The organism is Sphingomonas sp. SP5 (assembly GCF_058313455.1).
In genome coordinates this window covers 274,557-332,227 of sequence record NZ_JBZFLF010000005.1, presented here as the reverse complement: position 1 = coordinate 332,227, position 57,671 = coordinate 274,557, and the positions used below count along the sequence as shown (strand labels likewise).

Below are 57,671 nucleotides of genomic sequence, written 5' to 3'. Positions count from 1 at the left end.
ACTTGGCGCCCGCGCGGTACTGGCGGCCGAAGATGCCGTCGCCGCCCTGCACGGCGTTGTACAGGTACGCGCCATAGGTGACCGGATCGAGCGGGGGCAGGCGATTGAAGATGTTCAGGGCGTTGACGTAGAACGTGAACTTGTCGTTGACCTTGAAGCTCGCGTTCGCATCGGCCGTGATGTAGCTCTTCACGCGGCAGCCATAGTAGGCCGGCGCCTGGCCGCAGTCCTTGTAGGCATCGCCCTGGTCCATCGCCGACAGGTCGTAGCCCGACGTGTAGTTGACGGTCCCCGACAGCGCGAAGTCGCCGAAGTCGAAGGTGTTGACCCAGTTGCCCTTCCACTCGAACGTGCCCGAACCGGCGGTCAGGTTGAAGTTGCCGAGCGTGTCGACATAGGTCTGGCGCACACCGTCAACCGTGGTGCTCAGCTCAAGGATGAGGCTGGCGTTGAGGTTGGTGTTCCACTTGAACGACCCGAAGTCGATGAAGCCGTTGGCACCGAAATCGATACCTTCCGACTTGATCGTCTGCGCGTTGATCAGCTGCGAACGGACGAAGGCGATCTTCGGCGTGGCGGTCGGGTTGTTGACGTCGACCGCGTCCGCGATGACCTCGAAGCCGGTGGGGATCGTCTGCCCCGCATAATAGGCCGCGATCGCCGGCGACAGATCCGGCGTGGTGATCGCACCGGTCTTCTTGATGTTGTAATAGTCGACGGTCAGCGACAGGCCGCGCACCGGCTCGACCTTGATGCCGGCGGTGAAGCTGCGCGACTTCTCGGGGTCGAGGTTCGGCGACGCGAGCGTCGTCTGGCCGATCGAATAGGAGGTGATGTAGGCCGAGCAGAAGTTGGGCGTTGCCGCCGAACAGATCTGATTGGCGCCCGGATTGGTGCTGTACTGGCGCAGGAACGCCGCCGGGATGCTGTTGAGCGACTGCGTCACGTAACCCGTGGTGGGCAGCGCATTCGCCTCGCCGAACGAGGGGATGCGGAAGCCGCGCGAGTAGGTGCCGCGGACGGTGACCTGGCGGATCGGATTGAAGATCGCGCCGAACTTGGGCGAGAACGCGCTCTGGCCGCTCGAATAATGGTCGTAGCGACCCGAGGCGTTCAGCGTCAGCTGGTCGAGGATCGGCGCGTTGACCTCGTAGAAGGCCGACGAGACGGTGCGGTTGCCGCTGGTGCCGAAGGCGTTCAGGCGGAAGTAGCGCTGGGTCGGACCGTTGGTGTCCGGGTTGGCACTGGGTGCGTCGATCGCTTCGTAGAAGATCGACCCGCCGACCGCGACGCGCAGGTCGCCGCCCGGCAGTGCGAACAGTGCCTTGCCCAGCGTGAACTGCGCCTGGAACAGGTCCGAGCTGTCGTTGGTGATGTTGGTCGGCGTCAGGTAGTCGCGCGTCGCCTGGCTGTTCAGGCCCGGGTTGATGAAGTTGTAGCTGCCGTCCTTGATCACATCGAGCAGGTGCTGGATGTAGACATAGCCGTTCTGCTCGAGGCGCAGATCGGTGTGCATCGCGGTCGCATCGAAGCGATAGTCGACATTGTCGAACACCGTGCCGTTGATGCCGAACGCGGCGCGATAGACGCGGCTGCGGGTCTGGCTCGATTCACGCGAATCGGGCAGCGCACCGACGAGACGTGCGACCTGACCTGCCTGGGCGAACGGGTTGTTCGGGTTGAGCGTGCCGTTGGTCGCGTTGCAGGCGCCCACCGTGGTGCGCGGGCAGATGTAGACCGGCAGCGCCAGGATCGCCGAATTGGGATCGATCGCCGGCGTCGCATTCTGCGAGGTCGAATATTGCGGGAACAGGATGCCGGCCGGGGCATTCGCGCGGATGATCGTCGGAATGCCGGTGTAGCTGGTCGTCGCCTGCTGGAAGTTGACCTGCAGATAGGCTTCCGAGCTGTCGCCGACCTTGGCGGTGAAGCGCGCCGAACCGCCGAAGCGCTCGATGTCCGGCGTCACGTTGCCGTACAGGTTCTGCGTGTCGACCTGGCAGACGGTGCCCGGTGCGGTGGCGTTGATCGGCAGCGCCAGTTCGGCGGCCGTCGGGTTGTACGGAGTGCCGACGCGGCAGCCCGCCGCCTGGTTCAGCAGCTGGTAGCGGCCGAGCGCGGTGGTGTTGGTGGCATCGGCCGGGCGGACGTAGAAGGTCGGCGTGCCGATCGCGAAGCCGTTGGTGAACTGGTTGTTCTGGTCCAGGCCGTTGGAGATGTTGTTCGGACCGCAGACGGTGGTGCCGGTGCGATTGCCGCAGATGCCGCGTTCGTCGCTGGTGTTGAACCGTCCGGGCAGCTGCGACGATCGCACGCCTTCGCTGCGATAGTAGAAGCCGCTGACATAGGCGTTGTAGCCCTGCTCGTCGAGATCGCCGGTGCCGGCGGTCAGCGTCAGGCGCTGGTTGGCGTTATAGCCGCGCTCCGAGATGCCGGCTTCCGCGCGGCCCGAAACGCCCTTCACCGAACGCTTGGTGATGATGTTGACCACGCCCGCGATCGCGTCGGCGCCGTAGCTCGACGAGGCGCCGTCACGCAGCACTTCGACACGGTCGACGATGTCGTCGGGAATGGTGTTGAGGTCGACGAAGTTGCGCGTGCCGTCGTCCGACAGCGGATAATACGCGGCGCGCAGGCCGTCGAAGAGCACCAGCGTCGAGTTGGTCGACAGGCCGCGCAGCGACACCGACGATGCACCGCCGGCGAACGCGCCGTTGGCGGTGAACGAGTTGGTCAGCGCCGGGCCGTTGTTCGACGACAGCGCCTGGATGCCGGCCTGCACGGTGTTGATGCCGCGCGCGTCGAGATTCTCGGCGGTGATGGTCGACACCGGCGACGGGCCGACGTCCGCACCACGGATGATCGAGCCGGTGACGACGATGTCGTTGCCGCCGGACTGGTCGCCGGTCGTGGTTTCGGGGAGCACGCCCTGGTCGGCGCGCGCTTCGGCATTCTGCTGCGCGGCAGGCAGGGTGTCCTGCGTCGCCGGCGGGGCCGACGGCGCGGCGCTGGTCTGCGCGGACACGGCGCCCGCACACAGGAGCGCAAACGGCGTCGCTGCGGCGAGCAGCGCGGCCTTGCGCGTCAAACGATTCATCGTGGTCATGATTTTCCCTCGCTTGACCGGATCGCCATGCCCGTTGTGACGGTGCGTGCCCCCCGGTTTTGCCAAGCCCCCCTAAGCCGCGGCGCGGCTCCCAAGAGACATGCGACAGGAATGCGGGGCTGACATTTCGCTGTAAAGGCGCCGCGAGGAAAGGGACGCGCCTTTGACGTAGAGTGTCGCTAAAATGACACAGAAGCTGCCACGTTTATATGCAAGGTTGCGGGAGACTGCCGCCACATCGGGCAAAAGTGACAGAATCCCGCCGCCAGCATGCGTCAGGGTGTTGGTGGCATCGCTCCGGCGACGAGCAGCGGATCGAGCCGGGCATCGCGCCAGCGCAGGCTCCAGTGGAGATGCGGCCCGGTCGCCCGGCCGCTCGCCCCGACCGCACCGATCACTTGGCCCTGGCGGACGTGATCGCCGACCGCGACGTCGATCCGCGACAGGTGCAGGAAGGCGCTGTTGAGGCCATGGCCATGGTCGATCATCAGCAGGTTGCCCTCCAGGGTGAAGGGATGGTCGGCGGCGAGGATCACTACGCCATCGGCCGGCGCCGCGACCGGGGTGCCGGTCGGCCGCGCGATGTCGATGCCCGAATGGTAGCTGCCCGGCTCGCCGCGATAGATGCGCTGCGCGCCGAACAGGCCGGAAATGCGCCCGGTCGCCGGCCAATGGAACGGCTGACGCCAGCCGGCCGCGTCCGTCTCCACCGCACGCGCCGCGGCGATCGCGGTGAGCTCGGCCGGGCGCAACCGTGCCATCACCGGATCGGGCGCCGGGAAGCGCGGCAGGCGATCGAGCCGTTCGATGCGCCAGGCGCGCGGCGCGACCGCCAGAGCCTGCACCGCCTGCCGACCGTCGGCGAAGGTCGCCACCAGTGTCGCGGTGACCGGTGCGTCGCGATCGAAGCCGGCGACGAAGCCGCCATCGGGATCGAGAGCGACCGCCTTGCCGTCCAGTGTCACGCCCTGCGCCCCGGCCGGCGCTTCGCCCAGGATCAATCCGCCTTGCGTCGGATTGCCGGTCCAGCGGAAGCCTGCGGCGACAGGCCGGGTCGTCGCGGCCTGCTGCGCCACGCTGCCGGAGGCCGTCGCAGCCGCCAGCAACGCGAGCGCGAACCTGCGCTTCATCGCGGTGCCAGCGCCTCGCTGGCGAGTTCGGCGGTCGCAAAGGCCTCCTGCCGCGCCACGCTCCAATAGCGCAGCATCTCCAGCGGGATGCGCACGCCGCTGACGCCGCAGACGACATGGTCGCCGGGGGTGAGAACGCGAAACCCGTTGGCCATGTAGTGCAGGCGCGCGGGGCGATCGGAATTGGAAACGAGCATGGCAGGTCCGTATCAGAGCAGGGTGGGTTGGTCGGCCTTGGCCGCGACCGTGGGCCTGGCGGGCTTGCGCTCGGCCTTGGCGGGCGTGGCGGCGGCGGGCACGGCGGGCGCATCGCCGACGATCGCATCGACGCTGTCGTCGCGGAAGCGGAGCGTCACCGCCCCCGCCCCCCGTACCGCGGCGGCCGAGGCGAGCGTCTGCCCCTCCCGCGTGGTGACCCGCGCGTAACCGCGATCGAGCACCGCATCGGGATTGAGCGACTGCACCAGCCGCCACGTCGCGGCGAGTCGGTCGCGGTCGCGATCGACCTGGCGCTGGAGCACCGCAGGCCGCAGCGCGCCGGCGGAGCGGTCGAGCGCGCCGCGCGCCAGCGTCACGCGCCGTTCCAGGCCGCGGGTCAGCCGCTGCCCGGTTTCGTCGGCGCGCTGCCGCTGGGGGCCGAGCAGCGCATCGCGCTTCGGCAGCAACCGCGCGGTCGCGGCCAGCCGCTCGCGGCCGCGCTCGACATAGCGGTTGGCGCAGCGCTGCGTCCGCGAGGCGTGGCTCTGGATGGTGTAGCGCAGGTCGGCGAGCACCGGCACCGCCAGCTCCGCCGCCGCGGTCGGCGTCGGTGCGCGTAGATCGGCGGCATAATCGCACAGCGTGGTGTCGGTCTCATGCCCGACCGCGGAGATGATCGGGATCGAACAGCCGGCGACGGCGCGCACCACGACCTCTTCGTTGAACGCCCACAGATCCTCGATCGAGCCGCCGCCGCGCGCGACGATGACCAGATCGGGCCGCGGCACCGGGCCGCCCGGCGCCAGCGCGTCGAAGCCGCGCACCGCGGCGGCGACCTCTTCGGCGGCGCCCTGTCCCTGCACCTTCACCGGCCAGACGATGACGTGGCTGGGGCAGCGATCCTCCAGCCGGTGCAGGATGTCGCGGATCACCGCGCCGGTGGGCGAGGTGACGACGCCGATCGTCCGCGGCAAATAGGGCAGCGGCACCTTGCGCGCCGATTCGAACAGGCCCTCGCCCGCCAGCTTCGCCTTCAGCTTCTCGAACAGCGCCATCAGCGCGCCGGCGCCGGCCAGTTCCATCCGCTCGATGACGATCTGGTATTTGGAGCGGCCCGGATAGGTGGTGAGCTTACCGGTCGCGATCACCTCGATCCCGTCCTGCGGTGCGAAGGCGAGCGCGTTCACCTGCCCCTTCCACATCACGCCGTCGATCACCGCGGCATCGTCCTTGAGCGCGAGATAGACGTGGCCGGAAGCGGCGCGCTTGTAGCCCGAGATTTCGCCGCGCAGGCGGACGTGGCCGAACTCGCCCTCCACCATGCGCTTCAGCTTGAAGCTCAGCTCGCCGACCGACAGCGCGAGCGCGTTGTCGCCGGCGTGCTCCTCGGCTAGCAGCCGGGCATCGCCGGGATCGGCTGACGTATCGAAGGGAAAATCGGGCATGAACGTCCTGCTGCTGGGCTCAGGCGGCCGCGAACACGCACTGGCGTGGAAACTGGCACAATCGCCCTCTCTCGATACGCTCTATGCCGCGCCTGGCAACCCCGGCATCGCGGCCCATGCGACCTGCGTGGCGCTGGACGCGACGGATCACGGCGCGGTGGTGGAATTCGTGCGCGGCCATGTGGTTGAGCTGGTGGTGATCGGCCCCGAGGCGCCGCTGGTCGATGGCCTGGGCGACAGCCTGCGCGCCGCCGGCGTGCGCGTGTTCGGGCCGGACAAGGCGGCGGCGCAGCTGGAAGGATCCAAGGGCTTCACCAAGGACCTGTGCCGCCGCGCCGACATCCCGACCGCCGGCTATGTCCGCGTCGCCAGCCGCGCCGAGGCGGAGGCCGCGCTGGCCGGCACCTTCAGCTACCCCGTCGTCATCAAGGCGGACGGGCTCGCCGCGGGCAAGGGCGTGGTGATCGCCACCAGCGAAGCCGAGGCGGCCGCCGCCTTCGACGCGATGTTCGCCGGCGGCGATGCGCCCGTCGTGCTGGAGGAATTCCTCGACGGCGAGGAGGCGAGCCTGTTCGTCCTGACCGACGGCACCGCGCTGCTCCCCTTCGGCAGCGCGCAGGACCACAAGCGCGTCGGCGAGGGCGATACCGGCCCCAACACCGGCGGCATGGGCGCCTATAGCCCCGCCCCCGTGCTGACCGCCGAACTAGAAGCACGCGCCATCGCCGAGATCGTGGCGCCGACCGTCAGGGCGCTGGCCGAGGACGGCACGCCGTTCAGCGGCGTGCTGTACGCCGGGCTGATGCTGACCGCGACCGGCCCCAAGCTGATCGAATATAACGCGCGGTTCGGCGACCCGGAATGCCAGGTGCTGATGCTGCGGTTCCAGGGCGACCTGCTCGCCCTGATGCTGGCGGTGGCCGAGGAGCGGCTCGCCGAGGTCGGGGATGCCCACTTCGCCGACGATGTCGCGATGACGGTGGTCGTGGCGGCGGCGGGCTATCCGGGAACGCCGCGCGCCGGCGGCGCGATCCGCGGCATCGACCGGGCAGAGGCCGGCGGTGCGGTCGTATTCCAGGCGGGAACGCGACAGGCGGGCGAGACGCTGGTCGCCGCCGGCGGGCGCGTGCTGGCGGTGACCGCCGGCGGGCCCGACATCCGTGCCGCCCGCGATGCGGCCTATCGCGGCGTCGACGCGATCGACTTTGCGGATGGCTTCTGCCGCCGCGACATCGGCTGGCGCGAACTGGCGCGGTAGAACGACAAAAGGCCCGCCGGATCGCTCCGGCGGGCCTTTTCATGTGCATTGCTACGCGATCAGAAGTTGATCGTGGTGCCGATCGCGATGTTGCGGCCGAGCGAATCGTAGCGCTGCGGGATGGTGTTGCTGCGCGCCAGGCTGATGTTGTACGAATCGGGCACGATCGGTGCCGACTTGTCGAGCAGGTTGTTGGCGATCAGGCGCAGCGAGAACTGCTTGGCGATCGCGAAGTTGAGCGCCAGGTCGAAATAGTTCTGCGGCGACACGCGGTAATAGTTGGTCAGCACCCGGTCCGGCGTGCCGCCGATCGCCGCATCGCCCGAATTGTTGGCGTTGGTGAGCGAGCCGACATAGCGCCAGTTGAGCGAGGCGCTGAACATGCGATCCGCGGTGGTGTAGGTGGTGCGCAGGCCATGGCTCCACTTCGGGATCAGCTGGCCACACCCGTTGCCGTAATAGCCCGCGCAGTTGCGCTCCGGCTGCACCGGCGAATCCTGGCCACCGGCGAAGGTGGTGAGGGAGCCGTTGAAGTTGAAGTCCAGCTTGCCGGCCGCGGCGAGATCGAGGGCATATTGCGCCTGGAAATCGTAACCGCGCGCGATCGAGGTGAAGTAGTTGGTGGTGCCCTGCCGGATGAAGCCGGTGGTCGGGTTGGATGCCGGGTTGGAGAACAGGGTGCCCGTGCCCGGATTGCGGACGATGCCCTGGCAGAAGAACTGGTCCCCGCCCGAACGCAGACAGCCGTCGGTGTAATAGCTGTAGTCGTTATAGCCGAGCGAATTGTCGATCTTGATCCGGTAGCGGTCGACCGAGAACACCAGCCCCTTGATGAAGCGCGGCTTCAGCACCAGCCCGTAGGTCTGGGTATAGGCGGTTTCCGGATCGGCGATGAAGCCGCCCGAGCGCACGGTGCAGCCGGCGCTGCCGTTGGGCGTGGTGCCGTTGCTGCACAGCAGGCTGGTGCTGCCATAGAGCGCATCGCTGAGGCCGGTCGCGCGGCACACCTCGCGCGAGGCGACCGGCGCGCCATAGGTGACGCCGGTCGGGCCGGTGATGACGGTCGGCGCGCAAAAATCGTTGAACGTGCCCGCCCCGCCGCTGGCGAAGTCGATGTTGGTCGCCTGCCGGATCTCGACCACCGTCGGCGCACGCTGCGCCTTGTTGAACGAGGCGCGCAGCGTGATGTCGCGGACCGGCGCGTACACGCCCTCCAGCTTCCAAGTGTTGAAGGTGCTGGGATTGCTGCTGTACTTCGACACGCGATAGCCGCCGTTGGCCTGCAGCAGCTCGACGAACGGCTTGTGTTCGACCAGCGGCGCCTGCACCTCGATATTGGCTTCCCACACGTCCTGGCTGAGATAGATGTCGCTGCCGCCCAAGGCCGAGCGATAGCTGGCGTCCGCCGTCGATTTCAGCGTGTCCTTGCGATATTCCGTACCCAGCGCGATCGCGACGCCCTGTTCGGCGAACGGCGAGGTGATGCCATATTCGCCGAGGTCGCCGGTCATGTTCGCCTGCACGTCGTACAGGGTGCCGGTGGTCTGCGACGTGCCGGTGGCGAACAGATAGTTGATGAGCGCCGGATCGGTGTTGCCCGCGCTGAACGCGTCGAAGGGCACGCAGCCCGCCGCGCCGCTGAGGCAGGTCGGTGCCGCCTGCGTCCCGCCGACCGCGACCGCATTCTGCAACCGGCCCGGCTGGATGAAGCTCGGCGTGTAATCCTGGTGGTTGCGCGCGTAGACGCCGCCGATGTCATAGGTCCACGCCGTGCCCACCTTGCCGCGGACGCCCGCGGTGAAGCGTGCGCCGGTGTTGAGGTAGGTATCCGGACGATCCGAATTCTCGCCCAGGCGATAGGCGAGGCTGACCGGCACGCTGGCGGTTCCGGCGGCGCAGCCGATCGCGGTCGCCTGGCTGCCCGACAGGAACGGATTGTTGCAGTTCACCTGCACCGTGCCGCTCGCGATGGTCGGATAGTTGTTGTACGATTTGTCGCGGAACCAGATGCCCGAACCGTACAGCTCCGCCTCCGGTGCGATGTCGAGGCTGACGAAGCCGCCGGCGTTCACCCGCTCCGAGGGACGCTGATAGGCATAGCCGCTGAAATAGTTGGAGGCGTTGCCGGCGCCGGCGGCGAACGGCACGAAGGTGCGCGTGCCGTTGGGATTGTTGACGAATTGCGCGCCGTTGTTGGCGCCGCTCTGCGGCGTGACGAGGCCGCTGGTCGAGCTGCTCGGCGTCAGGCCGCACGACAGCGGGCCGTTGAACTGGAGCTGGGTCAGGTAGCAGCCGGCGTTGGAGCGCGCGGTCAGCGCGACCTCGTCCGTCTTGCGATAGTTGACGAAGCCGTTGATGCGCAGCGCGCCGTCGAACAGCTTCTTGCCCGCGGTCAGCGTGATATCGGCACGGCCGCCGTCGTTGGTCAGGCCGTTGCGGCTGCCGAAGCCGGCGGCGCGCGCCAGCGGCGATACCACCGTGTCCTTGTTGTTGTGGTTGTAGAAATTGTAATTGGCGTCGAGTTGCAGCCCCTCGAAATCCTTGCGCAGGACGAAGTTGACGACGCCGGCGATCGCGTCCGAGCCATAGACCGACGAGGCGCCGCCGGTCAGCACGTCGACGCGCTCCAGCAGCGAGGGCGGAATGATGCCGACGTCCTGGCCGTTCTGCGTACCCAGGCGCTTGCCGTCGATCAGCACCAGCGTCCGCTCGAAGCCCAGGCTGCGCAGCTTGATGCGCTGGCGGCCGTCGGAATCGTTGTAGGTCTGCTGGCTGTCGGGCGCGATCTGCGGCAGGCGGTTCAGCACGTCCTCGACGTTCACCGGCGCCTGCGCGCGGATATCCTGCGCGGTGACCGAGGTGATCGGCGCGGCCGAGGCGATGTTGGGTCGGGTGATGCGCGTGCCGGTGACGACGATCTCGCCGCCGCCGCTGGCGTCGGGCGTCTGCCCGGCGATCGTCGCCGACCGGGTGGCGATGCTGTCGTCCTGCAACTGCCCCGGATTGGCGCCCTCGGTAGCGGGCTGCGCCGCCGGCGTCGCGGGGGCGGGTGCCGTCTGGGCGGTCGCAGGCGCCGCCGCCAGTGCCAGGCTACCGGCAAGGGCAGCAAGGGACACGTTGTTCTTCCAGGTCATAGCAAAGCCTCTCAACCGGGCAGCGCTCTTCCGCCGCCTATATGGCAGCTACGCTTCCCCAACAGGCTTATCTGGTCAATACCAAAACAAAACCTTTGAGAGACTTTTTGCAGAAATGTGACTGGAATGCCGCACCCGTCTTAACGCCGGCGGCGCGGCTACCCGGCATCGTCACCAACGAAAAAGGGCTCGCCGGACGTGTCCGGCGAGCCCCCTTTCCCTTTGTCGACGCGGGTCAGAAGGTGATCGTCGTGCCGATCGCGATCTGGCGGCCGAGGGCGTCGTAGCGCTGCGGGATCGTGTTGTTGCGCGCCAGGCTGATGTTGTACGAATTCGGCAGGATCGGCGGATTCTTGTCGAACAGGTTGTTCGCGATCACGCGGAAGGCGAACTGCCGCGCGATGTTGAAGGTCAGCGCGAGATCGAAATAGCTGACCGGATCGATCCGGTAGAAGGTCGTCTGCGCCCGGTCCGGCGTGCCGCCGATCGCCGCGTCGCCCGAATTGTTGGCGCTGGTCAGCGAGCCGACATAGCGCCAGTTGAACGATGCGTTGAAGACGTTGTCGCTGGTCGAATAGGTGGTGCGCAGGCCATGGCTCCACTTCGGCAGCAGCTGGCTGCAACCGTTGCCGAAATAGCCGGTGCAGTCGCGCTGCGGCTGGACCGGCGAATCCTGGCCGCCGGCGAAGGTGGTCAGCGAGCCGTTGAAGTCGAAATCCAGCCGGCCGACGCTGCCGAGGCCGAGGGCGTACGTCCCCTGGAAGTCCCAGCCGCGGGCGATCGAGAAGTAATAGTTGGTCGTACCGGCGCGGATGAAGCCGCTGGTCGGGTTGCCCGATGCCGCCGCATAGAGCGTGCCGTTGGCGGCACGGACGATCCCCGAGCAGAAGAACGGATCGCCGTTCGAACGCAGGCAGCCGTCGGTGTAATAGCTGTCGTCGTTATAGCCGAGCGAGTTGTTGATCTTGATGCGGTAGCGATCGACCGAGAAGACCAGCCCCTTGATGAAGCGCGGCTTCAGCACCAGCCCGTAGGTCTGGGTATAGGCGGTTTCCGGATCGGCGGTGAAGCCGCCCGAACGCACGGTGCACTGGTCGTTGGGGCAGAGCAGCGTCGCGCTGCCGTACAGCGCATCGCTGAGCCCCGTCGCCCGGCACACCTCGCGCGAGGCGATCGGCGCCGTCGTGGTGATCGTGCGGCCCGGATTGGCGGGATCGGCGATCTGGCGCGGCACCGGTGCGCAGAAGTCGTTCTGCGAGCCGCCCTGGCGCGAGAAGCTGATGTTGGTCGCCTGGAAGGCCTCGACCACCGTCGGCGCGCGCTGCGCCTTGTTGAACGAGGCGCGCAACGTGATGTCACGCACCGGCGCGTACAGCCCCTCGATCTTCCAGGTGGTGAACTTGTCCGGGTTGCTGCTGTACTTCGACAGGCGATAGCCGCCGTTGGCCTGCAACAGGTGCGCGAACGGGCGATCCTGGATCAGCGGTGCCTGCACCTCGATGTTCGATTCCCAGACGTGCTGGGATCGGTCGGACGCCGCACCGCCGAAGTCTTCGATAAAGCCCTGCGTCAGTTCGGAGAACTGGCGATCCTTGCGGAATTCGGTGCCGAGCGCGAACGCGACGCCATCCGTCGCCAGCGGCGAGGTGATGCCGTACTTGCCGAGGTCGCCGGTCATGTTCGCCTGCATGTCGTAGAGCAGGCCGACCGTCTTCTGCCGGGCGGGATCGAGATTGCCGTAGAGGTAGTTGATGAGCGCCTGGTTGCCGTTGCCGGCGCTGAACGCGTCGAAGGGCACGCAGTCGCCGCCGACGACGCAGGTCGGCACGCCGTTCACGTTGACGACGTTCAGCGAATTGTTGACCCGGTCGAAGCTCGGCAGGCGCGACGAATCCCAGATCTGCTGGTTGCGCGCGAAGACGCCGCCGATGTCGTAGGTCCAGGCATCGCCCACCTTGCCGCGGATGCCGCCCGTCGCGCGGATGCCGGTGTTGGTATAGGTGTCGTTGAGGTAGGGCGCGTTGAACCGGTAGCGGATGTCGACCGGCACGCGGGTGGCGGTGCCGGCGGCGGCGCCGCACAGGATGCCCGCCTGCTGCGTCGACAGGAACGGGTTGTTGCAGTTCACCAGGAACGGATCGGAGCCGTAATTGGCGGCGGCGAAGACGCGGGTCGGCACGCGGTTGATCGACTTGTCGCGGAACCAGAGGGCCGAGCCGTAGATCTCCGCCTCGTCGGCGAGCTTCAGCGTGACGAAGCCGCCGGCGTTCACGCGATTGTCCTGCCGCTGGTAGGAATAGCCGTCATACGGATTGGCGGCATTGCCCGCGCCGGTGCCGTAGGGGACGAAGGTGCGCGTGCCGTTGGGATTGTTGACGTACTGCGTGCCGGCATTGGCGCCCGCGCCCGGCGAGACGAAGCCGCTGACCGAATAGGTGGAGAGCGAACAGGCGAGCGGACCGTCCTTGACGCTCTGGGTCAGCTGACACGCCGAGGTCGAGCGCGCGTCATACGGCACGAGGTCGGCATGGCGATAGTTGACGAAGCCCGACAGGTTGAGCTTGCCGTCGAACAGCGAGGTGCCCGCGGTGAGGGCGATATCGGCGCGGCCGCCGTCGTTGACCTGGCCGAGGCGCGGGCTGAAGCCCGATGCGCTCGCCGCCTGGGTGACGATGTTCGACTGGTTGACGTGATTGTAGAAATTGTAGTTGGCGTCGATGCGGATGCCGGTGAAATTCTGCTTGAGGATGAAGTTGACGACGCCGGCGACCGCATCGGAGCCATAGACCGACGAGGCGCCGCCGGTCAGCACGTCGACGCGCTCCAGCAGCGACACCGGGATGATGTTGGTATCCTGGCCGTTCTGGGTGCCGAGGCGCTTGCCGTCGACCAGCACCAGCGTGCGTTCGAAGCCGAGGCTGCGCAGCTTGATGCGCTGGCGGCCGTCCGAATCCTGATAGTTCTGCTGGCTGTCCGGCGCGACCTGCGGCAGGCGGTTCAGCACCTCCTCGACGTTGACCGGCGCCTGGGCACGGATGTCGGCCGCGGTGACCGAGGTGATCGGCGCGGCGGCGGCGATGTTCGGGCGCTGGATGCGTGTGCCGGTGACCACGATCTCGCCGTCGCCGGTGGTGTCGGCGGCCTGGCCCGCGATCGTCGCGGCCTTGGTGGCGGAGCTGTCGGCGCGCGTCTCGGGCGTGACGTCGTCCTGCGATTGTACGACATTGGTATTGTCATTGGCGGTGGGGCTGCCGGTCTGCGCCAGCGCCGGCGACGCGGCCAGCGCGAGGCTGCCCGCCAGCGCGGCCAACGACACATTATTCTTCCAAGTCATCGCGGTATCCCTTTTAGCGGGGCCGCGCTCTTCCGCTGACCCTCTGGACAGCGAAGCTTTCCTAACTGCTGGTGTCAGTCAATACCGATACCAAACCTATGTAGGACATTTTGCTAGATTGTGACAGAATCGCATCACTATGCAGCCAACCTGACCTTTTAGCCGCCCTCGCTGCGCAATGGCCGGGCGAGCAGCGCGCCGATCACCGCGTCGACCGGCGCGCCGTCCAGCAGCCGCCCGACCGCATCGACGATCGGCATGTCGACGCCCGCTTCGGCGGCCGCCTCGCGCAGCACCGGCGCGGTGAACGCGCCTTCGGCCACGGTGCGGCGATCGGCGAGCAGTTCGGCGGCGGAGCGCCCCTGCCCCAGCCCCAGCCCGAGCGAGAAGTTGCGGCTGCTCGTCGACGAACAGGTGAGCACCAGATCGCCGAGGCCCGACAGGCCGGCCAGCGTCTCCGCCCGTGCGCCACGCGCGAGGCCGAAGCGCGTCATCTCGGCAAAGCCGCGCGCGATCAGCGCGGCGCGGGCGTTCTGGCCGAGGCCCGCGCCGTCGACGACGCCGCAGGCGATCGCCAGCACGTTCTTGACCGCGCCGCCGATCTCGGCGCCGACGACGTCGCTGCTGGCATAGGGGCGGAAGTGCGGCGCGGCGAGCCGCTGCGACAGAGCGGCGCCGAGCGCGGCGTCGGCGACGGCGAGCGTCACCGCGGTCGGCAGGCCGGCCGCGACCTCGTGCGCGAAGGTCGGGCCGGACAGGACGGCGACCGGCGCCTGGGGGTGCACCTGGCGCGCGACCTCGCCGACCAGCAGCCGCGTTCCCGCCTCGATCCCCTTGGCGCACAGCACCAGCGGACGGGTGCCGACGGCGATCTGGCCGAGCACGCTGCGCACGTGCTGCGCCGGTGCGACGACGAGCAGGGCGTCAGCGTCGGCGAGGTCGGCGACATCGCCCGTCGCGCGGATCGACGGCGACAGCGGCACGCCGGCGAGGAACAGGTGATTCGCGTGGGCCGCGTTGATCCCCTCCACCACCTCTGGCTCGCGCGCCCACAGCGTCACCGGCTCGCCCCGGTGCGCCGCGACCTGTGCGAGCGCCGTTCCCCAGGCGCCGCCGCCGATGACCCCGATCTTCATGCCTTCACTCCTGCCCCGCGTACCGCCTCCGCACCCGGATCGAGCGGCCAGCGCGCGCGCGCCGGCGTGTCGAGCGGATCGGTGAGGCCGGCGGCAAAGCGTTCCGCCCCCGCCCAGGCGATCATCGCCGCATTGTCGGTGCACAGCCACAGCGGCGGCGCGACGAAGCGCAATCCGTGGTCCGCGGCGAGGCCCTGCAACGCCGCGCGCACCGCGCCATTGGCGGCGACGCCGCCGGCGACGACCAGCGCGGTCGCCTTGATCCCCGCGATCCCCCGCCGCGTGCGGTCGATCAGGCAGTCGACCACCGCCGCCTGGAACGAGGCGGCGATATCTTCGGGCGCATGCTGCCCGACCGCGCGGGCGACGGCGCTCTTCAGTCCGGCGAAGGAGAAATGCGGTTCGGCCGAGCCCTTGAGCGGGCGCGGCAGGGGTACGATCGGGCGACCGAGCGCCGCCGCCTTTTCCACCATCGGCCCGCCGGGAAAGCCGAGGCCGAGCAGCTTGGCCGTCTTGTCGAACGCCTCGCCCGCGGCATCGTCAATCGTCGTCGCAAGGCGGCGGTAGCGCGCGACCCCCTCGACCAGCAGCAACTGGCAATGGCCGCCGGAGACGAGCAGCAGCAGATAGGGAAAGGCGAGGTCCGGGTCCGACAGCCGCGGGCTCAAGGCATGGCCTTCCAGATGGTTGATCGCGACCAGCGGCTTGCCCGCGGCATGGGCGAGCGCCTTGCCGGTGACGAGGCCGACCATCACCCCGCCGATCAGGCCGGGGCCGGCGGTCGCGGCGATCGCATCGACTTGGGTCAGCCGGAGCCCGGCGTCGGCGAGCGCCGCCTCGATCAGCGGCTCCAGCGCCTCGACATGCGCGCGCGCCGCGATTTCGGGGACGACGCCGCCGAAGGGCGCATGCGCCGCCTCCTGCCCGGCGAGGCGGTGGCTGAGCACCTGGCGGTCGCTGGTCACGAGGGCGGCGGCGGTCTCGTCGCAGGAGGATTCGAGGCCGAGGATGATCCGGGGAGCCATCCGCCCCCTCTACCCGCGTCGCAAGTGGTTGTCGAAGGGGCGGCGTTTGGGCCATGGCACGGGATCGGACATGGCCGAGGGTGGTGCGGGAGCAGGTGTGGCGATCAGGTTCAGGCTGGGTACGCGGGGATCGCCGCTGGCGCTGACGCAGGCCAACATGGTGCGCGAGGCGTTGTGCGCCGCGCACGGCTGGCAGGCGGACGAGGTGGCGCTGGTGGTGATCCGCACCACCGGCGACAAGGTCCAGGACCGCCCGCTTGCCGAGATCGGCGGCAAGGCGCTGTGGACCAAGGAACTCGACCGCGCCTTGCTGGAGCGGGATATCGATGCCGCGGTGCATTCGATGAAGGACGTCGAGACGATCCGCCCGCCGGCGATCCGCATCGCCGCGATGCTGCCGCGTGCCGACGTGCGCGACCGGCTGATCGGCGCGGAGTCGGTCGCAGGACTGCCGCAGCAGGCGGTGGTCGGCACCAGTTCGCCGCGGCGGCGGGCGCAATTGCTGCGCGCGCGACCCGACCTTCACGTCGTCACCTTCCGCGGCAATGTCGACACGCGGCTCGCCAAGCTGGCGGCGGGCGAGGCGGATGCGACCTTGCTCGCCGCCGCCGGGCTCGACCGGCTGGGCCGCGACGGCGTCGGCCGCGCCATTCCGACCGACACGATGCTGCCCGCGCCGGCGCAGGGCGCGGTCGGGATCGAGGTGCGCACGGCCGATGAGGTCGCCGCCGCGTGTCTCGGCGCGATCGACGACCCTGCCACCAGCGCCTGCGTGATGGCGGAGCGCGCCTTCCTTGCGGCCCTGGGCGCGGATTGCCATTCGCCGGTGGCGGCGCTGGCCGCGCTGGCGGGCGAGATGCTGACCCTGCGCGCCGAACTGATCGCGGAGGACGGCAGCGCCTGCGTCGAGGGCAGCGGCGAAGGCACCGATGGCGCGCTGGTCGCCGCCGAACTCGCCCGCGACCTGCTGGCCAGCGCGCCCGACACGATCCGCCGCCTGTTCCGGCCGTGAGCCGGCCGCTTATCGTCGTCCGCCCCGAACCCGGCCTGTCGCGCACCGCCGCGCGGCTGCGGGCGGGCGGGGCGGCGGTGACGCAATGGCCGCTGTTCGCCGCCGCACCGGTGGCGTGGCAGGTGCCCGACCCGGCCCGTTTCGATGCGCTGCTGGTCACCAGCGCCAACGCCATCCGCCACGCCGGCGCAGGCCTCGCCCGCCTCGCCGCCTTGCCGGTGATCGCGGTCGGTGCGGAGAGCGCCGCGGTGGCGCGCACCGCCGGGCTGGCGGTGGCGGCGACCGGCGACGGCGGCGTCGCGCAGGCGCTGGCGGCGGCGCAGGCGGCAGGGTTCCTCCGGCCGCTGCATCTGGCGGGGCGCGAGCATGTCGACAGCGGCCAGCCGACGGTGATCGTCTATGCGAGTGCCGACCTGCCCGCTGATGCGCCGGCGTTCGCCGCGGCGGCGGCGGGCGGCATCGTGCTGCTCCATTCGGTGCGGGCCGCGCGGCGGGTGGCGGCGCTCGTGGCGAAACGCAGCGGCACGGGGATCACGGCGCTCAGTCCGGCAGTGCTGGCCGCGGCGGGCTCCGGCTGGGACATCGCCCTCGCGGCGCCACTGCCGACCGATGCCGCGCTTTGCGCCCTCGCGCTCGAACGGGCGATTGACCGTGCGGCGGGGGCCGGGGATAAGACGGCATGACCGACTATCAGCCGATCGACCGGGAGCGTGAGGCGACGCGTCCACGCGGCCCCCGCACCGGCGTGTTCCTGGCGATCATCGCACTGGCCTTCATCGCCGGCGCGGCGCTCACCGGCTACATGGTCAAGCGCATGCCGTGGCTGACCGGCCAGCAGCAGGCCAAGACGGCGCAGCCCGAGCCGACCGGCTTCAATCCCGCGCAGCCGCTGAACGCGCAGGGCCAGGCGAGCAACCCCGCACTGGATCCCAATGCGCTCGCCTCGCGCGAGGCGACGCTCGCCGGGCAGCTCACCGCCTTGGAGGCGCGCACCGCGGCGGTCAGCACCGATGCCGCCGCCGCCGCGACGCAGGCCGGGCGGGCGGAGGGCATGCTGATCGCCTTCGCCGCACGGCGCGCGCTCGATCGCGGTGTCGACCTCGGTTATCTGGAGGAGCAGCTGCGCCACCGCTTCGGCGCGGTCCAGCCGCGCGCCGTCGCCTATGTCATCGACGCCGCGCATCAGCACGTGACGCTGGAGGCGCTGCGCCAGGGCCTCGATGCGATCGCGCCCGATATCGCCACGGTCAGCAGCGACGATTGGGCGACGAGCCTGCGGCGCGAGCTTGCGGGGCTGGTCGTGCTGCGCAAGGCCGGCACGCCGTCGCTGCGCCCGTCCGACCGGCTGTCGCGCGCCCGACAGGCGCTGGAAGACGGCCAGGTGGAAGCGGCGCGGGCGGAGGTCGCGCGCCTGCCGGGCGCCCGCAACGCCGGCAACTGGATGCAGGCGGCAGAGCGCTACATCCTCGCCCGCCGCGCGCTCGACGTGATCGAAAATGCCGCGATCATGGGCCAGGCCGCCAAGCCGACCGTCGCCGCCAGCGCCCCTGCCCCCGCGGCGGAACTGCCGGCGATGCCGAACGCGATGACCAACGAGGAAGAGACCACCGCCGTCGGAATGTGAGCCGGCGGCGGTCCGCCCTGGCCGTTCGCCCTGAGCCTGCTGGAACCTGCCGCAGGCGGCGTCGTGCCGCAGCCTCCCGCACCCGCTCAATCGGCGCGATGCGGACCTTGGCGCCGTTGATGCCACTAAACGCAGCAGCACAGGCGCGGCCAATGTCGGTACGATGTGCCGCCAGCGTCCGAAGGTGGGGGGGCGGAACGGCGGCTTTCGCCGAGCTAGGTCACGATAGCCGACATCGCGCGACGCTGCCTTTTAAAAGGTCTCGGTTTGTAACTGGGCCTATAGGATCACGGGTCAATCCGGCTTTAACCAGGAAGAGATAATCGACCGGTCATGAGCAATTCACACCTCAGCGTCACAGCCTGCTGCATCATCGCTATGATGTTATCACCGTGTGTCTACGCAAAGGTCATGCCCGCAGACGATCGCAAACCAATCCGTCCGCAAATGGTGACCTTTCGTGGCGACACTGCTAATCCTGCCGGCTTCCAAATGTCGACTCATGAAGTGACGTGGAGACAGTACCTCCAGTCCGTCGACCAAGCGCGCTGCCCCATGCCAGAAGCTGTCTTTGTTCAAAGTCGAGATATTTTAAATCCCGCTGATTCACGTATTCGGGACAATTACCCCGTTACGGGAATTGGCGCGAGTCACGTGAGATGCTACATCGCGTGGCTTAATCGCAGCACTAGCTCGACTTATCGCCTACCTACTCTGCGCGAGTGGCAATACGCAGCTCGGAATGCACAGCCGCGCCTTTGGTCATCGACGCAAAGGGCAGGAGCGGTGCCCGCGGTGAGATCGGATCCACGCGTGGCTGTTCGCCAAGCCAGCGTTCAAGTTGTCGGCAACGGAACTGCTACAACGGAGGGCATCTTCGACCTTGAGGGCAACGCCGATGAACTAGTATCCGACCTTCACCCCTTGATAGGGCGAGAGCTCGAACGGTGCGGAAAAGAGCAGCCGAATGTTCTGCTGATCACAGGGTTCGGCGGGTATGACGTCGAGCGCGAGAGCGGCAGGGAGATTCCCCGTGATTTTCGCGCTGTCGGGCACTCTATATGTGGCATCCCGATGAGGACGGTCGGATTTAGGCTTGCCGCTTCCCTGTTCCATGCACCGATTCGCTCAAAACCACACTGATTTGGCGGTGATCGTCGCGCACAGGCTGAATGAGCGGCCGCTTCTAGAAAGGCGATTAGGACGTACAACGTCAAGATTTGGGCGATTGTGGTAGGGCTGCTTAGGTCCGACGCTCGATTGCGGCTTCAAGCCAGTGGATGCGCTTATGCCATTGCTTCGCTACTTTCGCAGAGGGGGCGATGGTGAGGCGCGAGCGCGAGCGATCAAGCTCGGCGCGCAAATCGTCGCCAGTCAGCTTGTCGAGTGCATCATCTGTATGCGGAACACCAGATCGCTTGCCCATTCGCGCAGTCTGCCCCGCTCGGTCGCTGTCCGCAATCGGGGCGAAACCTGCCGAACCACACCTCTATCTAACCCGTTGGATCAGGGCCATCGCCCCATGAGGGGCTCTGATCTTCGCTCCGTTGATGAAGAACACGAAGGTATCGCGCTGCGCCCTGGCCGGTGCGTCCGGGGTGACATAGGGCAGCCCGTCCGGCCGCCCGCCCGCCTGCCAGTCGCGCGCCGCCCGCGCCCAATGGTCGAGCGCCGCGTCGCTATAGCCCGCCGGCTCCTCCTCCTGCGCCGCCTCCAGCCGGGCGTAGACGAAGTCGGCGGTCACGTCGGCGATCGCCGGATAGTCCGCTGAATCGGCATGGACGATCGCGACGTTCGCTGCCCGCGCCATCGCGACGAAGGCGGGATCGGCGAAGCTGTCGTGGCGCACCTGCACCGCATGGCGCAGCGGCACGCCGGCGTGGGAGGCGGGCAGCAGCGCCAGGAACGCCGCCATGTCGTCGGGATCGAAGCGCTTGGTCGCCATGAACTGCCACAGGATCGGCCCCAGCCGGTCGCCCAGCTCGACGATCCCCTGCCTGACGAAGCGCTGGATCGAGTCCCCCGCCTCGGCCAGCACCTTGCGGTTGGTGCAATAGCGCGATGCCTTGAGGGTGAAGACGAAGCCGTCCGGCACCTGCGCCGCCCAGTTGGCGAAGCTTTGCGGCTTGAAGCTGGAATAATAGGTGCCGTTGATCTCGATCGCGGTCAGCGCGCTCGCGGCATAGTCGAGCTCGCGCTTCTGCGGCCATTTGGCGGGGTAGAAGGTGCCGCGCCACGGCTCGTAGGTCCAGCCGCCGATACCGATGCGAATCGTCATGCCACCATCTCCTTCAGGGGCAGGCCTGCATCGGCGAGGCGCGCCAGGTCGGGTGCGGCGCCCGCCAGCACCAGCGCCCGGCCCTGGACGTAATCCTTGGTGGCGTTGACGCAGTCGAGCGCGATCACCCGGCCGGCGCGCAGGTAGACGAGGGAGAAGCTGCGCATCCCGATGTCGCCGCGCACCACCACCGCATCATGGCCGATCGACAGGCCGACCGTCTGCAGGCGAAGGTCGTACTGGTTCGACCAGAACCAGGGCACGGCATGGTAATCGACCGGCATGCCGGCGATCGCCTTGGCTGCGACGGTCGCCTGGTCGTTGGCGTTCTGCACCGATTCGAGCCGCAGCCGCGCGCCGTCGGCGAAGGCATTGGCATGGCGGGCGCAGTCGCCGATTGCGAACACGTCGGCAAGGCTGGTGCGGCATTGCGCATCGACGTCGACGCCGCCGCCGTCGCCCGCTGCACCGGCGGCGAGCAGCGGTGCGACGGCGGGTTCGATGCCGATGCCGACGATCACCATGTCGGCCGCCACCGTCTCGCCATCGGCCAGCGTGACGCCGCACGCCTGCCCGTCGGCTTCCGCGATACAGGCGACCTGCACGCCCAACCGCACGTCGACCCCGTGCGCACGGTGTTCGGCCTCGTAGAAGCGCGACAGCGGCTCGCCGGCGACGCGGGCGAGCACGCGGGGCAGCGCCTCCAGCACCGTCACCTGCTTGTCTGCCTTGGCCAGCACCGCCGCCGCCTCCAGCCCGATATAGCCGCCGCCGATCACCGCGACGCGCGCCGTCCCGGGCAGTTCGGCGACCAGCCGGTCGACATCGGCGCGGGTCCGCACCGCGTGCACGCCGGCAAGGTCGTGGCCCGAACAGCTGAGGCGGCGGGGCGCGCCGCCGGTCGCCCAGATCAGCTGCCCGTATCCGAACGCCGTGCCATCCTCCGTGACGACCCGATGCCCCTCCGGATCGACGCGCACCACGCGGCGGCCGAGCAGCATCGCCACCTGCCGCTCCTCCCAGAAGGCGGGCGGGCGGATCAGCAGCCGCTCGAACGGCTTGTCGCCCGACAGGTAATCCTTGGACAGCGGCGGGCGTTCGTAGGGTAGCTCCGGCTCGTCGCCGAGGATCGCGATGCTGCCGGCGAACTTCGCCTGGCGCAGCGCGATCGCCGCCTGCGCGCCGCCGTGGCCGGCGCCGACGATGAGAACGTCGTAGTGGACGATGTCAGTCATGCCCGCCCCTGTGCCTTCGGTCGGCACCGCACGGCAAGCCCGTGCGCTCACTCGAACCGGTACGGCACCACCCCGCGCCGGTCCGGATCGACCAGCAGGTCGCGGCCCGCGGGCGGAAAGGCGCGCTGGTCGCAGTCGCGGCGGGGGCAGATGCGGCAGGACGGGCCGATCGGCGTCGCCGCGTCCGCGCCGGCGAGGTCGAGGCCGTCGCCATAGACGAAGCTTGCCGCATGCTCGACCTCGCAGCCGAGCACCACGGCATAGCGGCGCGCGGCGCGGCGGTAGCTGGCGGTCGCCTTCACCAGCCCCTTGGCCATCGACACGTAGCGTGAGCCGTCGGGCATTTCGGCGACCTGGACGAGGATGCGGTCGGAGATCGCCACCGCCTCATGCGCCACCCACAAGGGGCAGGCGCCGCCATATTGCGCGAATTGCAGCCGCGTCGCCGAATGGCGCTTGGTGATGTTGCCCGCCATGTCGATGCGACAGAAGAAGAAGGGGACACCGGCGAGGCCCGGCCGTTGCAGCGTCGACAGGCGGTGGCAGACCTGTTCGAAGCTGACCCCGAACTGCTGGCGCAACGCGTCCACGTCATGCCGCCGCGCCCGCGCCGCCGCCCGGAAGCGCGCATAGGGCATCAACAGCGCGCCGGCGCCGTAATTGGCGAGGCCGACGCGCAGCAACTCGCGCGCCGCATCGGAGCGCAGCGGCGCGCCCGCGACGATCCCCTCGATCAGCGCCGCCGCCTCCAGCCGGATCAGCTGGTGCGCGAGCTGGAAGCGGCGCGTCTCGATCGGCTGCGCGGCATCCACGGTCAGCACGCCCGTGTCGGCATCGAAGGCGCGCAGCGGGGCCGCATCGCCGCGATCGACGACGCGCACGCCATGCGCCGCCGCCAGCCGCTCCTCCAGCGCCGGCAGGTCTTCCCCCAGATCCTCGGCGAAGCGATCGAGCGCGTCGATGTAATTGCCGCTGCCCTGGAACCAGTCGCGCACCTCTTCCCAGGGCAGCAAATTGGGCTGGTCGCCCCGCGCATCGACGCGGTCGTCGAGCACGCGCAGCTGCTCCTGCGAACGCCGCAACGCCGCATGAAGCGCGACCATCCGCCGCGCGAGCAGCGGCTGCTGCTTGGCGCCGCGGCGCGCAGCGTCCTCGCCGAGCAGCGCCGCCGGCACCGACGGATCGGCGCCCGCGTCGAGCGCGGCGACCAGCAGCGCACTGTCCTCCTCGGGCGCGACGTCGACCCAGTCGAGCGGAAAGGCGCGGGCGAGCGCCGCCAGCACGCCGCCGGTGAGCGGCCGGTCGCCGCTTTCGATCTGCGACAGATAGCTGGTCGAGATGCCGAGGCGCCGTGCGAGCGCGCCCTGGCTCAGCGACAGGCGCGCGCGCAGCCCCCGCACGCGGTCGCCGGCGAAGATGCGGAGGCGGGTCGGTTCGGCCATGCCCACAACCGTAGTTTGCAAACCCATCGATCGCAATTTCGCAAAACCACAATTGCGCTGAACCGTTACAAGGTTCGAAAAGGCATCAGGAGTTGCCATGACCGCCACATTGACCGAACTCGAACGCCGCCGTGCCGCCGCTAGAGCCGGAGGCGGCGCGAAGCGCGTCGCCGCGCAGCACGCCAAGGGCAAGCTGACCGCGCGCGAGCGCCTCGACGTCCTGCTCGACGAAGGATCGTTTGAAGAGGTCGACATGTACGTCGAGCACAATTGCGTCGACTTCGGCATGGCGGAGCAGGTGATCCCCGGCGACGGCGTGGTCACCGGATCGGGAACGATCAACGGCCGGCTGGTCTATGTCTTCAGCCAGGATTTCACCGTCTTCGGCGGATCCTTGTCCGAACGCCACGCGCAGAAGATCTGCAAGGTGATGGACATGGCGCTGAAGGTCGGCGCACCGGTGATCGGCCTCAACGATTCGGGCGGCGCCCGCATCCAGGAGGGCGTGGCATCGCTCGGCGGCTATGCCGAGGTGTTCCAGCGCAACGTGCTGGCATCGGGCGTGGTGCCGCAGCTGTCGCTCATCATGGGCCCCTGCGCGGGCGGCGCGGTCTATTCGCCGGCGATGACCGACTTCATCTTCATGGTGAAGGATTCGAGCTACATGTTCGTCACCGGCCCCGACGTGGTGAAGACGGTGACCAACGAGGTGGTGACGCAGGAGGCCCTGGGCGGTGCCGTTACGCACACCACCAAGACCAGCGTCGCCGACAATGCCTTCGAGAACGATATCGAGGCGCTGCTCGCCGCGCGCGACTTCATCGACTTCCTGCCCGCCTCCAACCGCGAGCCCGTGCCGGAACGGCCGACCGCCGATGCCTGGGACCGGCTGGAGCCCAGCCTCGACACGCTGGTGCCGGCCAGCGCCAACCAGCCCTACGACATGCACGAGCTGATCCGGAAGGTGGTGGACGAGGGCGACTTCTTCGAAACGCAGCCCGGCCACGCCGCCAACATCATCACCGGCTTCGGCCGGATCGAGGGGCGGACGGTCGGCTTCGTCGCCAACCAGCCGATGGTGTTGGCCGGCGTGCTCGACATCAACAGCTCGAAGAAGGCGGCGCGCTTCGTCCGCTTCTGCGACGCGTTCGAGATCCCGATCGTGACCTTCGTCGACGTCCCCGGCTTCCTGCCCGGCACCGCGCAGGAGCATAACGGCATCATCAAGCACGGCGCCAAACTGCTGTTCGCCTATGGCGAGGCGACCGTGCCCAAGATCACCGTCATCACCCGCAAGGCCTATGGCGGCGCCTATGACGTGATGGCGTCCAAGCACCTACGCGGCGACCTCAACTACGCCTGGCCGACCGCGGAGATCGCGGTGATGGGCGCCAAGGGTGCGGTGGAGATCATCTTCCGCGGGCGCACTCCGCAAGAAATCGCCGAACGCACCGCCGAATACGAAGCGCGCTTCGCCAACCCCTTCGTCGCGGCGAGCAAGGGCTTCATCGACGAGGTGATCCAGCCGCATTCGACGCGGCGGCGGATCGCGCTGGGGTTGCGGAAGCTCAAGGGCAAAGCCCTGGAGAACCCGTGGAAGAAGCATGACAACATTCCACTCTGACCCCGTCATTGCAAGCGTAGCGAAGCAATCCAGAGCGGCCTGGCGTGGAAGTCTGGATTGCTTCGCTGCGCTCGCAATGACGAACAGAGGCGGGTGCTGATGCGGCCGGCGATCTACATGATGGCGAGCAAAAGGAACGGCACGATCTACGTCGGTGTCACATCCAACCTGCCGCAACGCGCATGGCAGCATCGCGAGAGCGTCGTGGACGGCTTTACCAAGCGCTATGGTTGCAAGCTGCTGGTCTGGTTCGAAGTCGCCGACACGATGGAAGGAGCGATCCTGCGTGAAAAGCAGATCAAGGCCGGATCGCGCACGAAGAAGCTGGCACTGATCGAAGGGATGAACCCCGGCTGGCACGACCTTTACGAGCAGATCGCCCATGGCTGACCCCAAGTGTTTTCCGTTATTGCGAGCGGAGCGAAGCAATCCAGAGCCGGACCAGGACGCCCTGGATTGCCGCGCTACGCTCGCAATGACGAAGGAAGAAGAGCCCGCATGACCCTCGGCCGCCTCAACCATGTCGGTGTCGCGACGCCGTCGATCGCGCGCGCGATCGAGACCTACCGCACGCTGCTCGGCGCCACCGCGATCGGCGAGCCGTTCGACCTGCCGGCGCAGGGCGTGAAGGTGTGCTTCATCGACACGCCCAACACGCAGATCGAACTGATCGAGCCCTATGACGATGCCTCCCCCATCGCCGGCTTCCTCAGGAAGAACCCGGCCGGCGGCCAGCATCACGTCTGTTTCGAGGTGGCCGACATCCACGTCGCGGTCGCCGACCTGAAGGCCAAGGGCGCGACCGTGCTCGGCGAGCCCCGCATCGGCGCGCACGGCACGCCGATCGTGTTCGTGCACCCCAAAGACATGGGCGGCGTTCTGGTCGAACTGATGGAGACGCCTGATGGCGATCATTGAGACCAACACCGGCGAGGACAGCGGCGCGGCACCCAAGGCGCATGCTACCCCCGAGCCGACGCCGCAGCCCACACTTGCCGACTGGCAGGCCGCCGCCGCCAGGGAAGTGAAGGGCAAGGACCTCACCTGGCACACGCCCGAGGGTATCGCAGTCAAGCCGCTCTACACCGCGGAGGATGTGCGGGAGGATCCCGGCCTGCCCGGCTTCGCGCCGTTCACCCGCGGCGTGCGCGCGTCGATGTATGCCGGCCGGCCGTGGACGATCCGCCAATACGCCGGTTTCTCGACCGCCGAGGAATCGAACGCCTTCTACCGCCGCAACCTCGCCGCCGGACAGAAGGGCCTTTCCGTCGCCTTCGATCTCGCCACGCACCGCGGCTATGACAGCGACCATCCGCGCGTCACCGGCGACGTCGGCAAGGCGGGCGTCGCGATCGACAGCGTCGAGGACATGAAGATCCTGTTCGACGGCATCCCGCTCGACCAGATGAGCGTCAGCATGACGATGAACGGCGCGGTGATCCCGATCCTCGCCTTCTTCATCGTCGCGGGCGAGGAACAGGGCGTCGACCGCAAGCTGCTCGACGGGACCATCCAGAACGACATCCTGAAGGAGTTCATGGTCCGCAACACCTATATCTACCCGCCCGAACCGAGCATGCGGATCATCAGCGACATCTTCGGCTATACCAGCCGCGAGATGCCCAAGTTCAACAGCATCTCGATCAGCGGCTATCACATGCAGGAGGCGGGGGCGACGCAGCTCCACGAGCTCGCCTTCACCATCGCCGACGGCATGGAATATGTGAAATACGGCGTTGCATCGGGGCTCGACATCGACAAGTTCGCCGGCCGCCTGTCGTTCTTCTTCGCGATCGGCATGAACTTCTTCATGGAGGTCGCCAAGCTGCGCGCCGCCCGCGTGCTGTGGCACCGCGCGATGACGCAGCTGGGCGCCAGGGACGAACGCAGCAAGATGCTGCGCACCCACTGCCAGACCTCGGGCGTCAGCCTCACCGAGCAGGACCCCTACAACAACGTCATGCGCACGACGATCGAGGCGATGGCGGCGATGCTCGGCGGCACGCAGTCGCTGCACACCAACGCGCTCGACGAGGCGATCGCGCTGCCGACCGATTTCTCCGCCCGCATCGCGCGCAACACGCAGATCGTGCTGCAGGAAGAAACGGGGATGACCAAGGTCGTCGATCCGCTCGGCGGCAGCTATTATGTCGAGAGCCTGACGCAGAGCCTGGTCGATGGCGCCTGGGAGATCATCGAGCGGGTCCAGGCGGAAGGCGGCATGGCCAAGGCGGTCGCCGCCGGCTGGCCCAAGGCGATGATCGAGGAAGCCTCCGCCGCCAGGGCCGCGCGCGTCGACCGCGGCGAGGACGTGATCGTCGGGGTGAACAGATACCGCAAGGCGGATGAGGACCCGATCGACATCCTCGACGTCGACAACATCGCCGTCCGCGAGGCGCAGATCCGCCGGATCGAGCGGGTCAAGGCCACCCGCGACGAGGCGGCATGCCAGCGCGCGCTCGACGCACTGCGCGAAGGCGCGCGTGCCGGCACCAATCCTCCCCAAGCATCGCTTGGGGAGGGGGACCAGCCGCAGGCTGGTGGAGGGGCGCCGGCGCAGCCGGCGGCTGACGCCGCCGCCCCTCCACCCCGCCCTGCGGGCGCGGTCCCCCTCCCCGAGCAAGCTCGGGGAGGACGCGAGACGAACCTGCTCGCCCTCGCCGTGGACGCCGCCCGCGCCCGCGCGACGCTCGGCGAGATCTCGTCGGCGATGGAGGACGTCTTTGGCCGCTTCGGCACGCAGCCGACGCCGGTCAAGGGCATCTACGGCGGCGCCTATACCGACGATGCCCGCTGGACCCGCCTCCTTTCCGGCGTCGCCGCGACCGAGCGGCGGCTGGGTCGCAAACCGCGCATGCTGGTCGCCAAGATGGGGCAGGACGGCCATGATCGCGGCGCCAACCTCGTCAGCTCGATGTTCGGCGATCTCGGCTTCGACGTGGTGCCCGGCCCGCTGTTCCAGACGCCGAAGGAGGCCGCCGTGCTGGCGCTGGAAAGCGATGTCGACGTGGTCGGCGCCTCCAGCCTCGCCGCCGGTCACAAGACGCTGATCCCCGAACTGATCGGCCACCTGCGCGATGCCGGCCGTGCCGACATCAAGGTGATCGCCGGCGGCGTCATCCCCGCGCAGGATTACCAGGCGCTGCGCGATGCGGGCGTGCAGGCGATCTTCGGCCCCGGCACCAATCTGGTGAAGGCGGCGGAGGACGTGCTCCGCCTGCTCGGCCACAACATGCCCCCTGAGGAGGATGCCGCATGATCCGTTACGTCCTGATCGCAGCCCTGGCGTGCGCCGCGCCCGCCGCCGCCCAGACGCAGACCGCGCTCAACCAGCAGGCCGGCGCGGCGTGGAAGGCGGCCGACGCGACGATGACCACGCAGTGGCAGCGCACCTATGCCGCGATGAAGCGCCGCGATGCCGCCGATACCAGCCGTGGCGGCGGCTTCGGCTATGCCGCCGCGACGCTCGCCAGCCAGCGCGCCTGGCTCGCCTTTCGCGACGCGCAATGCGTGATCGAGGGCGGGGAATATGCGGGCGGATCGATGCAGCCGATGGTACAGCGCCAATGCCTCGCGCGGCTGACGCGCGAACGGACGGCACAGTTGAAGGATTTGATGTGGCAGCGGGGACGATGAGCGCGGTACGCAACGACTGGACGCGCGAGGAGATCGCCGCGCTGTTCGACCTGCCGTTCGACGAACTGATGTGGCAGGCGCAGGGCGTGCACCGCGCGCACCACGCGCCGGGACAGGTGCAGCTGTCGACGCTGCTCTCGATCAAGACCGGCGGCTGTCCGGAGGATTGCGGCTATTGCTCGCAGTCGGTCAGCGCCGAAAGCGGCGTCAAGGCGACCAAGCTGATGGACGTCCGCGCGGTGCTGCAGGCGGCGGCGCAGGCCAAGGACGCCGGCTCGACCCGCTTCTGCATGGGAGCGGCATGGCGCAATCCCAAGGACCGCGACATGGGCGCGATCGTCGCCATGGTCGAGGGCGTGCGCGGCATGGGGCTCGAAACCTGCATGACGCTCGGCATGCTGGAACCGCACCAGGCCCGACAGCTCGCCGACGCCGGCCTCGATTACTACAACCACAACATCGATACCTCGCCCGAACGCTATGGCGACGTCATCACCACCCGCAGCTTCCAGCAGCGGCTCGACACGCTGGACGCGGTGCGCGGCGCCGGGATCAACGTGTGCTGCGGCGGCATCGTCGGCATGGGCGAGACGCGCGAGGACCGCGTCGGCTTCGTCCATGCGCTGGCGACCTTGCCGGAGCACCCCGGCAGCGTGCCGGTCAACGCGCTGGTGCCGGTGAAGGGCACGGTGCTCGGCGACATGTTGGCCGACACGCCGCTGGCGAAGATCGACGAGATCGAGTTCGTACGGACGGTGGCGGTCGCCCGCATCACCATGCCCGACAGCATGGTCCGCCTGTCGGCGGGCCGCGAGAGCATGTCGGATTCGACGCAGGCGCTGTGCTTCATGGCCGGCGCCAATTCGATCTTCACCGGCGACAAGTTGCTCACCGCCGGCAACGCCGGCGACGACAAGGACGCCGCGCTGTTTGCTAAGCTGGGCGTGACGCCGATGGCGGCGGAATGCCGCATGGCCGAGGCGGCGGAATAAGGTTCCCCCTCCCGCTTGCGGGAGGGGAGAAGAGGATGTTCAAGAAAATCCTGGTCGCCAATCGCGGCGAGATCGCGTGCCGGGTGTTCCGCACCGCCAAGCGGATGGGGATCGCGACGGTCGCGGTCTATTCGGATGCCGATGCGCGCAGCCCGCACGTGCTGATGGCCGACGAGGCGGTGCGCCTCGGGCCGGCACCGGCGGCGGAAAGCTATTTGCGCGCCGACCTGATCCTGCTCGCCGCCAGGGAGACGGGTGCCGACTGCATCCACCCCGGCTACGGCTTCCTGTCCGAACGCGAAAGCTTCGCGCGCGCCTGCGCGGAGGCGGGAATCGCCTTTGTCGGGCCGCCGCCGAACGCGATCGCGGCGATGGGCGACAAGATCGAGTCCAAGAAGCTCGCCAAGGCCGCCGGCGTCAACGTCGTCCCCGGCTATCTGGGTGAGATCGCCGACACCGACGAGGCGGTGCGGATCGCGTCCGACATCGGCTATCCGGTGATGATGAAGGCATCGGCCGGCGGCGGCGGCAAGGGCATGCGCCTCGCCTGGAGCGAGGCCGACGTGCGCGAGGGCTTCGAGGCGACCAAGCGCGAGGGCCTGGCCAGCTTCGGCGACGACCGCGTGTTCATCGAGAAGTTCATCGAAAGCCCGCGCCATATCGAGATCCAGGTGCTCGGCGACCAGCAGGGCAACATCCTCTACCTCAACGAACGCGAATGTTCGGTGCAGCGCCGCCACCAGAAGGTGGTGGAGGAGGCCCCCTCCCCCTTCGTCACCCCGGCGATGCGCAAGGCGATGGGCGAGCAGGCGGTCGCGCTCGCCCGCGCCGTCGGCTATTACAGCGCCGGCACCGTCGAGCTGATCGTGTCGGGCGCGGACACCACTGGGCAGGGCTTCTACTTCCTCGAAATGAACACCCGGCTGCAGGTCGAGCATCCGGTGACCGAGGAGATCACCGGCCTCGACCTCGTCGAACAGATGATCCGCGTCGCCGCCGGCGAGCCGCTGGGCATCACCCAGGATCAGGTCGGCATCCACGGCTGGTCGATCGAGAACCGCGTCTATGCCGAAGACCCGTATCGCGGCTTCCTCCCGAGCATCGGCCGGCTGGTGCGCTACAATCCGCCTAGCCCCTCCCCTGAAGGGGAGGGGCTTTTCAGGATCCGCGTCGACGACGGCGTCGCCGAGGGCGGCGAGGTCAGCATGTTCTACGACCCGATGATCGCCAAGCTCGTCACCTGGGCACCGACCCGCGAAGGGGCGATCGATGCGCAGATCGCCGCGCTGGATGCCTTCGAGATCGAAGGGCCGGGCACCAATATCGATTTCCTGTCGGCGCTGATGCAGCATCCCCGCTTCCGCGAAGGCGCGCTGACCACCGGCTTCATCGCCGAGGAATATCCCGACGGCTTCCACGGCGCGCCCGCGGATGCGGCGTTGCTGCGCACGCTTGCCGCGATCGCCGCCTTCGCCGCCACCGCGCAGGCGGATCGCGCCCGGCGCATCGACGGCCAGCTCGGCCGCCGCCTGCCGCCGCCCGCCGCATGGGTGGTGCGGGTCGGCGAGCGCGACCATGCGGTGACCGTCTCCACCGACGGGCTCAGCGTCGATGGCGAGGACCTCGACCTCGCGCTCGAATATACGCCGGGCGACCGGATGGTGGAGGCCGAGATCGGCGAGGACGCGCATCTCTCCGTCCGCATCGCGCCGGTTCGCGCCGGGTTCCGCCTGACGACACGCGGGGCGAGCCACGTCGCGCGCGTGCTGCCCGCGCATGCCGCGCCCTATGCGACGCACCTGATCGAGAAGGTGCCGCCGGACCTCTCCAAATTCCTGATCGCGCCGATGCCGGGGCTGCTCGTGCGGCTCGACGTCGGTGCCGGCGACACGGTGGAGGCGGGGCAGCCGCTCGCCGTGGTCGAGGCGATGAAGATGGAGAACATCCTGCGCGCCGAAAAATCCGGCCGGGTGAAGGCGGTGTCCGCCGCGACGGGCGACAGCCTGGCGGTGGACCAGGTGATCCTGGAGCTGGAATAAGCGACGCGCGGATCGGGGGTTACCCCGAATCGCGCTCCACCAGCACCGGCGGCATCACCACCGACGGTGCGTCGCGCCCCTCCATCCGCGCGAACAGCGCGCGGATCATCGCCGCGGCGCCCGTGGGAATATCCTGCCGGATCGTCGTCAGCCGCGGGATCACCGTGCTGGCAAAGGGCAGGTCGTCGAACCCGACCACCGGCATCCCCTGCGGCACCGCCACGCCGCGATCGGCGAGCGCGCGCAGGCTGTGCATGGCGATGACGTCCGATGCCGCGGCGATGCCGTCGATCTCGCCCGCCAGCCGGTCGACGTGCGCGGCGATCTCGTCCGCCATCACGTCGGAGGCGAGGTGCGTCGCGCACAGCGTCGGTTCGGCCAGCCCCGCCTCGCGCAGCGCCTGGCGGACGCCCTCGTAGCGTTCGGACAGTTCCAGCGTCCGCGTCTCGCCGAAGAAGGCGACGCGGCGGCACCCGCGCGCGATCAGCCGCCGCCCCGCCAGCAGGCCGCCCAGCCGGTTGTCGACGCCGACCGCGCAATGCCGCTGCCCGTCGAGATGGCTGCCCCACACCACCAGCGGCCGATAGCGTTCGGCGACCCGCTCGATCACCGCGACCTGATCCGACTGGCCGATCAGCAGCACGCCGTCGAGCATGCCCGAATCGACGATCCGCTCCAGCCAGTCGTCGGCATTGGGGATGACGCGCGACAGCATCAGGTCGTAGCCGTTCTCGGTGAGGCCGTCGGCCAGGTGGCCGAGCAGCGTCATGAAGAAGGGATCGGACAGGTGCTGGCGCTGTTCGTGGCCCAGCGGCACGACGACGCCGATCACGTTGGTGCGCTGCGTGCGCAGCCGGCTCGCCATCTGGTTGGGGCGAAAGCCGTGTTCGCCGGCCAGTGCCTGGATGCGCGCCCGCGTTTCGGCATTGACCAGCGGATTGTCGGCGAGGGCGCGCGACACCGTGCCGGGATGCACCCCGGCGAGCTTCGCTATGTCGTTGAGCGTGCGCGCTCTTGCCGGTGGCGGCGTGTCGGTCATGGCGTCACTATATGCCGCGCCTTTGCGCCATGGCTAGGCGTCCCCGGCGGCGAGCCGGGACAGTCTGGCGCGATCGAGCACCTCGATCCGGCCATAGGAGCGGCGCACCACCCCCGCCGCCGCCAGCCGCGCGAGGTGGCGGTTGAGCGTCTGCCGCGACACGTTGAGCATCGCCGCCACATCCTCCTGCCGGATGCGCAGGCCGTCCTGCGGGTGCGCGCGATCGGCGAGCAGGCGTGCCAGCCGGGCGGCGAGCGGCAGCGCCAGCGTCTGCGCGATGAAGTCCAGCGCGACGCGCTGATGCTGGCACACCAGCCGGCCGAGATCGTGGTAGAGCGCCGGAACCTCGCTGGCGATCCGGTGAAAGGCGGCCATCGGCACGGTGAGCACCCGCGCCGGGCCGAAGGCGGTGGCATCGTGCGGCCGCGGCCCGCCGTCCAGCGTCGACACTTCGCCGAACCAGGTGCCCGGCCGCAGGATCAGCGCCAGCACCTCATGCCCCGCGACCGGGTGCCCGGTCAGCCGCACCTCGCCCGCGGTCACCGCCCACAGGCCGTTGGGGGGATCGCCCGCGGCGTAGATGGTCGCGCCCGCGGCCAGGCTGCGCGGGCGGGCCTCCGCCAGCAGCGCGTCGCGCCGCGCCGGCGGCAGGCTGCCGAACCAGCCATCGGCGTCGAGCAATGCGCGTGTTTCCGGCTCCATCCCCCTGATAAGGCGGCCGAAGACGCGACTTTGTCAACATCGCGACATTGTATGCCGGCGAAACGTGCCATCCTCGTGCGATAACGAGAGAGGATCGACCGATGGCGACCGCATTGCAGCCTGCGCACCTTCCGATGTCCGACGAGGAATGGGCGCTGCGCGTCGACCTCGCCGCCGCCTACCGCCTCGTCGCGCTCTATGGCTGGGACGACCTGATCTTCACGCATCTGTCGGCGCGGGTGCCGGGGCCGGAGCATCATTTCCTCATCAACCCCTACAACATGATGTTCGAGGAGATCACCGCCTCGTCGCTGGTCAAGATCGACCTCGACGGCAATACGGTCGGCGACGATCCGGCGCCGGTGAACCGCGCGGGCTTCGTGATCCATTCGGCGATCCATGCCGCGCGCGAGGACGCCGCCGCCGTGCTCCACCTGCACACGCCGCACGGCCAGGCGGTGTCGGCGATGAAGGAAGGGCTGCTGCCCCATACCCAGACCGCGATGATCGCCGGCCACGACGTCGCCTATCATGACTTCGAGGGGATCGCGACGGAACTGGACGAGCGCGAGCGGCTGGTCGCCGATCTCGGCACCCGCAACACGATGATCCTGCGCAACCACGGCACGCTCGCCGTTGGAGCGAGCGTCGCCCAGGCCTTCCTGCGCATGTATTTCCTGGAACGTGCCTGCGAGGCGCAGATCCTGATGCTGAGCGCCGGGCGCGATGCGCTGAACGACCCCAACCACGGCGTCGCCGAAAAGGTGGAACAGCAATCCACCGGCCAGGGCATGGCCCTGCTCGCCCAGCGCCTCGCCTGGCCGGCGCTGCTGCGCAAGCTCGACCGGATCGACCCCGGCTTCCGCAACTGAACGGGCGCGCGAAGCCGCGAAGCCGATCGTTCACGCGGAGGCGCGGAGGCGCGGAGGTGTTGTACCCGGCCGCACCCGCGGCCCGCCCTCTCTGGCATCGCGATGAAGCCTGTGCGCTGTCGCGCACGAACCATCTCCGCGCCTCCGCGTGAACCTGAACGAAAGCCTCCTGTCACGGAACCGGCAGCATGCCTCATTACGGCGATTACCAGAACGCGATCTACGGCGCCGGCTTGACCGGCGTCGTGCCAAGGCTGCCCGTCGACTTCGCGACGCTGGAGGCACGGGCCGTGGCCGCGATGCCGGCATCGGTGCGCGACTATGTGCAGGGCGGTTGCGGCGACGAGACGACCCAGGCGCGCAACGCGAGCGCGTTCGGCCACTGGGGCATGGTGCCGCGGATGATGGTCGACGGCAGCCGCCGCGACCTGTCGATCGACCTGCTCGGGCTGCGCCTGCCGCATCCGCTGTTCATGGCGCCGATCGGGGTCAACGGCATCTGCACGCCCGATGGCCATGGCGACCTTGCCGCCGCCCGCGCCGCGGCGGAGACGGGGGTGCCGTTCATGGCGTCGACGCTCGCCAACGACCCGCTGGAGGCGGTCGCCGGGGCGATGGGGGACACGCCCGGCTTCTTCCAGCTCTACACGCCCAAGGACGTGGAGCTCGCCGCCAGCCTCGTGACCCGCGCGGAGGCGGCAGGGTACAAGGGGATCGTCGTCACGCTCGACACCTGGGTGACCGGCTGGCGGCCGCGCGACCTCAACACCGGCAATTTTCCGCAGCTGCGCGGCGCCGTGCTGACCAATTATTTCAGCGATCCCGTCTTCCGCGCCGCACTCGCCGCGCCGCCCGAGGCCGATCCCGCCGCGGCGATCCGGCAATGGATGGGGACGTTCGGCAAGGTGCTGACCTGGGACGACATGCCCTGGCTGCGCTCGCTCACCCGCCTGCCGCTGATCCTGAAGGGCATCTGCCACCCCGACGATGCGCGCCGGGCGATCGATCTGGGTGCCGACGCGATCTATTGCTCCAATCATGGCGGCAGGCAGGCGAACGGCGGCATCGCCGCGATCGACTGCCTGCCGGAGGTCGTCGCCGCCGCCGGCGATACGCCGGTGCTGTTCGATTCGGGCGTCCGTTCGGGCAGCGACGTGGTGAAGGCGCTGGCGCTCGGCGCGACCGCGGTCGGCGTCGGCCGCCCCTATGCCTATGGCCTCGCGCTCGATGGCGCGGCGGGGGCCGCACATGTGCTGCGCTGCATCCTCGCCGAAGCGGACCTGCTGATGGCGGTCAACGGCTATCCAACGATCGCCGCGGTGCGCGCGGCGGGGGCGCAGCGGATCGCGCCTTGAGTCGAAGCGCCAGGACCAATTGACATGCGCTCCTCCCCCGCGAAGGAAGGGCCATCGCATATGGCTGGGACGGCTGCTGGGCTTCGGGTGAAGGGGCATGCCATGCCTATATTCTTCGTCACCCCGGACTTGGTCCGGGGTCCACCGTGCCGCAAAACCAACAGCGTATGGGTATGCGGCACGGTGGATGCCGGACCAAGTCCGGCACGACGGAGGATTGAAGAACAGCACCCCGGATCAGACAGCCCATAGGCGATAGCCCTCCCCCACCAGGAGGATGAAGAGCGTCCCGCATCTTGCATGTCGATCGGCCCTGGCCGGCGCCCGGCCTTCCCTCACGCCTCCGGCATGCTACGGACGTTGACTTTACCTGCCCCACCCTTTTCTTCTGTCGCAACCGGGAAAGGGCCTCCTACATGCGCGGCATGACACAGGATTCCGCAACGTGACGCGCCCTTCGTTCGGCGTGCAGGTGTTCATCGGCATGGCCATCGGCCTCGCGCTCGGCTTCCTGGCACGCGAACATGACGTCGCGGGGCTGGCCGAGGGGCTGCGGATCGTCGGCGAGATCTTCGTGCAGCTGCTGAAGGCGCTGGTGGTGCCGCTGGTGTTCACCGCGATCGTCGCCTCGATCGCGGCGCTGCGCGATCTCGACAATGCGGCGCGGCTGGTCGGCGGCACCTTTCTGTGGTTCGGGATCAGCGCGCTGATCGCCGTGTCGATCGGCCTGACGCTCGGCACCGTGCTGCAACCCGGCGCGCATGCCGGGGTCAGCGCCGCCGCGGCGGCCCGGCCGGACACGGCGGGATCGTGGCTCGACTTCCTGCGCGGGCTGGTCCCCGGCAACATCCTTGGCCTGGAGGCATCGACCAAACTGGCGGATGGCACGGCGAAGACGGGCCTGTCGTTCAACGTGCTGCAACTGATCGTCATCGCGGTGGCGATCGGCGTCGCCGCGGTGCGCACGGGAGAGGCGGGCGCGCCGTTCCTCGCCTTCAACGCCTCGGCGCTCGCCATCTTTCGCCGCATCCTGCGCTGGGTCGTGCGGCTGACGCCGATCGGCACCGGTGCGCTGCTCGGCAGTGCGGTGGTGCGCTATGGCTGGCAGTCGCTGTCGGCGCTCGGCACCTTCGCGATCGCGGTCTACCTCGGCCTCGCGCTGGTATTGTTCGTCGTCTACCCGCTCTTGCTCGTCGTCAACGGCATGAGCCCGCGCCGCTTCTTCGCCGCCGCCTGGCCTGCGATCCAGCTCGGCTTCGTCTCGCGTTCGTCGATCGCGACCCTGCCGGTGACCGAACAGGTGGTCGAAAAGGGGCTGGGAGTGCCGCGCAGCTATGCTGCCTTCGCCGTCCCCTTTGCCGCAACCACCAAGATGGACGGCTGCGCCGCGATCTACCCGGCTGTCGCCGCGCTGTTCGTCGCGCAATATTACAACATCCCGCTGCACGGCGTGGACTATCTGCTGATCGTGCTGGTGTCGGTGCTGGGATCGGCCGCCACCGCCGGGTTGACCGGCGCGCTGGTGATGCTGACGCTGACCCTGTCGACGCTCGGCCTGCCGCTGGAGGGCGCCGGACTGTTGCTGGCGATCGACCCGATCCTCGACATGGGGCGCACCGCGGTCAATGTCGCTGGCCAGGCGCTGATCCCGACCATTGTCGCCAAGCGGCAGGGCCTGCTCGGCACGTCGGCGGAGGGGGAACCGGCGCTCGCCTGATGGATCGCGCGGCGGTCAAGTCCCTAGAAGGGCAGGATTTTCCCCCGCCCCCTGTCCTACAGCCGCGCGCTGTGCCACGCACCCCATCCGGCCGGCGGGGCGGATCGATCGTCCGTTCCACCCCGCCGTCGGGACATAGGCGTGGGCGTGACTTTTGTGACTTTCCGCCGCGCCGGTCAGGCCGCTGCCAGCGGCGCGAAGCGGGCGACCTGGCGACCGATCAGGCAGAGCTGCTCCACCACCGCAGGGTCGCTCGCGCCGCCCTCGTCGTCGAACTTGGTGATCTGCGTGTTGATCGCCGCGGCAAAGGGCGTCGGCCAGCCGCGCAGGGCGTGGACGATCGAGCGCAGGGCCGCGATCGTCGATCCCGTCGCCTGCCAGCCATAAGCGGTGGCGATCAGCCCGACCGGCATGTCGGCGAGGTAGGGCCGCGCGTCCCTGGCGGTTTCCTCCAGCAGGTCGAGCGCGTTCTTGACCACGCCCGAGATGCTGCCGTGATAGCCGGGGCTGGCGATGATGACCGCCGAGGCCTGCCGCACCGCATCGACGAACGCCTGTTCGTCCGCGGTCCGGCTGGTCGCGCGCGGATCGTAGAGCGGCAGCCGCGCCATGTCGGCGCCCCCGAACATGCGCGTGCGGAATCCCTCGCGCTCGGCGGCGTCCAGCGCGATGCGCAGCGCGCGTTCGGTCGAGGAGATGCCGCCGATGGTGCCGCCGATGCCGACGACGAGGGGGGCGGAGGAGCGATCAACGGCCATGCCGGGGCGATAGCGCGGCTCGACGGGCGGCGCCAGCCGCGGTAGATGCGCGCGATCGACGATGCGCGGTCGCAGGCCCTTGCGCCAGCTGCTTTAGGATTCTAATACACCTGTATGGCTGACCGCTGGGACGAGCCGATGCGTCACGATCCTGCCGACCCCGCCCGTGGCGACCGCGGCCGGGACAGCATCGGCCGGCGCTACGATCTGGACGAGGCACCCGCCCCCCGCCGTGACGACCGGTTCGCCGGGCGCTTCGACGCCTTCGTGGACGATGGCCATGGCGATGAGGATGCGCCACAGCATGGCGCGCCGCCCCGCCACCCGCGCGCCATCGGCCGCTGGATCCTGCGCGGGCTCGCCGCCGCGATCATCCTGCTGGTCATCGCGATCGGCTGGCTCGCCGTCACCGCGCCGCTCAGCAAGTCGCTGCAACCGCCCACCCCCCCGTCGATCACGCTGACCGCCGACGACGGCACGCCGATCGCCCGCCGCGGCGCGATCATCGACAGGCCGGTCGACGCCGCCAAGCTGCCGCCGCACGTGACGGAGGCGTTCATGGCGATCGAGGACCGCCGCTTCCGCTCGCATTGGGGGATCGACCCGCGCGGCATCCTGCGCGCCTTTGTCCACAATGTCGGCTCGGGCGGCGTGCGCGAGGGCGGCAGCACGATCACGCAGCAGCTCGCCAAGAACGCCTTCCTCGATTCGGATCGCACCGCCGCGCGCAAGCTGCGCGAGGTGATGATCGCCTTCTGGCTGGAGGCGTGGCTGTCGAAGGACGAGATCCTGTCGCGCTACCTGTCCAACGTCTATTTCGGCGACAACGTCTACGGCCTGCGCGCGGCATCGAAGCATTATTTCGGCCGTGAGCCGGAAAAGATGAACATCGGCCAGGCGGCGATGCTGGCCGGCCTGGTCAAGGCGCCCTCCCGCCTCGCGCCGACCAGCAACCTCGCCGGCGCGCGCAAGCGCGAGATGCTGGTGGTGGCGGCGATGGCCGATGCCGGCTTCCTCACCAAGGCGGAAGCGGCCGCGGTGCAGCCGCAGCGCGTGCTCGCCAGCCGGCCGACCCAGCTGCCCAGCGGCACCTATTTCGCCGATTGGGTCCTGCCCGACGCCCGCGACCAGGCGGGAGAGGTGAAGACCGAAGCGACGGTGAAGACCACGCTGGACCGCCGCCTGCAACGCACCGCCGAGCGCGTGGTGCGCCAGGCCGGGCTCCGCCAGGCGCAGGTCGCGCTGGTGGCGATGCGCCGCGACGGGCGCGTCGTCGCGATGGTCGGCGGCCGCGACTACGCCAAGAGCCCGTTCAACCGTGCGACGCAGGCGCGGCGCCAGCCGGGTTCGACCTTCAAGCTGTTCGTCTATCTCGCCGCGATGCGCGCCGGCATGACGCCCGATACGATGGCGGACGATTCGCCGGTGGAGATTGCCGGCTGGAAGCCGAAGAACGACGACGGCCGCTATCTCGGCCCGATCCCGCTGCGCCGCGCCTTCGCCCGCTCCTCCAACGTCGTCGCCGCGCGGCTGACCCAGGAGGTCGGCGTGCGCAACGTCATCAAGGCGGCGCGCGACCTCGGCATCTCGACCCCGATCCCCAACGAGGCGACGATCGGTCTCGGCACCGCGGAGGTGTCGCTGCTCGAACTGACCGCGGCCTATGCGGCGGTCGCCAACGGCAATTATCCGGTCCGCCCGCGCGGCCTCGAAGAGGTGCAGGCCAACAAGAGCTGGTATCAGTCGCTGACCGGCGGCACGACCAAGATGCCCGACGACATCCGCGAAAAGATGCTCGACCTGCTCTCCTCCTCGCTGCGCGGCACCGGGCGCGAGGCGGTGCTGACGATGGACGCCTATGGCAAGACCGGCACGTCGCAGCAGAGCCGCGATGCCTGGTTCATCGGCTTTGCCGGCGATCTGGTGGTCGGCGTATGGGTCGGCAACGACGACAGCACGCCCAACCCCGGCTTGCACGGCGGCGGCATCCCGGCGCAGCTGTGGCGGCAGTTCATGATCTCCGCGCTCGGCATCGCGCCGGTGCAGGCGCCGGTGGTGGTCGAGGAGAATGCGATCGATCCCGAGGCGGTCGGCCCCGAGGATGCGATCGAGGACCAGACGGGCGACGCCATCCCGGAAGAGGGCACGATCGACGGTTTCGGCCTCCAGATGAAGATGGGCCGCGACGGCAGCATCAGCATTTCGCCCGGTCGCGATCGCGAACCGCCGCAGGGGCCGCCATCGGGGGCGCGTGATCCGCGCGACCGGCGTGGCGGCGGCGAGGGCGAGGACGGCGGGCTGGAGTGACCGCCCGCCCGTCCGTGACGACGACGGGATTGCGTACGGGCGGCAACGACCCCACATAGGCTAGGCTGAAGTCGTATATCGACGGGTGCCGGCGCCCTTGGCGCGTGTGGTCCATCTTTCCCTGCAGCCACGGCATCGCGGACCGACTCCCGGCCCGTGACACAGGGGAGAACCCATGAGCAACACCGCGACCTTCTGCCGCGAGCAGGCGACCTTGCAACGCACCGCCTCCGCGCAGGCGACGCTTGCCAACGTCCGCCAGCAGTGCGACCGCGCCGCGGCATCCTGGGACGCGATGGCGGTCCGTGCGGAGCGGACGGAAAAGCTGCGCGCCGACCGTGAAGCCAAGACGCTCACCATCGCGGAATGATGCGCGCACCCGTTGCGCAGGCCTATGACACGCTGGATCGCGGCACCCGCCGCCTGACCGCTCTGGCGGCCGCGTCGCGGCTCGCCGATCCCTGGCCGGTCGCCGGTACCGATCGCGTGCGTATCCGGTACATCGGCAACTGTATGCGCGAACTCGACCGGTTCCTGCACATCCTGATCGACGAGCTGATCGAAGACGCCGTCGGCGATGCCGCGCCCGTACCCCCGACGCCGTCGCAGCTGACGTTGGCGGCGACCACCGCGGGCAAGCTGGGCCATCACGCGACGCCGTATCGCGACCGCGCCGCCGACCAGTTTCGCCTGCATGCGCTCGCCCGCACCCGGCTGTGCCTGTCGCACGGCGATGGCCGCGCGAACCGGCCGGACCGGCGCGACGGCGACCGGATGACCGCCGGGTGGTTCGCGCCGGCCTCCACCGCGCTGCGCTGCTACGCGATCGGCGAGCGGCTGCGCCCGTCCGGCCACGACCTAATCGGCATATCCGCCTTCTACCGGCAGCTTGCCGACCGGATCGTCGCCGGCCGCTGATCGGGGCAGATTCGGATCCGTCAGGCGGCGTACAGGAACGCTGCGTCACAGGCAGGGCGCACCGTGACCACAGGAACGCCATCGGCCATGATCCCGGACCGTATTGCAGAGGACCGTCGCGAACGGCAGGTGGACATCGGCCTCACCGCCCTGCTGGTGCTGCAGGGCGTGACGCTGTTTGCGATCATCCCGCTGGGCGGCGGCCTGTCCGGTCGGCTGGCGCTGGATATCAGCCATGTCTGCTATGCGCTGATCAGCGTCGCGGTGCTGACGCAGAACCGGCCGCTACGCGTGCTGCTGTGCGCGACGATCGGGCTGCTGATCGGCTGGCCGCTGATCGGTACGGCCGCCATCGCGGCGCTGCACCTCGATCCGACCCAGCAGCATGAGATCATCGCCGCCACCGCCTTCGCCTTCAACGCCGCGGTGACGATGCTGGTCGCCCGCCATGTCTTCGCCGCCCGCCGCGTCACCGTGCATCGCATCCGCGGCGCGATCCTGGTCTATCTCAATCTCGCCGCGCTCTTCGCGCTCGCCTATGGCGCGATCCAGGCGCATGTCGCGGGCGCCTTCGGCGGCAGCCTGTTTCCGCTCCACCCCCGCGACGCCACCGCCGCCTTCACCTATTTCAGCCTGAGCACGATCACCACCACCGGCTATGGCGACGTGGTGCCGATGATCCCGCTGACCCGCAGCCTCGCCAATCTCGAATCGGTGGTGGGCCAGCTGTTTCCCGCCACCTTGCTCGCCCGCCTCGTCGCGCTTCACCTCGCCCACGAAAGCCGCCGCGACGGCGAGCCGCGGGCATGAGCGGCAGCATTTGCCTGGGCGGCCGACGGGTCTAGGATCGCTGCCTATCCGATGCGGGAGTGGCCGAGATGCGGTTCGATGCGACGCGCGCGCTGATCCTCTATGCCGGCGGGCTGACGGCGGTGCTGGGCTGGCTGCTGGTCACCGGCGCCGCCACGCCGCGCCGGGTCGACACGCTCGACGTCGGCCGCATCAACGTGCGCGAAGCCGACGGGACGATCCGCCTGGTGATCGCAGCGCGCGACCGGTTCCCCGGCCTCATCATCCGCAAGGCGGAGCATCCGCACCCGGGCCGCACCGATTCCGCCGGTCTGCTGTTCTACAACGACGAAGGCACGGAGAATGGCGGCCTGGTCTTCGGCGGTGCCCGGCAGGGCGGGCGGGCCAGCGGCTTCGGCCACCTCAGCTTCGACCAATATGAACAGGATCAGGTCGTCGCCCTCGACCAGAGCGAGGACGGCGGCCGCCGGACGGCGGGGCTCAGGATCGCCGACCGGCCGGATGCTCCGCTCGACCCGGCCGCGATTCACCGGCTCGATGCGCTGAGCCCGGCGGCGCGGACCGCGGCGCTGGCGCGCATGCAGGCGAGCGGCGATTTCGGCTACCAGCGCGCCTTCTTCGGCAAGGATGGTGCGGGTGACGCGACGCTCGATCTCAGGGACGGTGCCGGCCGCCCGCGCCTGCGCCTCAGCGTCGACACGGGTGGAACGGCGCAGATCGCGTTCCTCGACGCCGCCGGCCGGATCACCCGCACGATCCGGCCCTGACGGTCAGCGGCTGCCCGCGATCCAGCCGCGCACCTTCGCCTCCAGCACCGGCATCGGCAGTGCGCCACTGTCCAGCACCCCGGCATGGAAGGCGCGCGGGTCGAAGGCGGCCCCCTGTTTCGCCTGCGCCTCGGCCTTGAGCCGCAGGATGGTCAGCTGGCCGATCTTGTACGCGAGCGCCTGTCCGGGGATGGCGATATAGCGTTCGACCTCGGCGGTGGCGTCGGTCTTCGGCATCGCGGAATGGTCGAGCATATAGGCGATCGCCTGGTCGCGGCCCCAGCCCTTGGCGTGGATACCGGTATCGACGACCAGCCGCATCGCGCGCAGCATCTCGTCGTTGAGGCCGCCCATGCGCTGATAGGGATCGGTTTCCATGCCGAGCGGCTTCCACAAGGTCTCGGCATAAAGTGCCCAGCCTTCGACATAGGCGGTGTTGCCGCCGAAGCGCATGAAGGCGGGCAGCGCCGTATTTTCCTGCGCCAGCGCGATCTGGAAATGGTGACCCGGCACCGCCTCGTGCAGGTACAGCGTCTCCATGCCCCAGGTGTAGCGGCTGGGAAGGTCGTAGGTGTTGTAATAGAAGATGCCGGGCCGCGACCCGTCCGGCGTGCCGTCCTGATAGCTGCCGGCGGCATCCGTCTTGGCGCGATAATCGGGCACGGGGCGGATTTCGAGCGGCGTCTTGGGGATCAGCGCGAACTGTTCGCGCACGCGCGCATCGACCCGCTTGCCGATGCTTTCGAAGTCGCGACGGATCTCATCGGCGCTGGTCGGCTGGAAGCGCTTTTCGGTGCGCAGATAGGTGAAGAATTCGGGCAGCGTTCCCTTGAAGCCCGCCGCGGTCTTCTGCGCCTCCATCTCGCGGGTGATGCGGGCGACCTCGGACAGGCCGAGCTGGTGGACCGCCTCCGCCTGCAACGGCAGCGTGGTGTTCTGCTCGATCCGATAGGCGTAGAGCGCTTCGCCACCGGGAATCGCCGACAGGCCGACGCTGGCGCGCGCCCTGGGCAGATATTCGGTCTTCAGGAAATCGCGGATCCTGACGTGCGCGGGCGTGATGACGTCGCGGACCTGCTTGGCATAAGCGGCGGTCAGCCGCTGGCGGTCGGCGGCGGGGATGCTCGCCGGGAACATGGTGACCGGCGCATAGAAGACGGAGCCTTCCGTCCCTTGCGCGAGCAGATTGTCGAACTGCCCGATCATGTTCTCGACGACCAGGCGCGGCTGCACGATGCCCTTGGCCATGCCTTCGCGGAAGCGGGCGATGATGCGATCGTAGAGCGCGGCATAGCCGATGTTGCGCTTCAGGTTGTTGTCGTAATCGGCGACGGTCTTGAACGGCGCACCGCCCTTGCCGCCGGCGAAATCGGGGTAGAAGGTCTGGATGCCGCCGAAATGGCCGATCGGCAGCAGGCGGGTGACCGACTGGATGGCGGGCGCATAGCCGCGCAGGTTCACCGTCACCATGTTGCGGAACACGTCGTAGGCGAGCTGGTCGACACGGGTCAGCTTCGCGCGATCGATCGCGTTGAGCGCGGCAAGGTCGGCCTCGAGGTTGCGCTTCTCCCGCGCGGTGGCGGCGTCGGTCAGGTAATCGCCGAACCGGTCGGCATAGCGCATGTCGCCGCGAAAGATCGCCGCGATCGGATCGAGCGCGAGGTCGCGTTCGTCGCTGTCGTAGAACAGGCGCTTCAGCCGGGCATCCTCGGGACCGTCGCCGGGCACTGGCACGGGCGGCGGCAGCGCCTGCCCGAACGCCGGCGCGGCGCCGATGAGGCTGGTGGTGGCAAGCAGCAGGCTGGCGAACAGATGGCGCATCGATGGTCCCCTTTGCCGCGATCCTTAGCAAGCCCTGGCTGCCACGCGATAGGGCGGTTGACGCTGCCGCCCGGCGACAGCAAGGCGCTGGCCATGCGCTTCTTTTCCGACAATGCCGCTCCGGTTCATCCCAAAGTGATGGCGGCGCTCGCCGATGCCAACACGCTCGACACCGCCTATGACGGCGATGCGCGGTCCCGGGCGCTCGATGCGCGCCTGTCCGACCTGTTCGGCCGCGAGGTCGCGGCGCTGTGGGTGCCGACCGGTACCGCCGCCAACTGCCTCGCCCTGGCCGCGCTCTGCCCGCCTCATGGCGGCGTGGTCTGCCACCGGGACGCCCATATCCAGAACGACGAAGGCGGCGCCCCGGAGTTCTACACACATGGCGCCAAACTCTTCCTAGCCGACGGCGAGGGTGCGAAGCTGACGCCGGAGACGATCACGACGGTGATCGATGGGATCGCCAACGACGTCCACCGCGTCCAGCCGCACGCGATCTCGATCACCAACGCCACCGAATATGGCCGGGTCTATACGCCCGACGAGGTGGCGGCGATCGGCGCGCTGGCAAAAGAGCGCGGGCTGGGCCTGCACATGGATGGCGCCCGCTTCGCCAATGCGGTGGCGACTCTGGGCTGCACGCCGGCCGCCGTGACGTGCGACGCGGGCGTCGATGCGCTGAGCTTCGGCTTCGTCAAGAACGGCGCGATGAGCGCCGAGTTGCTGGTCTTCTTCCGCACCGATCTTGCCGCAGCGACGCTCCACCGCCGCAAGCGCGCCGGGCTACTGTTCTCCAAAGGGCGATATCTGGCGGCGCAGGTGCTGGCGATGCTGGAGGATGACCTGTGGCTCGACAATGCCCGCGCCGCCAATGCGCGGGCGGGCGAGCTCGCCACCGCGGCGGGGCCGCGGCTGGTCCATCCGGTCGAGGCGAACGAGGTGTTCCTGCGCGCCACTCCCGAAGAAGCGGCAGCGCTGCGCGCCGAGGGCTTCGACTTCTACGACTGGGCGGCCGGCGAAATCCGGCTGGTCACCGCCTGGGACAGCCCAGCGGATCAGGTCGCCGCGCTCGCCGCCGCGATCCGCCGGCTGTGAGCGAGGCGCCCGCGCCCCAGTCGACCCGCGCGGCGATCCTCGTCCCCTTCGCGCTCGTCACGCTGATCTGGGGATCGACGTGGCTGGTGATCCGCGACCAGCTGGCGGTGGTGCCGCCGAGCTGGTCGGTCACCTACCGTTTCCTCGTCGCCGGCCTCGCCATGGCGGTGGTGGCGAAGGTGAAGGGTGAGCGCGTGGCGCTCGACGGACGCGGATGGATGTTTGCCGGCGCGATCGGCCTGTTCCAGTTCTGCCTCAACTTTAATTTCGTCTATCGCGCCGAGCATCACATCACCTCCGGGTTGGTCGCGGTGGTGTTCGCGCTGTTGCTGGTGCCGAACGCGCTGCTGGCACGCGTACTGCTCGGGCAGCAGATGGGGCGGCAGCTGGTCGTCGGTTCCGGCGTCGCGATGGCCGGCATCGCGCTCCTGTTCCTGCACGAGGCGCGGGTCGGGCCGGCAGGCACGGCGGCGACGCTCGCCGGGATCGGTTTCACCGGTGTCGCGATCCTAGCGGCATCGATGGCGAACGTGCTGCAGGCGACGCCGACCGCCCGACGCTATCCGATGATGGCGACGCTGGCCGTTGCCATGCTGATCGGAGCGGCGATCGACGGCGTGGTCGCATGGTGGCTGACCGGGCCGCCGGTGGTCGAGATGCGCGCGGCCTATTGGGCGGGCATCCTCTATCTCGGGCTGGCCGGATCGGCGCTGGCCTTCCCGCTTTACTACCGCGTGCTGCGTGTGATCGGACCGGCCAAGGCGGCCTATTCCAGCGTCATCGTACCCGTCATCGCGATGCTGCTGTCGACGCTGTTCGAAGGCTATCGCTGGTCGCCGCTCGCCGCCTTGGGTGCAGCGCTCGCCGGCGTCGGGCTGGTGATCGCATTGAGGGCACGCAGGCCCAATCGATAATCGGGATAGAGCGGGCGCCAGCCGAGCACCCGCTTCGCCCGGCCGTTGGCGACCCGGCGATTCTCGGCATAGAAACCGCGCGCCATCGGCGACAGCGTCTCGATCGCGACCAGCGGCGGCGGCGGCAACCCGAGCAGCCCGGCCGCAAAGGCGACCACATCGTCCTGCGGACACGGTCGATCGTCGGCGAGGTTGTAGGCCCCCGCCGGGGCGCCACGCGCGGCGATCACGCCCGATACGATGTCGTCGACATGGACGCGGCTGAACACCTGATCGGGCAGACCGACGCGATGCGCCCGCCCCTGCGCCACGCGGTCGAGCGGCGAGCGGCCCGGACCGTAGATGCCGGGCAGGCGGAACACGCGGGCCCCGCGTGCCAGCCAGTCCGCATCCGCCGCCGCCCGCGCGGACCGCCGCCCGCCGCCGGTCGGCGCGCCTTCATCCACCCAGGCGCCACCCGCATCGCCATAGACGCCGGTCGACGACAGATAGCCGAGCCATCGCCCGGCGAGCGCATCGCCATAGCGGACGAGCACCGGATCGGCCCCGTCCTCCGGCGGCACCGACGACAGGATGTGCGTCGCCGCCGCGATCGCGGATCGCACCGCCGCTGCATCGTCGAAACGGAGGGTGCCGTCTCGTCCGTCGCGTGTCGTGCCGATCACCGCACCCGGCCACGCGGCGGCGACGCGCGCAGCGGTGTAGCCGAGGCCGAAGATCAGCAGCATCGGGCTCGACCGGTCATCGCTGCGCCATCGGTCCCTTGTAGGTGGTGCCGAAATAGTCGCCCTTGTTCCACACCGGCCGGCTCGGACCGTCGGCGATCTCGCGGGCGATGGCATAATTGGTGGCGACGAAGCGGACGCCCTGATCCCACAGGATCGGCTGCGTCAGGTCGTCGCCCGGCCGGTGATAGCGGTTCTCCATGAAATCCTCGAACGGCGCCTTGCCCGCGCCCTTGATCCCCGGCCACAGGAAGACCGACGGGATGCCCTTGCGCACGAAATTGAAATGGTCGGACCGGGCGAAGAAACCCTGTTCGGGCATCGGATCGGGTGACAGGCCGACGCCGACGCTGTTCACCGCGCGGGTGACGATCGGCCCCAGTGTCGAACGCTGCGCACCGAAGGCGATCATATCCTCGAACTTGTAGAGCAGCACAGGCATGTCGAGATTGACGTCGGCAACGATGTCGCGGAGCGGCACGGTCGGGTGATTGACGAAATAGCTCGACCCGATCAGCCCCTTCTCCTCGCCGGTCACGGCCAGGAACATGACGGTGCGCTTGGGCGGCTTGCCGCTGGCGGTGAAGCGCTTCGCCTCCTCGATCAGGCTGGCGATCCCGATCGCATTGTCGAGCGCGCCGTTGTTGATCCGGTCGCGGCCCGGCGCATCGTTCGCCCCGGCGGCAGAGACGCCGATATGGTCGAGGTGCGCGGACAGGACGACCACCTCCTTCGACAGCGCAGGATCGGCGCCCGGCACGACGCCGATGACGTTGCTGCTGTCGGCCGGGGTGAAGGCGGTGCGCGTCGTCGCGGACAAAGTGCCGGTCAGCGCCGCCGCGGTATAGCGGGGATCCTTCTTCTGCGCCTCGGCGACGATCGCCTTCCAGGGGGTGGCGCTGCCGGCGAACAGCCGCTCGGCCGTGGCGGTGCTGAGCGTACCGAGCACCGGCGTCGTAGGCGCGGGGCTGTAGCCCACCCCGGCCGGCGTCGCCCAGGTGGTGCGGCCGTAGGCATAACTGCGCGCCATGTCCTTGGGCAGGTTGCGGTCCGCGCCTGCACGTGGGGTGGGAAGCATGACGATGCCGACCGCACCGTGTGCCGCCGCGATCTCCGCCTTGGTCGCCATGGAGCCGAAATAGGCGCGCTCCTCGCCCGGGAAGCTGGTCGGCGATCCGCCGAAGATCGCGACGATCTTGCCGCGCGCATCGACGCCCGCATAATCGTCGACACCGAACTGCGGCGCGACGATCCCGCGGCCGGCGAAGACGAGCGGGGCCGATACCGTCGTTTCCGCGCTCGCCGGGTTGGCGGCGGGCACATAGTCGACGCCGAAGGTCAGCGCCTGCCGCTTGCCATCCCTGCCGGTCAACGCCATCGCGCCCTCGCCTGCCGCCTTGTAGGTGACGAGCGGCACGCGTTGCAAATAGCTGCCGTCGTCCCCCGCCGGGCGCAGGCCGGCGGCATAGAATTGCGCCGCGACATATTGCGCCGCCACGTCATAGTCGGGCGTGCCCGCCTCGCGCCCCTTCATGGCATCGGAGGCGAGGAACATGACATGCGCCTTCATCGCTGCCTGATCGGCCGGCAAGGCTCGGTTAAGAAGGGCATTAGCCGCCGCCGTATCGGCGCCCGGCGCTTGCGCCACGACGGGCGTGGCAAGGGCGAGCGCAGCGAGCACGCCGAAGGAACGGATCATGTGGGGGTAATCCTGGTTAAGATGACGTTGCCCGTACCGTAACAGCGCCGCCGCCCCATGCAAGTCGTCGGCAGAAGGACTGGCAGGCCGCGCCCGCGCTCCTATAAAGGAGACATGCTCGACGTCTCGCAATCCATCGCCCAGCCCGTTCATCAGGCGCCCGCAGGGGGTGCACCCCAGGCGATCGGGCGGCACGATTACCACCCGCCGGTGTGGATGGTGCCGGATATGCGCTTGATATTCGACCTTGATCCCGCCGCGACGCGGGTGACGGCGACATTGTCGGTGACGCGCAACGGCGCGGCGGGCGAGCCGCTGCGGCTGGACGGTGCGGGGCAGGAACCGCTCGCGGTGCGCGTCGACGGCGTCGCCGTGAACGACTGGCGGATCGAAGGCGAGCAGCTGGTCGTGCCGCTGGCCGGCGATGCCCATAGCATCGAAACCGAAGTGGTCATCGCGCCCGACCGCAACACGCAGCTGATGGGCCTCTATGCCAGCGGCGGCATCCTGTGCACGCAATGCGAGGCGGAGGGGTTCCGGCGGATCACCTATTTCCCCGATCGTCCCGATGTGCTGACCCGCTACAGCGTGCGACTGGTGGCGGACAAGGCGCGCTATCCGGTGCTGCTGGCCAACGGCGATCCGGTCGATGCGGGGGATCTGGCCGATGGACGCCACTGGGCGGAATGGAACGACCCCTTCCCCAAACCCTCCTATCTGTTCGCGCTGGTGGCGGGCGACCTGGCGGTTAATCGCGGCAGCTTCACCACGCAATCGGGCCGCGAGGTCGCGCTCGGCATCTGGGTGCGCGCCGCCGATATCGACAAGACGCATCATGCGCTCCACGCGCTCAAGCTGTCGATGGCGTGGGACGAGCGCGTCTACGGCCGCGAATACGACCTCGACGTGTTCAACATCGTCGCCGTGGACGATTTCAACTTCGGCGCGATGGAGAACAAGGGGCTTAACATCTTCAACAGCCGCTACATCCTCGCCGATCCCGACACCGCCACCGATTACGATTACGACGCGATCGCCGCGGTGGTGGCGCACGAATATTTCCACAATTGGTCGGGCAACCGCATCACCTGCCGCGACTGGTTCCAGCTGTCGCTGAAGGAAGGCTTCACCGTCTATCGCGACCAGGGCTTTTCAGCGGACCAGGGGTCTGCCGCGGTCAAGCGGATCGAGGATGTCCGCGGGCTTCGCGCGGCGCAATTCCCCGAGGATGCCGGGCCGCTCGCCCATCCGGTGCGCCCCGAAAGCTACCTTGAGATCAGCAATTTCTACACCGCGACGATCTACAACAAGGGCGCCGAGCTGATCCGGATGATGGCGACCATCCTGGGTCCGACGGCGTTCCGCGCGGCGACCGACCTCTACTTCCAGCGTTTCGACGGGACGGCGGCGACCTGCGAGGATTTCGTCGCCTGCATGGAAGAGGCGAGCGGCGTGGACCTGGCGCAGTTCCGCCTCTGGTATTCCCAGGCCGGCACGCCGCGCGTCGCCGCCAGCCTGTCCCATGTCGCGGGTGAGGGGCGGGCCACCCTGCGCCTCGCCCAGCACGTGCCGGGGACGCCGGGCCAGCCCGACAAGCAGCCGATGGTGTTGCCGCTCAAGATCAAGCTGTTCGGCGGCGAAACCGGTCGCGCGCTCGGTGACGAGCAGCTGGTGCTTCTGAACGAGGCGTCGAGCACCATCGTCTTCGACGGCATCACCGAACGCCCCGTGCTGTCGATCAATCGCGGCTTTTCGGCACCGGTCATCATCGAAAGCGACCGCAGCGCCGCCGAACTCGCTTTCCTCAGCGCGCAGGACGACGATCCCTTCGCCCGCTACGAGGCGATGCAGCAGCTGATGCTCGACACGCTGGTGGCCGGCGCCGTCGAGGGCCGCGCCGACCATGATGCCGTGGTGACCGCAGTCGCCAATACGCTCGCCGACCGGACGCTCGATCCCGCCTTTGTCGCGGAAGCGGTGCTGTTGCCGTCCGAAAGCTTCGTCGGCGATCAGCTGGCGCTGGTCGATCCGGAGGCGATTTTTCGAGCGCGCGAGGCGCTGCGCCGCGACCTCGGCGAAGCGCTGATCCAGCAATGGCGCGATGCCTATGCGCAGGCGCCGGGCGGTCCGTACGTCTATTCGCCCGCCGCCAAGGGCGCGCGGCGGCTGCGCAGCGTCGCGCTCGGCTATATCGCGGCGAGCGGCGCAGCCGATGCCGCCACCCTCGCCTTCCGCCAGTTCGAGGCGGCGGACAACATGACCGACCGGCAGGGCGCGCTGACCACGCTCGCCAACGGCAAGGCCGACGAGCGCGAGGCGGCGCTCGACATCTTCTACAACCGCTATGCCGGCAACAGCCTGGTCATCGACAAATGGTTCCAGACGCAGGCGCTGTCGTCGCGCGACGACACCGGCCAGGCGGTGGCGATGCTGGCGCAGCATCCCGACTTCACGCTCGCCAACCCCAACCGGGCGCGATCGCTGGTCGGGGCGTTCGGGGCCAACCAGCGGGCATTCAACGCCGTGGACGGTTCGGGCTATCGCTTCCTTGCCGACCAATTGATCGCGCTCGACAAGCTGAACCCGCAGACCGCGGCGAAGCTGCTGCCGCCGCTCGGCCGCTGGCGCCGCTTCGACGCCGGCCGATCGGCGCTGATGCGCGCCGAGCTGGAGCGGATCGTCGCAACGCCCGGCCTGTCCAGGGACCTGTTCGAGCAGGCATCGAAAAGCCTGGGCTGATTGGGGCTTATCCCAGGTGAGCGGATAAGCATTGCCGGTCGGCGGCGGCCGGCCTACGCTCCGGCCGTCGGGCTGGGAGAGTCGTCCGTGGTAGTAAGGCGTTGGGTTGCGGCGGTAGCGATGAGCGCGCTTCTGGCGGGCTGCGGCGGCGATGGCGGTGGCGGTGGCGGTGGCGGGTCGGGCAGCACCGCGGCGAGCGGCGGCACCGTCACGACGGCGGGCTGTTCGCTGCGTGAGCGGCAGGACTGGGTGAACGCGCAGATGCGCGAATGGTACCTGTTCCCCGACACCCTGCCCGCCAGTCTCGATCCCGCCGGCTATGGCACCGTCCCGGATTACCTGAACGCGCTGACCGCGACGGCGCGGGGGCAGGGCAAGGACCGCTATTTCACCTACCTGACCTCGATCAAGAGCGAGAACGCCTATTACGGATCGGGATCCAGCGCCGGCTTCGGCTGGCGGCTGGCGATCGACGGCAGCGGGCGGTTGCAGGTGACCGAGGCGTTCGAAGGCGCGCCGGCGCTTGCCGCGGGGATCGATCGCGGGGCGGAGATCCTGGCGATCGGCACCACCACCGGCAATCTGCAGACGGTGAGCAGCCTGTATGCCGCCGGCGGCTCCGCACTGAGTGATGCGCTGGGTCCGAACACGGCGGGGACGGCCCGCGTGTTCCAGATCCGCGATGGCAGCGGCACACGCAATGTGTCGGTGGCCAAGGCGGACTTCACGCTGGCGCCGGTATCGAGCCGCTATGGCGCGCAGATCATCACCGACGGCGGCCAGCGCTACGGCTATGTCAACCTGCGCACCTTCATCGACACCGCCGATCCCGCCTTGCGCGCCGCCTTTGCGCAATTCCGGTCGGCCGGCATCACCAACATCGTCGTCGACCTGCGCTACAACGGCGGCGGGCTGATCAACGTCGCCGAGCTGATGAGCAACCTGCTCGGTGCCAACCGCCAGACGTCGGAGGTGATGACCTATACCACCTTCCGCTCCGAAAAGGCGGCGCGCAACACGACGACCTATTTCAACCCGCAGCCGCAATCGGTCGCGGCGACCCGCATCGCCTTCATCGGTGCCGGCGCCACCGCCTCGGCGAGCGAATATGTCATCAACGCCTTCATCCCCTATCTGCACGCGAATGCCGGGCTGATCGGCAGCAACACCTATGGCAAGCCGGTCGGCCAGATCGCGCTCGACAGGAGCGAGTGCGACGACCGGCTGCGGGTCATCGCCTTCGCCCTCCAGAATGCGGCGCGGCAGGGCGCCTATTACAGCGGCCTCGCCGGCACGGTGGAGGCGAGTTGCCGCGCCGCGGACGACATCAACTATCCGATGGGCGATCCGCGCGAAGCCTCGACGCGGGCAGCGCTCGACTTCCTGCAAGGCAAGAGCTGCACGCCGATCGGTGGCTCCGCGACGGCGAGCGCCGAGGCGCGCGCGCTGTCGGTGCCGTTGAGCCGCGAGGCGTTGCAGCCCGATCCGGCGAAGATGTCGCCGGCGCAGCGTGAGGTGCCGGGGCTGTTCTAAGCCGTGCCCGGCGGCTAACCGGCTGCCTGTGCTCGACGATCCCCTGTTCCTCGCCATGGCCGCGCTGGCGGTGATCCTGGTCGGCCTCGCCAAGGGCGGGCTGTCGGGATTGGGCGCGCTCGGCACGCCGTTCCTCGCGCTCGCCGTGCCGCCGGTGGAAGCGGCCGCGATCCTGCTGCCCATCCTGGTGGTGCAGGATGCCGTCAGCGTCTGGGCGTTCCGGCGGACGTGGGACGGCTGGGTGATCGGCTGGATGCTGCCGGGCGCGCTCGCCGGCATCGCCGCCGGCTGGGCCTTTGCCGCGGTGCTGCCGACGCCGGCGGTAATGGCGATGCTGGGCGGCATCACGCTCGGCTTCGGCCTGTGGCGGCTGTGGATCGAGCGCGGTGGCCGGGCGGTCGCCGCGTCGCGCTCGCCGGGCTGGGTCGGCAGCCTGTTCGGCCTCGGCATGGGCTTCGCCAGCCAGATCGCCCATGCCGGCGGCCCGCCGTTCCAGATGTGGGTGGCGCCGCGCAAGCTGCCGCACGAGCGCTTCGTCGGCACCGGCGCGATCCTGTTCGCCATCGTCAACTGGGCGAAGGTGCCGGCGTATCTGGCGCTGGGGGCGTTCACCCGCCAATCGCTGATCGCGTCGGCGGCGCTGCTGCCGCTGGCGATCGCGAGCACGCTGGCCGGGGTGTGGGTGATCCGGCGGATGAGCCCGCAGCGCTTCTATGGCATCGTCTATGCGCTGATGGTGCTGCTCGGCGCGAAACTGCTGTGGGACGGGATCGGAGGATAGGATGACACCGCGGATCGACCCGAGCTGGATGGCGCCGCTCGCCGAGGCGCTGGCCTGCCCGAGCATGGCGGCGCTCGATGCCTTCCTCGCGGCCGAAGCGGCGGCGGGCAAGGCGATCTTTCCCCCCGCGGCGGACCGGTTCCGTGCGCTGGAGCTGACGCCATTGCCGCGCGTCAAGGTCGTGATCCTGGGGCAGGACCCCTATCATGGACCGGGGCAGGCGCACGGCCTCGCCTTTTCGGTGCAGCGCGGCGTCAAGGTGCCGCCGAGCCTTATCAACATTTACAAAGAGCTGGACGCCGACCTCGGCATCGCACCGCCGCGCCACGGCCATCTGGAGCATTGGGCGCGGGCCGGCGTGCTGCTGCTCAACACGGTGATGACCGTGGAGAGCGGCAAGGCCGCCTCCCACCGCGCCCGCGGCTGGGAGCGATTCACCGATGCGGTGATCCGCGCGGTCGCCGCCAAACCGGAACCGGTCGTCTTCCTGCTGTGGGGCGCGCATGCGCAGGCCAAGGCGAGCTTCGTGCGGACGGTGGAGCAAGGCGGCGCGCATCTGGTGCTCGCCGCGCCGCATCCCTCGCCGCTGTCGGCCTACAAGGGCTGGTTCGGCAGCCGCCCGTTCAGCCGGACCAACGCCTTTCTGGAGAGTCACGGCGTGGCGCCGGTGGATTGGGCGCTGCCGGACGCGTGACGGCGGCGGACGGCGCGGGTGCCGGCACGGCTGTCGGCACGGCTGTCGGCACGGCTGTCGACAGGGCTGTCGACAGGGCTGTCGACGGGGCGGAAGTTGGCGAAGTTGACGGCACGTCCCCGTCGCAATCGGCTCCGGGATCGGGCCGCCCCGCCCGCGTTTCCAAAAAGGCGTTCCATTCGGCCTCGCGGCGCGCCTCGTCCTGCCGCTCCTCGGCCTCCTCGCGGGCGCGGGCGGCGCGCTCCTGCTGCTCCTTCTCTTCCGCCTCGGTGACGTAGCGTGCGGGCTGGTGGCGATGGCGCGGCGGCGGCGGCCGGTCGCCGGCATCGCGGGCGTAGGCATCGGCCTCCACCGCGTCGGTCATCTGTGCGAGCGTGATCGCCGCCGCATCGGGCGCGCGCTCCGCCCGGCAGCCGTCCAGCCATGCGCCGTAGCGCACCGGGTCGCGATAGCGCAGCAGGAACATGGTCAGCCGTTCGTCATAGCGGCGGCGTTCACCGATCTGCTCGCCCTGGTAGAAGATCGGCTGTGCGACGCCGTGCAGCGCGCGCGAGAAGGCGGCGTCGGCAAGCCGCTGGATGGCATGATCGAGCGCCAGGTCCCAGGCGAGGCGAAAGCTTTGCGCCTCGACGCGCCGTCGCAGGGCATAGGCCCCGGTGGTGCTGATCCCGACGCGCTTGCACGCCTCTGCGACGCAGCCCGATTCGGCGAGGGCGTGGATGAAGCCGGTCTGCCGCTCCGGCGTCCAGCCATCGTGGCGGTGGCGGACCTCGGCAGGGTCGAAGTCATCGGCACCGGTGAACAGCGGCGGATCGAGCGGCTCGACGCGGCGGGCCGGACGGGCGGAGGGCCGCGGGGCGGCGCGACGGCGTGCATGGGTCATGCCCGCCTATGAGGCACGATCGATCCAACAAAGGAAGCGGCGCCGGCGGTACGGCGGGTGGATTGCCGCCGCGGTGTGGCGTGGGGGCATCCATCAGCGGGCGTGGGGGTGGCGTGACAGGACGCCGACCGGTCGTGGTTTCATACGGATGTTGAAAGTTGCAAAGCCACTTTCAACGAAAACGGCTTTTCGTTGAAAGTGGCGTAGGAGGATTGTAGGTCCGTCCAATGGATCGCAACGGCTTTTTGGACCGGGCTACCGGTTCGCTCATCGCGACTATCGGCAATCGCAAGGCCTTTGTCCCGGCGCCCCTGCCGCCGGATACCATAGATGTGCAGCGTATATTGCCCGAACTGACGCGGGCGACGCAAGCCGTGGGCGAACTGAAGGGCATCGGTCGGACCGTATCGAATCCCCTCTTGCTCGTCCGCCTCCTGCAGCGGCGTGAAGCCGTCTCGTCCTCCAGTATGGAAGGGACGTACACGACATTGTCGGATCTGTTTCTGTTCGAAGCCGGCGCCAGCGATGCCGCGATCCGTGGCGATACACGCGAAGTCGCCAACTACGTACGAGCGTTGGAAGGCGCGATCGAGGGGCTGGCGATTCTTCCTATCTCGACGCGGCTGATCCGCGATGCGCATCGCATTCTGCTGGCCGATGTGGCGCGCCACCGTGGTGCCAGCGTCGAAGCGGGCGAGTTGAAACGCGACCAGAATTGGATCGGAGGACGTGGACGCATCGATAGCGCACGCTTCATCCCCGCTCCGCCTGCCGAAACGCCCCGTGCGCTCGACACGCTGATGGCATTCGTCAACCGCGAAGAAAGGCCGTCGCCATTAATCGATGCGGCGCTGGCCCATTATCAGTTCGAGGCAATCCATCCCTTCGCGGATGGCAACGGACGCGTTGGGCGAATGCTCATCACGCTGATGCTGCTTGACAATGGCACGCTACCGCAACCGCTTCTCTACATGAGCCCGTATCTCGAACGGCACAAGGATCGCTACATCGACCTGATGTACGCCGTATCGCGAGACGGCGCGTGGGAAGAATGGATCGCCTTCTTTTTAGAAGCCGTTGCCGCGTCGGCAGAAGAAACGATCGCAGTGGTCGAACGCCTGCAAGACCTCCAGCGCCACTATCGTGAACGATTCCAGACGGCTCGACGATCTGCCTTGATGCTGCGCATCATCGATCTCGCCTTCGCAAGACCGGTGCAGTCGATCACTGACCTTGCCGACGCCTTGGACGTGACGTGGCAAGGCGCCGCGAACAATGTGCGCGAACTTATCGCCCAAGGCGTAGCCGAAGAGGTCGAAGGCAGTTACCCCAAGCTGATCCGCTTCCCCGGCATATTGGAAGTCTTGCAGGTCGGGTAAGATCGTCTTCGGCTTGGAAGCGGCGCGGTCCTGCGCCGGCCGCTACTCCGCCGCCGGCAGATACACCTCGCTCCCCTTCTCGCGGAAGCGCTCGCTCATCGCGGCCATGCCGGCTTCGGCGTCCGCTGCCGCGGACTTGCCGCCGGCGAACAGGGCGCGATCCGCGTCGGCGGCGTCCGCTGCGACGAAGGTGTCTACCGGAGCATTCTGCTTTGCGGCGAAGTCGCGGACTTCCTGGGTGATCTTCATGCTGCAGAATTTGGGGCCGCACATCGAGCAGAAGTGGGCGGTCTTGGCGCCTTCCGCGGGGAGGGTCTGGTCGTGGTACTGCTCGGCCGTGTCGGGGTCGAGGCTCAGGTTGAACTGGTCGCGCCAGCGGAATTCGAAGCGGGCGCGGCTGAGGGCGTCGTCGCGCAGCTTGGCGGCGGGGTGGCCCTTGGCGAGGTCGGCGGCGTGGGCGGCGAGCTTGTAGGTGACCACGCCGACCTTCACGTCGTCGCGATCGGGCAGGCCGA

General features: G+C 68.9%; 46 protein-coding genes (2 of these 46 cut by a window edge). 27 read left to right on the top strand and 19 right to left on the bottom strand.

The features are described from left to right. The 4 genes from AC4GY7_RS14415 to xseA all read right to left on the bottom strand — a co-directional run. A protein-coding gene (locus AC4GY7_RS14415; protein ID WP_491115319.1) for a TonB-dependent receptor domain-containing protein crosses the window boundary here: on the bottom strand, window positions 1-3,106 show its 5' portion. The gene continues 11 nt to the left of window position 1, outside the view; 3,106 of the gene's 3,117 nt are visible here — the first part of the coding sequence; its start codon is at window positions 3,104-3,106; the stop codon falls past the left edge of the window. A gap of 275 nt (window positions 3,107-3,381) precedes the next feature. Further along, window positions 3,382-4,236, bottom strand: coding sequence for a M23 family metallopeptidase (locus tag AC4GY7_RS14410; protein WP_491115317.1), 855 nt, complete (start codon window positions 4,234-4,236; stop codon window positions 3,382-3,384). Continuing rightward, entirely contained in the window at window positions 4,233-4,433 is a 201-nt protein-coding gene (locus AC4GY7_RS14405; RefSeq protein WP_491115315.1) for a DUF2093 domain-containing protein, read from the bottom strand. The genes AC4GY7_RS14410 and AC4GY7_RS14405 overlap by 4 nt, the downstream gene beginning before the upstream one ends. A 12-nt stretch (window positions 4,434-4,445) precedes the next feature. Further along, a complete protein-coding gene (gene xseA / locus AC4GY7_RS14400) occupies window positions 4,446-5,879 on the bottom strand; it encodes an exodeoxyribonuclease VII large subunit (RefSeq protein WP_491115313.1) in 1,434 nt (477 codons plus the stop codon). Between xseA and purD the strand changes: the two genes are divergently transcribed. Then, window positions 5,878-7,137 carry a phosphoribosylamine--glycine ligase gene (gene purD, locus AC4GY7_RS14395; protein ID WP_491115311.1) on the top strand — a complete coding sequence of 420 codons (1,260 nt, stop codon included), beginning with the start codon at window positions 5,878-5,880 and terminating at the stop codon, window positions 7,135-7,137. The genes xseA and purD overlap by 2 nt on opposite strands. A gap of 59 nt (window positions 7,138-7,196) precedes the next feature. Here purD and AC4GY7_RS14390 read toward each other — a convergent pair whose 3' ends face one another. From AC4GY7_RS14390 to tsaD, 4 genes are all read right to left on the bottom strand, one after another. Beyond that, window positions 7,197-10,271, bottom strand: coding sequence for a TonB-dependent receptor domain-containing protein (locus tag AC4GY7_RS14390; protein WP_491115309.1), 3,075 nt, complete (start codon window positions 10,269-10,271; stop codon window positions 7,197-7,199). Between the two features lie 235 nt (window positions 10,272-10,506). Further along, complete coding sequence (locus AC4GY7_RS14385) at window positions 10,507-13,605, bottom strand: TonB-dependent receptor domain-containing protein (RefSeq protein ID WP_491115307.1); 3,099 nt, start codon at window positions 13,603-13,605, stop codon at window positions 10,507-10,509. A gap of 158 nt (window positions 13,606-13,763) precedes the next feature. Then, window positions 13,764-14,741, bottom strand: coding sequence for an NAD(P)H-dependent glycerol-3-phosphate dehydrogenase (locus tag AC4GY7_RS14380; RefSeq protein WP_491115305.1), 978 nt, complete (start codon window positions 14,739-14,741; stop codon window positions 13,764-13,766). Beyond that, window positions 14,738-15,766 carry a tRNA (adenosine(37)-N6)-threonylcarbamoyltransferase complex transferase subunit TsaD gene (gene tsaD / locus AC4GY7_RS14375; RefSeq protein ID WP_491115303.1) on the bottom strand — a complete coding sequence of 343 codons (1,029 nt, stop codon included), beginning with the start codon at window positions 15,764-15,766 and terminating at the stop codon, window positions 14,738-14,740. Before tsaD ends, AC4GY7_RS14380 begins: the two co-directional genes overlap by 4 nt. 70 nt (window positions 15,767-15,836) lie before the next feature. Between tsaD and hemC the strand changes: the two genes are divergently transcribed. The 4 genes from hemC to AC4GY7_RS14355 all read left to right on the top strand — a co-directional run bounded on the left by hemC (window position 15,837) and on the right by AC4GY7_RS14355 (window position 19,545). Beyond that, complete coding sequence (gene hemC, locus AC4GY7_RS14370; protein ID WP_491115296.1) at window positions 15,837-16,778, top strand: hydroxymethylbilane synthase; 942 nt, start codon at window positions 15,837-15,839, stop codon at window positions 16,776-16,778. Continuing rightward, window positions 16,775-17,461 (top strand): uroporphyrinogen-III synthase, encoded by a 687-nt coding sequence (locus AC4GY7_RS14365; protein WP_491115293.1) that lies wholly within the window; start codon window positions 16,775-16,777, stop codon window positions 17,459-17,461. The genes hemC and AC4GY7_RS14365 overlap by 4 nt, the downstream gene beginning before the upstream one ends. After that, a complete protein-coding gene (locus AC4GY7_RS14360) occupies window positions 17,458-18,402 on the top strand; it encodes a hypothetical protein (protein ID WP_491115291.1) in 945 nt (314 codons plus the stop codon). The genes AC4GY7_RS14365 and AC4GY7_RS14360 overlap by 4 nt, the downstream gene beginning before the upstream one ends. 333 nt (window positions 18,403-18,735) lie before the next feature. Beyond that, entirely contained in the window at window positions 18,736-19,545 is an 810-nt protein-coding gene (locus AC4GY7_RS14355) for a formylglycine-generating enzyme family protein (protein WP_491115289.1), read from the top strand. Window positions 19,546-19,891: 346 nt separating this feature from the next. Here the strand turns inward: AC4GY7_RS14355 and AC4GY7_RS14350 are convergent, their stop codons facing one another. Genes AC4GY7_RS14350 through AC4GY7_RS14340 form a run of 3 tightly spaced genes read right to left on the bottom strand, consistent with a single transcriptional unit; the run spans window position 19,892 to window position 23,357 of the window. Beyond that, window positions 19,892-20,680 carry a DUF72 domain-containing protein gene (locus tag AC4GY7_RS14350; RefSeq protein ID WP_491115287.1) on the bottom strand — a complete coding sequence of 263 codons (789 nt, stop codon included), beginning with the start codon at window positions 20,678-20,680 and terminating at the stop codon, window positions 19,892-19,894. Then, window positions 20,677-21,915, bottom strand: coding sequence for an NAD(P)/FAD-dependent oxidoreductase (locus AC4GY7_RS14345; RefSeq protein ID WP_491115285.1), 1,239 nt, complete (start codon window positions 21,913-21,915; stop codon window positions 20,677-20,679). The genes AC4GY7_RS14350 and AC4GY7_RS14345 overlap by 4 nt, the downstream gene beginning before the upstream one ends. Before the next feature lie 47 nt (window positions 21,916-21,962). Further along, the gene (locus tag AC4GY7_RS14340; RefSeq protein ID WP_491115284.1) at window positions 21,963-23,357 is read right to left on the bottom strand and encodes a helix-turn-helix domain-containing protein; all 1,395 of its coding nucleotides are present in this window, start codon (window positions 23,355-23,357) and stop codon (window positions 21,963-21,965) included. Window positions 23,358-23,454: 97 nt separating this feature from the next. Between AC4GY7_RS14340 and AC4GY7_RS14335 the strand changes: the two genes are divergently transcribed. The 7 genes from AC4GY7_RS14335 (at window position 23,455) to AC4GY7_RS14305 (ending at window position 31,648) form a co-directional block, all read left to right on the top strand. Beyond that, entirely contained in the window at window positions 23,455-24,981 is a 1,527-nt protein-coding gene (locus tag AC4GY7_RS14335) for an acyl-CoA carboxylase subunit beta (protein WP_491115282.1), read from the top strand. 99 nt (window positions 24,982-25,080) lie between these two features. Continuing rightward, window positions 25,081-25,371: a GIY-YIG nuclease family protein gene (locus tag AC4GY7_RS14330; protein ID WP_491115280.1), complete on the top strand. Its 291-nt coding sequence runs from the start codon at window positions 25,081-25,083 to the stop codon at window positions 25,369-25,371. Window positions 25,372-25,479: 108 nt separating this feature from the next. Continuing rightward, on the top strand, window positions 25,480-25,899 hold the full coding sequence (gene mce, locus AC4GY7_RS14325) for a methylmalonyl-CoA epimerase (RefSeq protein WP_491115278.1): 420 nt from the start codon (window positions 25,480-25,482) through the stop codon (window positions 25,897-25,899). Further along, the gene (scpA, locus tag AC4GY7_RS14320) at window positions 25,886-28,240 is read left to right on the top strand and encodes a methylmalonyl-CoA mutase (RefSeq protein ID WP_491115276.1); all 2,355 of its coding nucleotides are present in this window, start codon (window positions 25,886-25,888) and stop codon (window positions 28,238-28,240) included. Before mce ends, scpA begins: the two co-directional genes overlap by 14 nt. Continuing rightward, window positions 28,237-28,617, top strand: a complete 381-nt coding sequence (locus tag AC4GY7_RS14315; RefSeq protein ID WP_491115274.1) for a lysozyme inhibitor LprI family protein — start codon at window positions 28,237-28,239, stop codon at window positions 28,615-28,617. The genes scpA and AC4GY7_RS14315 overlap by 4 nt, the downstream gene beginning before the upstream one ends. Further along, entirely contained in the window at window positions 28,614-29,609 is a 996-nt protein-coding gene (gene bioB, locus AC4GY7_RS14310; RefSeq protein WP_491115272.1) for a biotin synthase BioB, read from the top strand. The genes AC4GY7_RS14315 and bioB overlap by 4 nt, the downstream gene beginning before the upstream one ends. Before the next feature lie 35 nt (window positions 29,610-29,644). After that, window positions 29,645-31,648: an ATP-binding protein gene (locus AC4GY7_RS14305; RefSeq protein ID WP_491115270.1), complete on the top strand. Its 2,004-nt coding sequence runs from the start codon at window positions 29,645-29,647 to the stop codon at window positions 31,646-31,648. A 19-nt stretch (window positions 31,649-31,667) separates the two neighbouring features. Here AC4GY7_RS14305 and AC4GY7_RS14300 read toward each other — a convergent pair whose 3' ends face one another. Beyond that, complete coding sequence (locus tag AC4GY7_RS14300) at window positions 31,668-32,687, bottom strand: LacI family DNA-binding transcriptional regulator (protein WP_443583618.1); 1,020 nt, start codon at window positions 32,685-32,687, stop codon at window positions 31,668-31,670. A 33-nt stretch (window positions 32,688-32,720) separates the two neighbouring features. Then, window positions 32,721-33,368, bottom strand: coding sequence for a Crp/Fnr family transcriptional regulator (locus AC4GY7_RS14295; protein WP_491115267.1), 648 nt, complete (start codon window positions 33,366-33,368; stop codon window positions 32,721-32,723). 122 nt (window positions 33,369-33,490) lie between these two features. Here AC4GY7_RS14295 and AC4GY7_RS14290 point away from each other — a divergent pair, with 122 nt between their 5' ends. The 3 genes from AC4GY7_RS14290 (at window position 33,491) to AC4GY7_RS14280 (ending at window position 37,333) form a co-directional block, all read left to right on the top strand. Continuing rightward, window positions 33,491-34,261 carry a class II aldolase/adducin family protein gene (locus AC4GY7_RS14290; RefSeq protein WP_491115266.1) on the top strand — a complete coding sequence of 257 codons (771 nt, stop codon included), beginning with the start codon at window positions 33,491-33,493 and terminating at the stop codon, window positions 34,259-34,261. A gap of 188 nt (window positions 34,262-34,449) precedes the next feature. Further along, window positions 34,450-35,616 carry an alpha-hydroxy-acid oxidizing protein gene (locus AC4GY7_RS14285; RefSeq protein ID WP_491115264.1) on the top strand — a complete coding sequence of 389 codons (1,167 nt, stop codon included), beginning with the start codon at window positions 34,450-34,452 and terminating at the stop codon, window positions 35,614-35,616. Between the two features lie 445 nt (window positions 35,617-36,061). Then, the gene (locus AC4GY7_RS14280) at window positions 36,062-37,333 is read left to right on the top strand and encodes a dicarboxylate/amino acid:cation symporter (RefSeq protein WP_491115262.1); all 1,272 of its coding nucleotides are present in this window, start codon (window positions 36,062-36,064) and stop codon (window positions 37,331-37,333) included. A 176-nt stretch (window positions 37,334-37,509) separates the two neighbouring features. Here the strand turns inward: AC4GY7_RS14280 and AC4GY7_RS14275 are convergent, their stop codons facing one another. After that, on the bottom strand, window positions 37,510-38,091 hold the full coding sequence (locus AC4GY7_RS14275; protein ID WP_443583623.1) for an NADPH-dependent FMN reductase: 582 nt from the start codon (window positions 38,089-38,091) through the stop codon (window positions 37,510-37,512). Between the two features lie 114 nt (window positions 38,092-38,205). On the opposite strand from AC4GY7_RS14275, the gene AC4GY7_RS14270 reads away from it, so the two are divergent. The 5 genes from AC4GY7_RS14270 to AC4GY7_RS14250 all read left to right on the top strand — a co-directional run bounded on the left by AC4GY7_RS14270 (window position 38,206) and on the right by AC4GY7_RS14250 (window position 42,893). Next, window positions 38,206-40,398: a transglycosylase domain-containing protein gene (locus AC4GY7_RS14270; RefSeq protein ID WP_491115260.1), complete on the top strand. Its 2,193-nt coding sequence runs from the start codon at window positions 38,206-38,208 to the stop codon at window positions 40,396-40,398. 175 nt (window positions 40,399-40,573) lie between these two features. Next, window positions 40,574-40,768, top strand: a complete 195-nt coding sequence (locus tag AC4GY7_RS14265; protein WP_443583625.1) for a hypothetical protein — start codon at window positions 40,574-40,576, stop codon at window positions 40,766-40,768. After that, window positions 40,768-41,316: a hypothetical protein gene (locus AC4GY7_RS14260; RefSeq protein ID WP_491115259.1), complete on the top strand. Its 549-nt coding sequence runs from the start codon at window positions 40,768-40,770 to the stop codon at window positions 41,314-41,316. Before AC4GY7_RS14265 ends, AC4GY7_RS14260 begins: the two co-directional genes overlap by 1 nt. A gap of 87 nt (window positions 41,317-41,403) precedes the next feature. Further along, complete coding sequence (locus tag AC4GY7_RS14255) at window positions 41,404-42,126, top strand: potassium channel family protein (protein WP_491115257.1); 723 nt, start codon at window positions 41,404-41,406, stop codon at window positions 42,124-42,126. 59 nt (window positions 42,127-42,185) lie between these two features. Next, window positions 42,186-42,893, top strand: a complete 708-nt coding sequence (locus AC4GY7_RS14250; RefSeq protein ID WP_491115255.1) for a hypothetical protein — start codon at window positions 42,186-42,188, stop codon at window positions 42,891-42,893. 3 nt (window positions 42,894-42,896) lie between these two features. On the opposite strand, the gene AC4GY7_RS14245 is transcribed toward AC4GY7_RS14250, so the two are convergent. Beyond that, window positions 42,897-44,714, bottom strand: a complete 1,818-nt coding sequence (locus tag AC4GY7_RS14245) for a DUF885 domain-containing protein (protein WP_491115253.1) — start codon at window positions 44,712-44,714, stop codon at window positions 42,897-42,899. A gap of 93 nt (window positions 44,715-44,807) precedes the next feature. On the opposite strand from AC4GY7_RS14245, the gene AC4GY7_RS14240 reads away from it, so the two are divergent. Further along, window positions 44,808-45,809 (top strand): threonine aldolase family protein, encoded by a 1,002-nt coding sequence (locus AC4GY7_RS14240; protein WP_491115384.1) that lies wholly within the window; start codon window positions 44,808-44,810, stop codon window positions 45,807-45,809. Continuing rightward, window positions 45,806-46,723 (top strand): DMT family transporter, encoded by a 918-nt coding sequence (locus AC4GY7_RS14235; protein ID WP_491115252.1) that lies wholly within the window; start codon window positions 45,806-45,808, stop codon window positions 46,721-46,723. Before AC4GY7_RS14240 ends, AC4GY7_RS14235 begins: the two co-directional genes overlap by 4 nt. On the opposite strand, the gene AC4GY7_RS14230 is transcribed toward AC4GY7_RS14235, so the two are convergent. Both AC4GY7_RS14230 and AC4GY7_RS14225 read right to left on the bottom strand, forming a co-directional pair. Then, entirely contained in the window at window positions 46,633-47,451 is an 819-nt protein-coding gene (locus AC4GY7_RS14230) for a Rossmann-fold NAD(P)-binding domain-containing protein (RefSeq protein WP_491115250.1), read from the bottom strand. The genes AC4GY7_RS14235 and AC4GY7_RS14230 overlap by 91 nt on opposite strands. Window positions 47,452-47,464: 13 nt before the next feature. Further along, window positions 47,465-49,147: a M28 family metallopeptidase gene (locus AC4GY7_RS14225; protein WP_491115249.1), complete on the bottom strand. Its 1,683-nt coding sequence runs from the start codon at window positions 49,145-49,147 to the stop codon at window positions 47,465-47,467. 114 nt (window positions 49,148-49,261) lie between these two features. Here AC4GY7_RS14225 and pepN point away from each other — a divergent pair, with 114 nt between their 5' ends. From pepN to ung, 4 genes are all read left to right on the top strand, one after another. Continuing rightward, window positions 49,262-51,886, top strand: coding sequence for an aminopeptidase N (pepN, locus tag AC4GY7_RS14220; protein WP_491115247.1), 2,625 nt, complete (start codon window positions 49,262-49,264; stop codon window positions 51,884-51,886). Between the two features lie 120 nt (window positions 51,887-52,006). After that, on the top strand, window positions 52,007-53,419 hold the full coding sequence (locus tag AC4GY7_RS14215) for a S41 family peptidase (RefSeq protein ID WP_491115245.1): 1,413 nt from the start codon (window positions 52,007-52,009) through the stop codon (window positions 53,417-53,419). A gap of 22 nt (window positions 53,420-53,441) precedes the next feature. Then, on the top strand, window positions 53,442-54,200 hold the full coding sequence (locus AC4GY7_RS14210) for a sulfite exporter TauE/SafE family protein (protein WP_491115382.1): 759 nt from the start codon (window positions 53,442-53,444) through the stop codon (window positions 54,198-54,200). Window position 54,201: 1 nt separating this feature from the next. Continuing rightward, window positions 54,202-54,894: a uracil-DNA glycosylase gene (gene ung, locus AC4GY7_RS14205; protein ID WP_491115244.1), complete on the top strand. Its 693-nt coding sequence runs from the start codon at window positions 54,202-54,204 to the stop codon at window positions 54,892-54,894. On the opposite strand, the gene AC4GY7_RS14200 is transcribed toward ung, so the two are convergent. Next, window positions 54,824-55,777 (bottom strand): hypothetical protein, encoded by a 954-nt coding sequence (locus tag AC4GY7_RS14200; RefSeq protein WP_491115243.1) that lies wholly within the window; start codon window positions 55,775-55,777, stop codon window positions 54,824-54,826. The two genes, ung and AC4GY7_RS14200, sit on opposite strands and share 71 nt — an antisense overlap. A 227-nt stretch (window positions 55,778-56,004) precedes the next feature. Here AC4GY7_RS14200 and AC4GY7_RS14195 point away from each other — a divergent pair, with 227 nt between their 5' ends. Further along, window positions 56,005-57,156, top strand: coding sequence for a Fic family protein (locus AC4GY7_RS14195; RefSeq protein ID WP_491115241.1), 1,152 nt, complete (start codon window positions 56,005-56,007; stop codon window positions 57,154-57,156). A 42-nt stretch (window positions 57,157-57,198) separates the two neighbouring features. On the opposite strand, the gene thiC is transcribed toward AC4GY7_RS14195, so the two are convergent. Beyond that, window positions 57,199-57,671, bottom strand: partial view of a phosphomethylpyrimidine synthase ThiC gene (thiC, locus tag AC4GY7_RS14190; protein ID WP_443583638.1) — the 3' end only. 1,426 nt of this gene lie beyond the right edge of the window; the window shows 473 of its 1,899 coding nt (coding positions 1,427-1,899); its start codon lies off the right edge, out of view; its stop codon occupies window positions 57,199-57,201.

Coding starts and splice junctions, on each gene's coding strand:
- AC4GY7_RS14410 (WP_491115317.1), bottom strand. CDS start 4,236: ATGAAGCGCAGGTTCGCGCTCGCGTTGCTGGCGGCTGCGACGGCCTCC.
- AC4GY7_RS14405 (WP_491115315.1), bottom strand. CDS start 4,433: ATGCTCGTTTCCAATTCCGATCGCCCCGCGCGCCTGCACTACATGGCC.
- purD (WP_491115311.1), top strand. CDS start 5,878: ATGAACGTCCTGCTGCTGGGCTCAGGCGGCCGCGAACACGCACTGGCG.
- xseA (WP_491115313.1), bottom strand. CDS start 5,879: ATGCCCGATTTTCCCTTCGATACGTCAGCCGATCCCGGCGATGCCCGG.
- AC4GY7_RS14390 (WP_491115309.1), bottom strand. CDS start 10,271: ATGACCTGGAAGAACAACGTGTCCCTTGCTGCCCTTGCCGGTAGCCTG.
- AC4GY7_RS14385 (WP_491115307.1), bottom strand. CDS start 13,605: ATGACTTGGAAGAATAATGTGTCGTTGGCCGCGCTGGCGGGCAGCCTC.
- AC4GY7_RS14380 (WP_491115305.1), bottom strand. CDS start 14,741: ATGAAGATCGGGGTCATCGGCGGCGGCGCCTGGGGAACGGCGCTCGCA.
- tsaD (WP_491115303.1), bottom strand. CDS start 15,766: ATGGCTCCCCGGATCATCCTCGGCCTCGAATCCTCCTGCGACGAGACC.
- hemC (WP_491115296.1), top strand. CDS start 15,837: ATGGCCGAGGGTGGTGCGGGAGCAGGTGTGGCGATCAGGTTCAGGCTG.
- AC4GY7_RS14360 (WP_491115291.1), top strand. CDS start 17,458: ATGACCGACTATCAGCCGATCGACCGGGAGCGTGAGGCGACGCGTCCA.
- AC4GY7_RS14355 (WP_491115289.1), top strand. CDS start 18,736: ATGAGCAATTCACACCTCAGCGTCACAGCCTGCTGCATCATCGCTATG.
- AC4GY7_RS14350 (WP_491115287.1), bottom strand. CDS start 20,680: ATGACGATTCGCATCGGTATCGGCGGCTGGACCTACGAGCCGTGGCGC.
- AC4GY7_RS14345 (WP_491115285.1), bottom strand. CDS start 21,915: ATGACTGACATCGTCCACTACGACGTTCTCATCGTCGGCGCCGGCCAC.
- AC4GY7_RS14340 (WP_491115284.1), bottom strand. CDS start 23,357: ATGGCCGAACCGACCCGCCTCCGCATCTTCGCCGGCGACCGCGTGCGG.
- AC4GY7_RS14335 (WP_491115282.1), top strand. CDS start 23,455: ATGACCGCCACATTGACCGAACTCGAACGCCGCCGTGCCGCCGCTAGA.
- AC4GY7_RS14330 (WP_491115280.1), top strand. CDS start 25,081: ATGCGGCCGGCGATCTACATGATGGCGAGCAAAAGGAACGGCACGATC.
- mce (WP_491115278.1), top strand. CDS start 25,480: ATGACCCTCGGCCGCCTCAACCATGTCGGTGTCGCGACGCCGTCGATC.
- scpA (WP_491115276.1), top strand. CDS start 25,886: ATGGCGATCATTGAGACCAACACCGGCGAGGACAGCGGCGCGGCACCC.
- AC4GY7_RS14315 (WP_491115274.1), top strand. CDS start 28,237: ATGATCCGTTACGTCCTGATCGCAGCCCTGGCGTGCGCCGCGCCCGCC.
- bioB (WP_491115272.1), top strand. CDS start 28,614: ATGAGCGCGGTACGCAACGACTGGACGCGCGAGGAGATCGCCGCGCTG.
- AC4GY7_RS14305 (WP_491115270.1), top strand. CDS start 29,645: ATGTTCAAGAAAATCCTGGTCGCCAATCGCGGCGAGATCGCGTGCCGG.
- AC4GY7_RS14300 (WP_443583618.1), bottom strand. CDS start 32,687: ATGACCGACACGCCGCCACCGGCAAGAGCGCGCACGCTCAACGACATA.
- AC4GY7_RS14290 (WP_491115266.1), top strand. CDS start 33,491: ATGGCGACCGCATTGCAGCCTGCGCACCTTCCGATGTCCGACGAGGAA.
- AC4GY7_RS14285 (WP_491115264.1), top strand. CDS start 34,450: ATGCCTCATTACGGCGATTACCAGAACGCGATCTACGGCGCCGGCTTG.
- AC4GY7_RS14275 (WP_443583623.1), bottom strand. CDS start 38,091: ATGGCCGTTGATCGCTCCTCCGCCCCCCTCGTCGTCGGCATCGGCGGC.
- AC4GY7_RS14270 (WP_491115260.1), top strand. CDS start 38,206: ATGGCTGACCGCTGGGACGAGCCGATGCGTCACGATCCTGCCGACCCC.
- AC4GY7_RS14265 (WP_443583625.1), top strand. CDS start 40,574: ATGAGCAACACCGCGACCTTCTGCCGCGAGCAGGCGACCTTGCAACGC.
- AC4GY7_RS14260 (WP_491115259.1), top strand. CDS start 40,768: ATGCGCGCACCCGTTGCGCAGGCCTATGACACGCTGGATCGCGGCACC.
- AC4GY7_RS14255 (WP_491115257.1), top strand. CDS start 41,404: ATGATCCCGGACCGTATTGCAGAGGACCGTCGCGAACGGCAGGTGGAC.
- AC4GY7_RS14245 (WP_491115253.1), bottom strand. CDS start 44,714: ATGCGCCATCTGTTCGCCAGCCTGCTGCTTGCCACCACCAGCCTCATC.
- AC4GY7_RS14240 (WP_491115384.1), top strand. CDS start 44,808: ATGCGCTTCTTTTCCGACAATGCCGCTCCGGTTCATCCCAAAGTGATG.
- AC4GY7_RS14230 (WP_491115250.1), bottom strand. CDS start 47,451: ATGCTGCTGATCTTCGGCCTCGGCTACACCGCTGCGCGCGTCGCCGCC.
- AC4GY7_RS14225 (WP_491115249.1), bottom strand. CDS start 49,147: ATGATCCGTTCCTTCGGCGTGCTCGCTGCGCTCGCCCTTGCCACGCCC.
- pepN (WP_491115247.1), top strand. CDS start 49,262: ATGCTCGACGTCTCGCAATCCATCGCCCAGCCCGTTCATCAGGCGCCC.
- AC4GY7_RS14215 (WP_491115245.1), top strand. CDS start 52,007: ATGAGCGCGCTTCTGGCGGGCTGCGGCGGCGATGGCGGTGGCGGTGGC.
- ung (WP_491115244.1), top strand. CDS start 54,202: ATGACACCGCGGATCGACCCGAGCTGGATGGCGCCGCTCGCCGAGGCG.
- AC4GY7_RS14200 (WP_491115243.1), bottom strand. CDS start 55,777: ATGACCCATGCACGCCGTCGCGCCGCCCCGCGGCCCTCCGCCCGTCCG.
- AC4GY7_RS14195 (WP_491115241.1), top strand. CDS start 56,005: ATGGATCGCAACGGCTTTTTGGACCGGGCTACCGGTTCGCTCATCGCG.